Origin of the sequence: Microbispora sp. H13382 (assembly GCF_014161445.1) — a bacterium.
GTDB lineage: Bacteria > Actinomycetota > Actinomycetes > Streptosporangiales > Streptosporangiaceae > Microbispora.
Genome location: NZ_JABBXA010000021.1, coordinates 1 through 55,084, shown reverse-complemented (window position 1 = coordinate 55,084; position 55,084 = coordinate 1). Strand labels below are relative to the sequence as shown.

54 protein-coding genes (1 of these 54 cut by a window edge) are annotated in these 55,084 nt (G+C 70.8%); 19 read left to right on the top strand and 35 right to left on the bottom strand.

Annotated features, from left to right (window positions below; translation table 11 throughout):
• The 8 genes from HHX41_RS32020 to HHX41_RS31985 form a co-directional block, all read right to left on the bottom strand.
• A protein-coding gene (locus tag HHX41_RS32020; protein ID WP_182908928.1) for a GvpL/GvpF family gas vesicle protein crosses the window boundary here: on the bottom strand, positions 1-59 show its 5' portion. The gene continues 754 nt to the left of window position 1, outside the view; only the first 59 of its 813 coding nucleotides appear in the window; it begins with the start codon at positions 57-59; the stop codon falls past the left edge of the window.
• Complete coding sequence (locus HHX41_RS32015) at positions 52-504, bottom strand: gas vesicle protein (protein WP_169981624.1); 453 nt, start codon at positions 502-504, stop codon at positions 52-54. Before HHX41_RS32015 ends, HHX41_RS32020 begins: the two co-directional genes overlap by 8 nt.
• Positions 501-935 (bottom strand): gas vesicle protein GvpO, encoded by a 435-nt coding sequence (gvpO, locus tag HHX41_RS32010; protein WP_182908927.1) that lies wholly within the window; start codon positions 933-935, stop codon positions 501-503. Before gvpO ends, HHX41_RS32015 begins: the two co-directional genes overlap by 4 nt.
• Before the next feature lie 7 nt (positions 936-942).
• Positions 943-1,176, bottom strand: coding sequence for a gas vesicle protein GvpG (locus tag HHX41_RS32005; RefSeq protein WP_169981626.1), 234 nt, complete (start codon positions 1,174-1,176; stop codon positions 943-945).
• A gap of 19 nt (positions 1,177-1,195) precedes the next feature.
• Positions 1,196-1,987: a GvpL/GvpF family gas vesicle protein gene (locus HHX41_RS32000; RefSeq protein ID WP_169981627.1), complete on the bottom strand. Its 792-nt coding sequence runs from the start codon at positions 1,985-1,987 to the stop codon at positions 1,196-1,198.
• Position 1,988: 1 nt separating this feature from the next.
• Complete coding sequence (gene gvpJ, locus HHX41_RS31995) at positions 1,989-2,405, bottom strand: gas vesicle protein GvpJ (protein ID WP_169981628.1); 417 nt, start codon at positions 2,403-2,405, stop codon at positions 1,989-1,991.
• A gap of 66 nt (positions 2,406-2,471) precedes the next feature.
• A complete protein-coding gene (locus HHX41_RS31990) occupies positions 2,472-3,872 on the bottom strand; it encodes an SRPBCC family protein (protein WP_220504611.1) in 1,401 nt (466 codons plus the stop codon).
• A gap of 5 nt (positions 3,873-3,877) precedes the next feature.
• Entirely contained in the window at positions 3,878-4,432 is a 555-nt protein-coding gene (locus tag HHX41_RS31985; protein ID WP_182908926.1) for a hypothetical protein, read from the bottom strand.
• Positions 4,433-4,770: 338 nt separating this feature from the next.
• On the opposite strand from HHX41_RS31985, the gene HHX41_RS31980 reads away from it, so the two are divergent.
• The 6 genes from HHX41_RS31980 to HHX41_RS31955 all read left to right on the top strand — a co-directional run bounded on the left by HHX41_RS31980 (position 4,771) and on the right by HHX41_RS31955 (position 7,353).
• Complete coding sequence (locus tag HHX41_RS31980) at positions 4,771-5,247, top strand: Asp23/Gls24 family envelope stress response protein (RefSeq protein WP_182908925.1); 477 nt, start codon at positions 4,771-4,773, stop codon at positions 5,245-5,247.
• Positions 5,244-5,582, top strand: coding sequence for a hypothetical protein (locus tag HHX41_RS31975; RefSeq protein WP_310742283.1), 339 nt, complete (start codon positions 5,244-5,246; stop codon positions 5,580-5,582). The genes HHX41_RS31980 and HHX41_RS31975 overlap by 4 nt, the downstream gene beginning before the upstream one ends.
• A 2-nt stretch (positions 5,583-5,584) precedes the next feature.
• On the top strand, positions 5,585-5,770 hold the full coding sequence (locus HHX41_RS31970; RefSeq protein ID WP_169981632.1) for a hypothetical protein: 186 nt from the start codon (positions 5,585-5,587) through the stop codon (positions 5,768-5,770).
• The gene (locus HHX41_RS31965; protein ID WP_182908924.1) at positions 5,767-6,105 is read left to right on the top strand and encodes an Asp23/Gls24 family envelope stress response protein; all 339 of its coding nucleotides are present in this window, start codon (positions 5,767-5,769) and stop codon (positions 6,103-6,105) included. Before HHX41_RS31970 ends, HHX41_RS31965 begins: the two co-directional genes overlap by 4 nt.
• Positions 6,080-6,688, top strand: a complete 609-nt coding sequence (locus tag HHX41_RS31960) for a DUF6286 domain-containing protein (RefSeq protein ID WP_182908923.1) — start codon at positions 6,080-6,082, stop codon at positions 6,686-6,688. The genes HHX41_RS31965 and HHX41_RS31960 overlap by 26 nt, the downstream gene beginning before the upstream one ends.
• Before the next feature lie 89 nt (positions 6,689-6,777).
• Positions 6,778-7,353: an alkaline shock response membrane anchor protein AmaP gene (locus HHX41_RS31955; protein ID WP_182908922.1), complete on the top strand. Its 576-nt coding sequence runs from the start codon at positions 6,778-6,780 to the stop codon at positions 7,351-7,353.
• A gap of 3 nt (positions 7,354-7,356) precedes the next feature.
• Here the strand turns inward: HHX41_RS31955 and HHX41_RS31950 are convergent, their stop codons facing one another.
• On the bottom strand, positions 7,357-7,713 hold the full coding sequence (locus tag HHX41_RS31950; protein ID WP_182908921.1) for a DUF488 domain-containing protein: 357 nt from the start codon (positions 7,711-7,713) through the stop codon (positions 7,357-7,359).
• A 192-nt stretch (positions 7,714-7,905) separates the two neighbouring features.
• Here HHX41_RS31950 and HHX41_RS31945 point away from each other — a divergent pair, with 192 nt between their 5' ends.
• Positions 7,906-9,039, top strand: coding sequence for a GH12 family glycosyl hydrolase domain-containing protein (locus tag HHX41_RS31945; RefSeq protein WP_220504610.1), 1,134 nt, complete (start codon positions 7,906-7,908; stop codon positions 9,037-9,039).
• 265 nt (positions 9,040-9,304) lie between these two features.
• Here HHX41_RS31945 and HHX41_RS31940 read toward each other — a convergent pair whose 3' ends face one another.
• On the bottom strand, positions 9,305-13,321 hold the full coding sequence (locus HHX41_RS31940) for a discoidin domain-containing protein (RefSeq protein ID WP_182908919.1): 4,017 nt from the start codon (positions 13,319-13,321) through the stop codon (positions 9,305-9,307).
• Positions 13,322-13,749: 428 nt separating this feature from the next.
• Between HHX41_RS31940 and HHX41_RS31935 the strand changes: the two genes are divergently transcribed.
• Complete coding sequence (locus tag HHX41_RS31935; RefSeq protein WP_182908918.1) at positions 13,750-14,682, top strand: GerMN domain-containing protein; 933 nt, start codon at positions 13,750-13,752, stop codon at positions 14,680-14,682.
• Here HHX41_RS31935 and HHX41_RS31930 read toward each other — a convergent pair.
• On the bottom strand, positions 14,576-15,967 hold the full coding sequence (locus HHX41_RS31930; RefSeq protein ID WP_182908917.1) for an XRE family transcriptional regulator: 1,392 nt from the start codon (positions 15,965-15,967) through the stop codon (positions 14,576-14,578). The genes HHX41_RS31935 and HHX41_RS31930 overlap by 107 nt on opposite strands.
• A gap of 476 nt (positions 15,968-16,443) precedes the next feature.
• On the opposite strand from HHX41_RS31930, the gene HHX41_RS31925 reads away from it, so the two are divergent.
• Positions 16,444-16,923, top strand: coding sequence for a hypothetical protein (locus HHX41_RS31925; protein WP_182908916.1), 480 nt, complete (start codon positions 16,444-16,446; stop codon positions 16,921-16,923).
• A 159-nt stretch (positions 16,924-17,082) separates the two neighbouring features.
• Here the strand turns inward: HHX41_RS31925 and HHX41_RS31920 are convergent, their stop codons facing one another.
• Complete coding sequence (locus HHX41_RS31920; protein WP_182908915.1) at positions 17,083-19,041, bottom strand: hypothetical protein; 1,959 nt, start codon at positions 19,039-19,041, stop codon at positions 17,083-17,085.
• 28 nt (positions 19,042-19,069) lie between these two features.
• Positions 19,070-19,378, bottom strand: coding sequence for a hypothetical protein (locus HHX41_RS31915; RefSeq protein ID WP_182908914.1), 309 nt, complete (start codon positions 19,376-19,378; stop codon positions 19,070-19,072).
• A 384-nt stretch (positions 19,379-19,762) separates the two neighbouring features.
• Between HHX41_RS31915 and HHX41_RS31910 the strand changes: the two genes are divergently transcribed.
• A complete protein-coding gene (locus HHX41_RS31910) occupies positions 19,763-20,131 on the top strand; it encodes a group 1 truncated hemoglobin (protein WP_182908913.1) in 369 nt (122 codons plus the stop codon).
• Positions 20,132-20,202: 71 nt separating this feature from the next.
• Positions 20,203-21,546, top strand: coding sequence for a glycoside hydrolase family 36 protein (locus HHX41_RS31905; RefSeq protein ID WP_182908912.1), 1,344 nt, complete (start codon positions 20,203-20,205; stop codon positions 21,544-21,546).
• Between the two features lie 31 nt (positions 21,547-21,577).
• Here HHX41_RS31905 and HHX41_RS31900 read toward each other — a convergent pair whose 3' ends face one another.
• Both HHX41_RS31900 and HHX41_RS31895 read right to left on the bottom strand, forming a co-directional pair.
• Positions 21,578-22,756, bottom strand: coding sequence for an ImmA/IrrE family metallo-endopeptidase (locus tag HHX41_RS31900; RefSeq protein WP_169981646.1), 1,179 nt, complete (start codon positions 22,754-22,756; stop codon positions 21,578-21,580).
• A complete protein-coding gene (locus tag HHX41_RS31895; RefSeq protein WP_182908911.1) occupies positions 22,743-23,528 on the bottom strand; it encodes a hypothetical protein in 786 nt (261 codons plus the stop codon). The genes HHX41_RS31900 and HHX41_RS31895 overlap by 14 nt, the downstream gene beginning before the upstream one ends.
• A 139-nt stretch (positions 23,529-23,667) precedes the next feature.
• Here HHX41_RS31895 and HHX41_RS31890 point away from each other — a divergent pair, with 139 nt between their 5' ends.
• A complete protein-coding gene (locus HHX41_RS31890) occupies positions 23,668-24,585 on the top strand; it encodes a DUF72 domain-containing protein (protein ID WP_182908910.1) in 918 nt (305 codons plus the stop codon).
• A gap of 19 nt (positions 24,586-24,604) precedes the next feature.
• Here the strand turns inward: HHX41_RS31890 and HHX41_RS31885 are convergent, their stop codons facing one another.
• The 4 genes from HHX41_RS31885 to HHX41_RS31870 form a co-directional block, all read right to left on the bottom strand.
• Entirely contained in the window at positions 24,605-25,633 is a 1,029-nt protein-coding gene (locus HHX41_RS31885) for a radical SAM protein (RefSeq protein ID WP_182908909.1), read from the bottom strand.
• 22 nt (positions 25,634-25,655) lie between these two features.
• Entirely contained in the window at positions 25,656-27,491 is a 1,836-nt protein-coding gene (locus HHX41_RS31880; RefSeq protein WP_310742282.1) for an ABC transporter ATP-binding protein, read from the bottom strand.
• A gap of 298 nt (positions 27,492-27,789) precedes the next feature.
• On the bottom strand, positions 27,790-30,360 hold the full coding sequence (gene lanKC / locus HHX41_RS31875) for a class III lanthionine synthetase LanKC (RefSeq protein ID WP_182908908.1): 2,571 nt from the start codon (positions 30,358-30,360) through the stop codon (positions 27,790-27,792).
• Positions 30,361-30,427: 67 nt separating this feature from the next.
• Positions 30,428-32,047, bottom strand: a complete 1,620-nt coding sequence (locus HHX41_RS31870) for a cytochrome P450 (protein ID WP_182908907.1) — start codon at positions 32,045-32,047, stop codon at positions 30,428-30,430.
• A 200-nt stretch (positions 32,048-32,247) separates the two neighbouring features.
• Between HHX41_RS31870 and HHX41_RS31865 the strand changes: the two genes are divergently transcribed.
• The 3 genes from HHX41_RS31865 (at position 32,248) to HHX41_RS31855 (ending at position 35,364) form a co-directional block, all read left to right on the top strand.
• The gene (locus HHX41_RS31865) at positions 32,248-32,436 is read left to right on the top strand and encodes a DNA-binding protein (protein WP_182908906.1); all 189 of its coding nucleotides are present in this window, start codon (positions 32,248-32,250) and stop codon (positions 32,434-32,436) included.
• Between the two features lie 114 nt (positions 32,437-32,550).
• Entirely contained in the window at positions 32,551-34,164 is a 1,614-nt protein-coding gene (locus HHX41_RS31860; protein WP_182908905.1) for a serine/threonine-protein kinase, read from the top strand.
• Positions 34,165-34,206: 42 nt separating this feature from the next.
• Positions 34,207-35,364 carry an acyltransferase gene (locus HHX41_RS31855; RefSeq protein WP_182908904.1) on the top strand — a complete coding sequence of 386 codons (1,158 nt, stop codon included), beginning with the start codon at positions 34,207-34,209 and terminating at the stop codon, positions 35,362-35,364.
• Positions 35,365-35,380: 16 nt separating this feature from the next.
• On the opposite strand, the gene HHX41_RS31850 is transcribed toward HHX41_RS31855, so the two are convergent.
• The 4 genes from HHX41_RS31850 to HHX41_RS31835 form a co-directional block, all read right to left on the bottom strand.
• Positions 35,381-36,010 carry a hypothetical protein gene (locus tag HHX41_RS31850; RefSeq protein ID WP_310742281.1) on the bottom strand — a complete coding sequence of 210 codons (630 nt, stop codon included), beginning with the start codon at positions 36,008-36,010 and terminating at the stop codon, positions 35,381-35,383.
• Between the two features lie 330 nt (positions 36,011-36,340).
• Positions 36,341-37,237 (bottom strand): oxidoreductase, encoded by an 897-nt coding sequence (locus HHX41_RS31845; RefSeq protein WP_182908903.1) that lies wholly within the window; start codon positions 37,235-37,237, stop codon positions 36,341-36,343.
• An 80-nt stretch (positions 37,238-37,317) separates the two neighbouring features.
• Positions 37,318-37,998: a TetR/AcrR family transcriptional regulator gene (locus HHX41_RS31840; RefSeq protein WP_182908902.1), complete on the bottom strand. Its 681-nt coding sequence runs from the start codon at positions 37,996-37,998 to the stop codon at positions 37,318-37,320.
• Between the two features lie 74 nt (positions 37,999-38,072).
• A complete protein-coding gene (locus HHX41_RS31835) occupies positions 38,073-38,597 on the bottom strand; it encodes a hypothetical protein (protein WP_182908901.1) in 525 nt (174 codons plus the stop codon).
• A 93-nt stretch (positions 38,598-38,690) separates the two neighbouring features.
• Between HHX41_RS31835 and HHX41_RS31830 the strand changes: the two genes are divergently transcribed.
• Positions 38,691-39,605 (top strand): DUF72 domain-containing protein, encoded by a 915-nt coding sequence (locus tag HHX41_RS31830; protein WP_182908900.1) that lies wholly within the window; start codon positions 38,691-38,693, stop codon positions 39,603-39,605.
• A gap of 383 nt (positions 39,606-39,988) precedes the next feature.
• Positions 39,989-41,695, top strand: coding sequence for a cellulose binding domain-containing protein (locus HHX41_RS31825; protein ID WP_182908899.1), 1,707 nt, complete (start codon positions 39,989-39,991; stop codon positions 41,693-41,695).
• Between the two features lie 131 nt (positions 41,696-41,826).
• On the opposite strand, the gene HHX41_RS31820 is transcribed toward HHX41_RS31825, so the two are convergent.
• A complete protein-coding gene (locus HHX41_RS31820) occupies positions 41,827-42,006 on the bottom strand; it encodes a hypothetical protein (RefSeq protein WP_169981660.1) in 180 nt (59 codons plus the stop codon).
• A 93-nt stretch (positions 42,007-42,099) separates the two neighbouring features.
• Between HHX41_RS31820 and HHX41_RS31815 the strand changes: the two genes are divergently transcribed.
• Positions 42,100-42,558, top strand: coding sequence for a MarR family winged helix-turn-helix transcriptional regulator (locus tag HHX41_RS31815; RefSeq protein WP_396795517.1), 459 nt, complete (start codon positions 42,100-42,102; stop codon positions 42,556-42,558).
• A gap of 91 nt (positions 42,559-42,649) precedes the next feature.
• Here the strand turns inward: HHX41_RS31815 and HHX41_RS31810 are convergent, their stop codons facing one another.
• From HHX41_RS31810 to HHX41_RS31775, 8 genes are all read right to left on the bottom strand, one after another.
• Positions 42,650-43,450 carry a collagen-like protein gene (locus HHX41_RS31810; protein ID WP_220504608.1) on the bottom strand — a complete coding sequence of 267 codons (801 nt, stop codon included), beginning with the start codon at positions 43,448-43,450 and terminating at the stop codon, positions 42,650-42,652.
• 241 nt (positions 43,451-43,691) lie between these two features.
• On the bottom strand, positions 43,692-44,093 hold the full coding sequence (locus tag HHX41_RS31805) for a hypothetical protein (RefSeq protein WP_182908897.1): 402 nt from the start codon (positions 44,091-44,093) through the stop codon (positions 43,692-43,694).
• Positions 44,094-44,228: 135 nt separating this feature from the next.
• Positions 44,229-45,107 carry a polysaccharide deacetylase gene (locus tag HHX41_RS31800; RefSeq protein ID WP_182908896.1) on the bottom strand — a complete coding sequence of 293 codons (879 nt, stop codon included), beginning with the start codon at positions 45,105-45,107 and terminating at the stop codon, positions 44,229-44,231.
• A 30-nt stretch (positions 45,108-45,137) separates the two neighbouring features.
• The gene (locus tag HHX41_RS31795; RefSeq protein ID WP_182908895.1) at positions 45,138-46,139 is read right to left on the bottom strand and encodes an asparaginase; all 1,002 of its coding nucleotides are present in this window, start codon (positions 46,137-46,139) and stop codon (positions 45,138-45,140) included.
• A complete protein-coding gene (locus HHX41_RS31790) occupies positions 46,136-46,903 on the bottom strand; it encodes an SDR family NAD(P)-dependent oxidoreductase (RefSeq protein ID WP_182908894.1) in 768 nt (255 codons plus the stop codon). The genes HHX41_RS31795 and HHX41_RS31790 overlap by 4 nt, the downstream gene beginning before the upstream one ends.
• Before the next feature lie 13 nt (positions 46,904-46,916).
• On the bottom strand, positions 46,917-47,696 hold the full coding sequence (locus tag HHX41_RS31785; RefSeq protein ID WP_182908893.1) for an SDR family NAD(P)-dependent oxidoreductase: 780 nt from the start codon (positions 47,694-47,696) through the stop codon (positions 46,917-46,919).
• Positions 47,693-49,069, bottom strand: a complete 1,377-nt coding sequence (locus tag HHX41_RS31780) for an MFS transporter (protein WP_182908892.1) — start codon at positions 49,067-49,069, stop codon at positions 47,693-47,695. Before HHX41_RS31780 ends, HHX41_RS31785 begins: the two co-directional genes overlap by 4 nt.
• 308 nt (positions 49,070-49,377) lie before the next feature.
• Positions 49,378-50,445: a LacI family DNA-binding transcriptional regulator gene (locus tag HHX41_RS31775; RefSeq protein WP_182908891.1), complete on the bottom strand. Its 1,068-nt coding sequence runs from the start codon at positions 50,443-50,445 to the stop codon at positions 49,378-49,380.
• 244 nt (positions 50,446-50,689) lie between these two features.
• On the opposite strand from HHX41_RS31775, the gene HHX41_RS31770 reads away from it, so the two are divergent.
• On the top strand, positions 50,690-52,549 hold the full coding sequence (locus HHX41_RS31770) for an ABC transporter ATP-binding protein (RefSeq protein ID WP_182908890.1): 1,860 nt from the start codon (positions 50,690-50,692) through the stop codon (positions 52,547-52,549).
• A 16-nt stretch (positions 52,550-52,565) separates the two neighbouring features.
• Here HHX41_RS31770 and HHX41_RS31765 read toward each other — a convergent pair whose 3' ends face one another.
• The 3 genes from HHX41_RS31765 to HHX41_RS31755 all read right to left on the bottom strand — a co-directional run bounded on the left by HHX41_RS31765 (position 52,566) and on the right by HHX41_RS31755 (position 54,985).
• Positions 52,566-53,141 carry a hypothetical protein gene (locus HHX41_RS31765; protein WP_182908889.1) on the bottom strand — a complete coding sequence of 192 codons (576 nt, stop codon included), beginning with the start codon at positions 53,139-53,141 and terminating at the stop codon, positions 52,566-52,568.
• Between the two features lie 625 nt (positions 53,142-53,766).
• On the bottom strand, positions 53,767-54,231 hold the full coding sequence (locus HHX41_RS31760) for a hypothetical protein (RefSeq protein WP_182908888.1): 465 nt from the start codon (positions 54,229-54,231) through the stop codon (positions 53,767-53,769).
• A 4-nt stretch (positions 54,232-54,235) separates the two neighbouring features.
• Complete coding sequence (locus HHX41_RS31755) at positions 54,236-54,985, bottom strand: DUF6461 domain-containing protein (protein WP_182908887.1); 750 nt, start codon at positions 54,983-54,985, stop codon at positions 54,236-54,238.
• Positions 54,986-55,084 lie beyond the last annotated feature (99 nt).

Below are 55,084 nucleotides of genomic sequence, written 5' to 3'. Positions count from 1 at the left end.
GGCGTCACCGCGTACAGGTAGACCCCCTGTCCGGGGGCGTCCGTGTGGTTCTCACTCATGACCGGGCTCCGTTCCGGGGGAACGGCCGAGCCGCCGGTCGCGGGCCTCGGCCTGGCGGTCGCCCCGCCGCTCACCCGCACGTTCGCCCGCTTCGAGTTCCGTCCGCTCCTCCCAGGCGAGCAGGCGCTCCTCGACCGCGTTCAGGCGCTCGCGGAGCCGCCGGTTCTCCTCGACCAGTTCGCGGTCCTTGCCGCTGAGCCACGGGTCGCGCTCCCACCAGTCGATACCGATCTCCCGCGCGGTGTCCACCGAGGCGATGACCAGCCGCAGCTTGATGGTCAGCAGCTCGATCTCCAGCAGGTTCACCCGGATGTCGCCGGCGATCACGATGCCCCGGTCGAGCACGCGCTCCAGGATGTCGCCCAGGTTGGTCGACTCCCGGCCCATCACGGGCGGCGGCGCGTACGACTCGCGCAGGACGGGACGCGAGCGGGGATCGGTCATAGCCCACCGCCGTAGGCGCCCGTGCCGCGCCGGTAGGTCCGGGTGCGCCGGTAGGACATGAGGTTGCCCTCGTCGTCCACCTGGCACTCGTAGATCGACAGCATGTCGCTGGTGGACGGGATCCTGCGGTCCTCGACGACCTCGACGTCCACCAGCCAGCCGTCCTCCACGGGTTCCACCGACGTGACCCCCTCGGTGTCCTTGGAAGTCAGGTCCGCGATGTACCGCAGGCCGAGCCGGCCGGCGGACACCGCGTTCAGCGCGGCCCTGCGCCGGCGCGGCTCCGCCCCGCGCTCACCTCCGCGCTCGTCCTCCTCGTCGCCCTCGGACTCGCCGTACGGCCCGTCCTCCCCGGCGGGCACGCCGGAGGAGGCCCGCCGCCGGTATGGCGCGGCGTCCTCGTCGTACCGGGCTCTCCGCCGGGGAGGCATGGGACGATCACCCCCTCCGCGGGCCGCTCATGAGCCTGAGGATCTCCTCCACGGCCTGGGCCTCCTCCTCTTCGGAGATCTGGCCCGAGCGCCTGGCCTCCTCGATGGCCTCCAGCCGCCGCCGGACCGCCGCCGGGTCCCTCAGCTCATGCTCGACCTGCTTCTGGATCAGCTCGCCCAGCCGGATCACTCCGTGGACCGGGGCGAGCGGCCAGGTGAACAGCGCACTGATCAGTCCCACGGCGGCCTCCCCTCTTGGGTCACGTGGTGACGAAGTCGTACGGCGCCATCGGCCCGAGCAGGCGGACCTCGACCCGGTCGCCCCACTCGGAGCGCAACTCCCCGACGGCGCGTTCGAAGTCGGTCTGGCGGTCGTTCTCGACGAGGAACGCGACGTGCGCGGCGTCCCGCTCGTGACTGGGATCCCGGACGACCACGCCGGCGGTGAAGGGCTCGAAGCGTTCGACGACGGCCTGCGTGTCGGCCTCGCGCTTCGCCGCGATGATCTGCGTGATCAGCTCGCCGAGCCGGATCCGTTCGTTGCGCGTCACCTCTTCCGGCAACTGCCTGATCCGGTCGCGCAACTGTCTGGCCTCGGCGTTCTCCGTCAGCACCTCGACCAGCACCGGCTGCTCGGCGTACCGCGCCTTGAGGACGAACTGGGCGCGCCCCTCGATCTGCTTGAGGGCGGCCGCGAACGAGTCGTGGTGCGGGGCCAGCAGTTCCTCCACGACCGCCTCGGGCGTGGTCATCACCGCGCCGAACCGCAGGGGGAGCACGGGGACCTCGGCCGCGGCCTCGTCGAGCAGCTGCTCGTGGGCCACCAGGTCCTGTGCGCGGCCGAGGGGGCGGTCCACATCCACGTCGCTCACCAGAGCCGCGATTTCACCATGGCGGATGATCTTGACCTGGCCGGGGGGCTCACCCACGCCGACGGCGTCCTCGCTGATCTCCACGTCCTCGGGGAGGATGCCGTAGACGTAGCACGCGGTGTCGCGCCGGGCGGCCTCGGCCCGGTCGCCCGCCCCGGACTGCTTGATGGAGCCCGACATCTCAGTCATCCTCCCGTCGACGACGGCGGGCACGCGGGGCGGGTTCTTCCTCCGCGTAGCTCGCCAACATGTCCTGCAGCTTCTCCCCGGCCGCCTCCAGCACGCCCTGGGCCACGCCCTTGGACTTGCCGCGAGCGATGCTCTGGGGCGCGCTCGACAGGAGGTCGGGCAGCCCCTGCTGCTGCGATGCCAGGTCCAGCCGGTTCACCGCCTCGGCGAAACGGAGGTAGGTGTCGACGCTCGCGACGACGACGCGTACGTCGATGGTGAGAATCTCGATGCCGACCAGTGAAACCCGTACGTAGGCGTCGATCACGAGGCCCTTGTCCAGGATCGTGTCAATGACGTCGGCCAGGCCCGATCCCGATGACCGGCCCGGCAGTCCGCCGCCACCCGCTGGTGGAACGGCTACCGTCATGCGTTTCCCCTCCTCGAGTGTGTGATGTCTGCGATCATTGGCCGCCCCCGCCGCCGCTCGTGTCCGCTACTGCGAGGACCGGCGGCGCCGGATCAGCGGACGGCGCGCCGGCTTCCGCTGGTCGCCCGTCTTCTCGGTCTCCTCGCTCCTGCGCGTCCGCTCGCCCGGCTCCTCGGCTTCCTCGTTCCTGCGCGTCTGCTCGCCCCTGCGGGGCTCGCCGCCGCGGTCCTGCTCGGCCTCCGCTTCGCGCCGCCGGTCCGGTGCCCGCGTGCCGCGCTCCGCGGGTTCGGCCCCGCGCCTGCGGGTGGCCGTCGACCCGCCCTGACCGCCGGCCGCGGCGCCCGCGTAGGCGGGCCTGCGTGCCCGCCCGGGCTCCTCTTCCTCTTCCTCGTACGGCTCCTCGTACGGCTCCTCCTCTTCGGCCTGCTCCTCGGGCTCCTCCTCGGGCTCCTCGAACTCCTCCTCGGGGCCCTCCTCGCGCTCGCGCTCCTCGCGCAGCGCCGTCTCGTGGTCCTTGACGACCTGGCTGTCGCGGATCTCGCCCCGCCAGCCCTCGACGTCGTCGGGATTAAGCAGGGCGTTGGTCATGACGTGCCGTCTGAAGTGCTTGAACTCGAGCCGGACCCGGCGGCCCTGGGCACGCCACAGGTTCCCGATGCGCTCGAAGAGACCCTGCGGGTGATACTCGACGACGAGGAGCACCCGGGTCAGTTCGGGAGTTACCTCGTGGAAGGTCACGCTGCCGTCAGGGAAGCCCTTCGGCCCCTGCGAGCGCCATATGATCCTGCTGTCGGGGACCTGCTCGATGATGGTCGACTCCCACGTGCGGTGGGACCAGAAGATCTGGGCCTTCCAGCCGAGCTTCTCGTCGGACTTCTGCTCGACGGTCTCGACCTTCTTCATGAAGCTCGGCCAGTCCTCGAACTGCGTCCACTGGTTGTAGACCAGGCGGATGGGCGCGCCGACGTCGAGTGACTCGACGATGTTGGTGACCTTGAGCTTCTTGCCCTTGCGGCCCTTGCCCCCGCCCCCGCCGCCGAACAGGCCCTTGATCTTCTCCTTGCCGTACGCCATGAGGGCCGCGCGTACGGGGTGACTGCCCCCGCCGTCCTCGGTGAGAGCACTGAGCAGTCCGCCTCCGCCCGTCGCACCGAGCCGGTCGGCCACCGTCTTGAGCAGTGCCCGGGCGTCCCGGCCGCCGGTGAGGGCGCCGAGCACCCCGCCGAGCGCCTCCCGTCCGCCGCCCTCCTTTCCGGTGAGCGCGCTGAACAGCCCGGAGCCGCCGTGTTCCACGTAGTCGGTGAGACGGCCGGCCAGGCCGTCGATCTTCTCGGCGACCCGGGACAGGGCGCGTTCCGCGACGGCGGTGGCGAGGTTCTGGAACTCCTCCCCGAGCCGCTGGGTGGGCAGCGTCCCCTCGTCCGGCGCCCGCGTGTCCTGGTCGCGTTCCCGTGTCTGTTCGGTCATCGGTCTCACCGCCTCCGCAGCACGGGACGGGTGGGACGGATCCGGGGCCGGCGCCGCTCCTCGGGTTCGGGCTCCTCGGCCTCCTCCTCGTGGGGCTCCTCCTCGTACTCCTCTTCCTCGTCGTAGGCCTCTTCGCGCTCGGGTTCGCGCCGCGGCGGGCGGCGGCGGGGCGCGCGGCGGCGGCTCTCCTCCGGCCGCTCCTCTTCTTCCTCTTCCTCCTCCGCGGCCCGGCCCTTGCCCTTGGGGTGCCGCAGCGCCTCGGCGCGTTCGTGCAGCTTGTCGCTCAGGTTGTCGATCTGCTTGCTGGTGGCGCGCATGGCCGCCGCCTTGCCGATGTCCAGCAGGTCGCCGCGCACGCGTTCGGTGATCTTGCCGACGTCGGGGGCGGCTCCACCCAGGATCTTGGGGACCTGTTCCAGCAGGGCGCCCGCCGCTCCCTCTCCCTTGAGGCGGGCGGCGAGGATGGCCAGCGCCAGCATCAGCGCGAAACGGAGCTTCTGGTGCCGGCCGAGGTAGTAGCCCGCGATGACCGCCAGAGCCACCTTCAGTCCGTCCTTCATGATCGCGCCTCCTACTGGCCCGCCCCCGTAGCGCCGGCCCCCGGACGACCGCCCGGCTCGCCACGCGGCGCTGCGACCCGACTGAACGGTATGAATGCCCTAGACGGGCACAGAAAAACTCGATCTCGGACATACCGGTCAGTTTTGGTCCGACTTGATCTCCGCGTTAAGGCCGTTGACTCTGCCTCCGCCGAGGGCTCGTCCCCCTTGGGGGGTTCGAGAGTTTCCGCTGACCCAACCTCGCCCTGCCTGGTCTGATTACTGTGCGCAAATTGGGTATCACGGGCATGTATCGGCGGGAAGCGGCACGAACCGCGCGTACGAAGCGGGGGAGTCACATGACCGAAACCAGAACGTCGACCGCGACCGTCGAGCAGGCGTCCGGGCGGTCTTTCGGAGTGCAGGGCGGTTCCGGCCTGGTGACCGAGCGGGGCCGCACCACGATCGCCGACGGAGTGGTCGCCAAGATCGCCGGCATGGCGGCCCGCGAGATCGACGGGGTCCACGACTTCGGCACCGGCACGGCCCGCGCGTTCGGCGCGATCAAGGGCGCGTTCGGCGGCGAGAACGGCGTCACCCGGGGCATGGCGGTGGAGGTCGGCGAGCGGCAGGCCGCCGTGGACATCCATCTCATCGTCGAGTACGGCGTCGCGATCCCCGACCTCGCGCAGGCGGTGCGCAGTCACGTGATCCGCGCCGTGGAGCGCATGTGCGGGCTGGAGGTCACCGAGGTGAACATCGCGGTCGACGACGTCCACCTGCCGAGGCAGGAGGAGGCGCAGGAGTCCGCCGAAGGGGAGCCGCGAGTCCTGTGAACACCGTTCCGGAGAGGGCGGACGTGGAGCGGGAGGGCGAGGAACGCGAGGTGTCCGCCCGGCGGCTCGCCGACCGTGTGCTGTCGTGCCCCGACGTCGCCGGCCTGTCCCGGGGACCGTTCGGGGTGGTCGCGACATACCTGCCCGGTGGTCAGGTCGCGGGTGTCGCCGTACGGGACGACGCGATCGAGGTCGACGTCGTCGCCCGGTACGGCAGGCCGCTGCCGGAGGTGGCAGACCTGGTCCGTGACGCGATCGGCGGCCTCGCGGGCGGCCGCAGGGTGGACGTGACGATCGCCGACGTGGTCACTGACGACAGTGGAAGGAATGATTGATCATGGAAGGGTATCCGGTCTGGGCCCTCGCGGGACTGCTGTTCGGCACCGTGCTGGGGGTCGTCGGGGCCTTCGGCGGCCTCAACGCGTTCCTCATCGTGCTGGTGCTCGGCATCGTCGGGTTCTTCGTCGGCATGGTGCTCGAAGGCGGCGTGCGCCTGCCGCAGATGCACCCGAGACGGCAGTGAGCGTGCCGGCGGCGCGCGGGACGACGACGATCTCGGACCGCGCCTTCACGAAGATCGCCGAGAGACTGGCGAGCGAGGACGAGCACGTGACCGGCCGGCCCCACGTGTCGGCGTCGGTGAGCGGGGCGGTCGCGGCGGTCCACTACGACCTGGCTGTGCGCTACCCGGCGCCGGTGCCGCGGCTGGCCGCCGAGATCCGCGAACGAGTGCGGCGGCGGCTGCGGGAGCTCACCGGCATCGCCGTGGAGAACGTGGACATCGAGGTCGTGGAGCTGGTGCCCGAGCAGCGGCCCGGGCCGAGGAGGGGCGATGACCGAAGGACGAGGCCCGTCTGAGAAGCTCCCGCTCTTCGTGCCTGCTCGGGGGTTCGAGGGCGCGAGAGCCACCCGGGCCTTCCGGCCCAATCGAGGGCTGCCCGCCGCGGTCGCCGCGCTCGCCCTGTTGGCGATCGGCGGTCTGACCGCCGCCCATGTGGTCGCCGCGCTACTGGGGCGTCCCATCAGGATCGTGCCGTACGAGCAGTGGGCACGCTCGGCGAGCACCACGGCCTGGAACGACGACCGGGCCCTCGCGGTGGCCGGCGCGCTGGCCCTGATCGGCCTGGTGCTGATACTGATCGCGGCGGTTCCCGGACGGGGGCGGATGGTCGCGCTGCGAACCGGGGACCCCGACCTGATGGTCGGCCTGCCGCGACGCACGCTGGCGCGGGCGCTGAGAGCCAGGGCGAACGCGGTGGACGGGGTGCGCGCGGCCGGGGCGCGGATGCGCGGCTGGCACGCCGACGTGTCGGTCCGGACCGACCTGCGCGACACGGCGGCGATCGGGGAGCGTGTGCGAGCGGCCGTCGGCGACGAACTGGCCCGGCTCGCCCCGGCCCACCACGTCTCGCTGCACGTCCGGGTCAACGGCCCGTCCTGACCACGAGGGCCCTGGTGGAGCGCTCACGAGCCGTGGCACACAGAAGCCCGCTTCGCACGGTGGCGGACAAGCGCTGGAGGAGATCGGCTGTGAGGACGAGATCGGGCAAAGGCAACCGCATCGGGCTCGCCCTGTGCGGGCTGGTGCCGCTGGTCGCGGGCGGCCTGGCGCTCGCGCGGGCGCTCGGCGCCTTCGGCGGCGCCGCCGCGCGGCGCCCCGTGCTGGACGCCGGGACCAGGAGCTTCGCGGCGACGACGCCGTGGTTCTGGCCGGTCCTGGCCGCCGTGGGCGCCGTGCTCGCGCTCATCGGACTGGCCTGGCTGCTGGCGCTGCTGCGGGTCGACCGGCTGCGCAGACTGCGCCTCGAGTCGGGCACGGCGGGGGTCACCGAGGTCGACGCGCATCCCGCGAGCGAGGCCCTCGCCGAGCAGGTCAGTGCCTATCCGGACGTGCGCAGGGCGCACGCCGTGCTGCGCGGCCCGTCCGATCACCCACGCCTCGACCTGGGTGTCTCCGCCGTGGAACCGGCCGACCTCGGGGCGCTGGTCACGCGGTTGCACGACGAGGCCGTCCCGAACCTGCGCACCACGCTCGGCCTGCACCGCCTTCCCGCGATGGTCCGGCTCAACCTCACCGGCGGCCACCGGACCCGCGCGACCCGCTAGCCCTTACCGGCTCTCGGACAGGACCTCGGCGAGGACGGCGGCCTGGCTGTGCTCGACGTCCCTGGTCGCGGTGAGCAGGGTCAGCGGCCCGTTCTCCATGAGCCGGCGCAGCCGGTCGAGGGCGGCCCGCCGCTCGGGGTCGTCCAACTCCGCGAGGTAGCGGCTGCGGAACTCGGCGAACCTCTCCGGGACGTGGCCGTACCAGGAGCGCAGCTCGCCGGACGGCGCCACGTCCTTGGCCCATTCGTCCAGGTGAGCGGCCTCCTTGGTGAGGCCGCGCGGCCACACCCGGTCGACCAGCACCCGCGTCCCGTCCCCGGGCGCGGGGTCCTCGTACACGCGACGGACTGTGACGGCCATCGCCTCACCTCCTCCTGCGGCCATCCTCCCCAGCGGGTGACGGCGTACGCCGGGCGTCCGGCAGCCGGACAGGGCGTGTAACTGAAAGTTTCACTCACGGTAAGGGTGTTGTCGCTGGTCGAGATTTCGTCCACGTTGTCGACCAAAACGGGCCATGTCACGCGTCTTTGCCCGATGTCTATCGTCCGGGGCATGAGGATGCGATTGATCACGGCGGGCCTCGCCATGCTCGGCTCCGTCGCCGCGTCGCTCGTCGTCGGTCAGGCGGCGCACGCGGACACCACGATCTGCGAGAAGTACGGATCGACCACGATCCAGGGCGGCAAGTACGTCGTCATCAACAACGTCTGGGGCAGCGACGCCCAGCAGTGCATCAACGTCACCAACACCGGCTTCACGGTGACGCAGGCGGGGCACAACAAGGCGCAGAACGGCGCGCCGGCGTCGTACCCCGCCGTCTACGCCGGCTGCCACTACGCCAACTGCTCCAGCGGCAGCGGCCTGCCCCTCGCGGTCGGCAACAGCCAGTTCAACACGGTCCAGACCAGCGTCAGCATGAGCTACCCGGGCTCGGGGGTCTACGACGCCGCGTACGACATCTGGTTCGACCCCACGGCGCGCCGGGACGGCCAGAACACCGGCGCCGAGCTCATGGTCTGGCTGAACCACACCGGCTCGGTCCAGCCCGTCGGCTCGAAGGTCGGCACGGTCAATCTCGCGGGCGGCACGTGGGACGTCTGGTTCGGCAACACCGGCTGGAACGTCGTCTCCTACGTGCGTACCTCCCCGACGAACTCCATCAACTTCGCCGTACGGACCTTCTTCGACGACATGGTGAACAGGGGTTACGCCCAGCGGTCGTGGTACCTCACCAGCGTCCAGGCCGGATTCGAGCCCTGGGTGGGCGGCGCCGGCCTCGCGGTGAACAACTTCTCCTACAGCATCGGCGGCGTGGTCCAGAGCCCCTCGCCGAGCCCCACCGTCTCGCCGACCGGCGGGAACGGCAACGGCGGCGGCGCCTGCCGGGTGAGCTACAGCAAGAGCGAGTGGCAGGGCGGCTTCACCGGCAACGTGACCGTCACCAACACCTCCTCCAGCCCGGTGAACGGCTGGAACGTCGGCTTCTCCTTCCCGAGCGGCCAGAGGATCACCGGCTACTGGAGCGCCGACGTCACCCAGAGCGGGTCGTCGGTGACCGCGAAGAACCTGTCGTACAACAGCTCGATCCCGGCGGGCGGCAACGTCTCGTTCGGCTTCCAGGGCACCTGGAGCGGCTCGAACGGCGACCCGACCGGCTTCACGCTGAACGGCACCCGCTGCTCGTGACGCCCTGACACCACACCCTGGCGGCTCCCGGCCCGTCGGATGAACACGAGAAGCGCCCCGCCGTCCTCGAGATGGCGGGGCGCGTCGGCGCGGGGTGACTCAGAGGTGGCGCCAGCACATGCCGTAGCCGCCGCCGTCCCACTCGAAGCACCAGTCCCACACCCACTCCGGATCGACTTGTGGACCAGTTGTACGCGCGCCGGGACCCTCGCAGGACGGCGAGCGCCGCCGGAGAGGAATCTCTCCGGCGGCGCTTCTCATGTGATCAGGGTTTGATGTCGATGGTGAAGGTGGACGTGGTGTTCCTGACGTCCTGGTAGTTGTCGCTGAGCCGCAGGTTGTTGAAGGTCACCGATCCGACCGCCGGGCCCTGGTTCGGCTCCGGCATCTCGTTCGCCCAGAGCCCGAAGCCCGACTTGGCGTCGAACGCGTCGCCGCTCCGGTGCGCGCCCGAGATCGAGACGTTGGTGAAGACCGTGTCCTTGATGGGGTTCTGCGGCCGGCCGTTGTCGTAGTTCGTCTGGAACATGATCCCCGAGTACGTCGGATCGACGATGTCCACGTTGCTGACGCGTATGCCCTGGAACACCTTCGAGGCGGAGAAGACCCAGATCGCCGGGAAGGTCTGCTGGCCCCAGAAGTGACCGCCCGCGCGGACGATCGAGATGTTGTCGAACACGGTGGGCGGGCTCGCGCCGAAGCCGTTCATCGGGTAGCCGAAGTCGAGCGAGCTGATCGTGATGCCGGAGTAGGTCAGCGTGTCCGCGATGTAGATGTTCCTGAACGTGTTCGCGTACCCGCCGTAGACGGCGATGCCGGCCGCGCGCCACGGCAGGATCGCGGTCAGGTTCTCGTAGACGTTGTTCTTCTCGTCGGCGCCTCCCGCGTCGATGGCCGAGAACAACGCGAAGCTGTCGTCACCGGTCGTCCTCGCCTCGATGTTCGAGACCAGGTTGTCCGTGCTGCCGTTGGTCATGTTGACGCCGTCGGCGAAGGTGTCGCGGATCCGCGAGTTCTTGATCGTGATGTTGTCGGTGTTCGCGCCCCAGTACATGCAGACCTGGTGCTCGACCCAGATGTTGTCGATCGTCATGTTCGCGACGTTCTGCCAGTCGAACACCTTGCCCGGCCCGTCGATGCGGGTGGTGTAGTTGCCGAAGTAGGCGAACCCGGAGAACACCGAGCCGTTGGCCGACGACTCCGCCCGGAAGCCGATGTCGGTGTTCTCCTGCGTCGACGGCGCGTGGAACCGGGTGAACCACGGCCCGGCGCCGGCCACCTTGACGGCCTTGCCGTACACCTGGAACTTGCTCGACGTCTGGTAGTCGCCGGGCGGCAGGTAGACGCCCACGAGCTTGCCCGTGGTGTCCATCCGCACCTTGTCGAGCGCGTTCTGCACGTCCTGGTGAGTGAACCCGGCGGGCACGGCGTACGTCGCGGGGTCGGGGTTGGGGATCGCCGACACCTGCTCCAGGTTGACGAAGTCGATCGCGTACGTGGAGGTGTTGGCCGCGTCCTTCTGCAGCCGGATCTTGCTGCCGGCCGGGACGGTCGTCCCGAGCATGACGTTGGCCTCGTCGTAGATGTGTCGCGGGCCGCCCGCCCCCGGCGAGTTGCCGGGGGCCTTCTCGTCGCCGTACAACCAGGCGTACTTCGAGGTCAGGTTGACGGCCTTGAGGAAGGTGCCGTCGACGTAGACGTTCAGCGTGGCGTCGGTGCCGCCGCCGCCCGGCGCGTCCGGGATCGAGAAGCGGGTGACCAGGGTGTTCGTGCTGGCCTTGGTCGTCCACTCGACGTAACTGCCCGTCGTGGTGAGCCGCACGGCCCGGCGGCCGGAGGCCTCGCCGGCCAGGTCGCCGATGGTCCGGTTGGGACCGACGACCGTCGCCCCGCCGCCGGTCACGCCGTCCTCGGCCTCGTACATGTCGTACGGCATGTTCGCGCCGCGGCCGGCGAAGAACGGCAGGCTGGAGGTGTTGTTCGCCTGCTTGACCGGCAGTTCGTTCGCGTCGGCGGCGAGCACCGTCTTCACCGTGTATCTGCCGTTGACCGCCGTCCACGTGCCCAGGTTCACCGGGCTCGTCGTGGCGCCGGCCGCGATCGCGCCGCTGTAGGAGCCGGTCAGCGTCCTGACCACGGTCCCGGCGTCGTTGACGATCGCCAGCGTGATCCCGTGGGCGCCGCCCGCCGACGCGACCGTGCCCTGGTTCTTGATCGCCACGGTGAACGTCACGGGGCTCCCGCCGGCGGGGTTGCCCGGCGACCAGCTCACCGGTGAGGCCACCAGGTCGGAGCTGTCCACCGGCTTCACGACGAGCGGCGACGAGGCGGTGAAGGAGTTGTTCGTCTCGTTCTGCTCGATCACCGCGTTCGACTCGTCGACCTTGGCGCTCAACGCGTAGCTGCCCGCGTCGCGCCGGCCGATGTCCGCCGTCACGGTGGCCGAGGCGCCGGCCGCGAGCGCGCCGACCGGCGCGGTGCCCGCCTTGGCGCCGTCGAGGTAGAAGTTCACGGTGGTGGCGGCGGAGCCGAGGCTGCCCGCGTTGCGCACCGTCGCCGACAGCGTGACGGCGTCGGTCTCGGCCGGGGACGCGGGGGAGGCCGACAGCGCGGTGACGGTCAGGTCGGGGTTGGGCGCCGGGGTCCCGATCACTTGGAACTCGGCGACCTGCCCGGCCGGGGCCCCGGAGTTGGCGGTGAACCTGAGCTGCACGTCGGCGACCGTGCCGGAGGCCGGAATCGTCACCGTGTTGCCGGTCGCCGGGTTGAAGGTGTAGGTGGCCGCGCCGGTCAGGGTGGTGAACCCCGACGCGCTCTGCTCGCGGCCCAGCACCTGGACCGTCTGTGTACGGGTGGACCAGGCGGCGGCGGGGTCGAGCTTCAGCACGACCGAGCTCACGACGGCGTTCGAGCCGAGCTGCAGGGTCAGCGTCTGCGGGTAGGAGCCGCCCGCGCCCTCCCAGTACGTCGCCAGGTCGTTGTCGTTGGCGTTGGCCGCGACGTACGTGAACGTGGAGGAGGAAGCGGTGATCGGCTTGCCCACGGCCATGTTGGAGCCGCCGCCCGAGCCGTTGCGGGTGACGGCGTTGCTGTCGGCCGACTCGTTGCCGGCCGCGTCCTTCGCCCGCACGTGGTACGTCACGGTGGCGCTGCCGGGCTGGGTGTCGGTGTAGGTCGTGATGTTTCCGGCCACGCTGCCGCGCAGCACGTTGTTCGCGTAGACGTCGTAGCCGGTGACGCCCACGTTGTCGGTGGAAGCGGTCCAGGTGAGCTTGACCTGCCCCGGCGTGGTCTCGGTGTAGGCGAGGTTCGAGGGTGCCGTGGGGGCCTGCGTGTCACCGGTGGGCGCCGAGCCGTACACCTCGAACTCGGCGATCTGCCCGGCAGGCCAGGCGGTGTTGGCGGTGACGGTCAGCCGGACGTACCGGACGTTCGCGGTGGAGAAGGTGATCGTCACGGTGTTGCCGCTCGCCGGGGTGAAGGCGTGCCCGGCGGAGGCGGCGAGGGTGGAGAAGTTCGTGCCGTCGGTGCCGCCCTGCACGGCCAGCGTCTGCGTACGCGCCTCCCAGGCGGGCGGGAGCTTCAGCACCACCTTGCCGACGGCTGCCGGGGCGCCGAGGTCCACCTGGAGCCACTGGGGGAAGGCGTTGTTGGCGCTCTCCCAGTAGGTGCCCTGGTTGCCGTCGTTGGCGTTGCCCGCGCCGTACACGTCGGCGTGCGCGCTCTCCCTCATGGTCTTGCCGAGGGCGAGGTTGCCGGTGGCCGCGGCGGCGCCGTACACCTCGATTTCGGACAGCTGGGCGGCGGGCCAGCCGGTGTTGGCGGTGATGTTGATCCGGACGTACCTGGTCGTGGTCGCGGCGAAGCCGATGGTCACCGTGTTGCCCGAGCCGGGGGCGAAGGATCGGCCCGCGGAGCCCGCGATCGCGGCGAAGCCGCTCCCGTCGGTGCTGCCCTGCACCGACAGCGTCAGGGTACGGCCCTCCCATGTCGCCGGCAGCTTGAGCACGACCTGGTCGATGCTCCGCGCGCCGCCGAGGTCCACCTGGGCCCATTGGGGGAAGGCACTGCCGGCGCTCTCCCAGTAGGTGCCCTGGTCGCCGTCGTTGAGGTTGCCCGCGACGTACGGGCCGTTGGTGCTGCTCGCGGTCACGGGGCGGCCGGCCGCGAGGTTGGGGCCGCCCGCTGCGGAGGCGGGGGAGAGGGGCGCGGCCACGGCGAGCAGGCAGGCCGCGACCACCACGGCGATCAAGCGCGATAAGGGGACGTGCGTTTTCGACATTCGCGTTCCTCTGTCCGGCAGGAACCGACCGGCGGCCATCCGATCCGCGCGGTCGTGGGGGGATTTGGAGACCGGGGGCGCACGAGGTCGCGGCGGCGACCGGTTGCCCACTGCCGTGGCCGACATCACCTCAGGTCCTTTCATACGAAAGGTGACGGTGGCGGGGCGCACGGACGCAGTGCTTCCTGCCGGAACTTGCGGAGAACCGCAAAGTCTAGATTTAGAACTGCAAATTTCTTACATCAGGTTGCCCAGATGTTACATACGGCCCACGTCGCCGTCAACGGGGTAGAGAAGTCGGGCCGAAAGGCCCGTCCCGATCCGTGTCCACCTGGGGATACTTCAATTGGGTGCCGGTACCGGAAACGGGTCCGGTGCCCGCTCGCGGGTCCCCCAACTCGCGAAAGGAACCCGGCAGAGGAGCCCTCATGTTTCTGCCCCCCAAGCGCTCGCTCGCGGCGTTGGCCGTGCCGCTGGTGAGCGCGACCACCCTGATGGCGGTCCCGGCCACCCCGGCCGCCGCCACGTCCGTCCGACCGGCCGCCGCCGCTCACGCGGCCCCCCGCGTGGCGACCCTGGTCGATGTGCGCGCCTCGCACCACCCCGGACTTGACCGGGTCGTCTTCGAGTTCAGCGGGCCGCTCCCGGCACGGCGGAGCGCCCACTACGTGTCCCGGCTGATCGCCGACGGCTCGGGCCGCACGGTTCCGGTGGCCAGCGACGCGATCCTCGGGCTCCGCTTCGGCGGCGCGGCCGGCCACGACCAGAACGGGCGCCCCACCTATGGGCCCGCTCGCGAGACCTTCGCGCTGCCCGGCGTGATCCAGGTCGTCAACGCGGGCGACTTCGAGGCGGAGCTCACGTTCGGCATCGGCCTGGCCCGGAAGTCGTCCTACCGCGTCTACACCCTCACCCGCCCGAGCCGGGTGGTCGTGGACGTCAAGACGCCCTACCGGACCGTGCCGGTGGGGACGTACTTCCTCGACTCCCGGGCGTACGCCGCAGGGCGGCGGCCGTACACGGTGGCGGTGTCGCGGCCGGTGACGCCGCCGTCCACCGCGCGCGGCGCGCTGCAGCGGCTGTTCGCCGGGCCGACGCAGGCCGAGTACGCCAAGGGCCTGCGTTTCGTCGCCTCGGGGGCCACCGGCGTCCGTTCGGTCGTCGTCCGCGACGGGGTCGCCCACGTGCGGCTCACCGGTGCGGTCGCGAGCGGAGGGTCGGCGTTCACCGTCGCCGACGAGATCATGCCCACGCTCAAGCGGCTTCCCGGCATCCGCTGGGTGAAGATCTACGACGCTCACGGCCGCACCGAGCGCCCGAAGGGCCGCTCCGACTCCATCCCGGAGAGCCTCGAACCGTGACGGCGTGAGGGCCGGGGACGCCCCCGGCCCTCGCACCCCGCACCGAGCCCGGCCCTCGGCCCATGGCGGACATGACGCCGACGGCGGCGGTGGTATGGCGTGTGCGCGTCCGGTGGTCGATGGGGGCGGACGGCGCGCAGTTCACCGGCCAGCCGACGCAGGTCGTGCACGGCGTAGCGGTTGACGGCCTTGGCGTCGGGGGCCGCGGCGACCGCGAGACGCCGGCGGCTTCCACATCGCCCGCCAGGGCATGGGCGCGCGCCAGGCATGTCCCGAACCAGGCGCGGTCACGTCGGTACGCCTCGGGCAGGGTCGCCAGGCCGCGGTCGAGGAAACGCACTGCGCGTGGACCGTCGCCAAGGGCCGGTTCGGCGCTCCCGTGCTGCATGTCGAACCAGCCGTCGTCGTAGAAGTACATCCAGGGCGGCTCGTGCTCCGGGTGTTCGCCCGCCGCCCGGATCAGGTCCTCGGCCTCTGCGAGCAGTCGCCGCGCGGCTTCGGCTTCACCCATCTCGGCATGGCCGCGGCCCGCCATCTGAGCCGCCATCCCCTGCACGCCGAGGGTCGTCCCCCCGTCGTGCCAGCGCACGGCCTCCGCCAGGCGTACACACCTGGGTGCGTCGCTGATGCTCCAGGCCAGGAGCGTGGTGGCGGCCAGAGCCGCGTCGCCCGCCTCCAACGCCCAGCCGTGCGAGCGGTCGTACCAGGCGAGCGCGGCGGCGTGGTCGCCCGAGTCCTGGCACATCCAGGCGATGAACTGGGCGTACTGCCCGAGCACGGCGACCACGCGGTCGGCAAGCTGCCCCGGAGCCCCGTGAGCGAACACGGTGATCGCGTCGAGTCGGGCGCGTACGATCGGCAGCAGCGGGCCGCTCCCGACGGTGTCCTCGATGCGGCGGTGTTCGTCCAGGCAGCGTTCGAGCCACTCGATAGTGGCGGCGTCCACGCGCTGCGGACGTTCGATGGCCTTCGTGATGCGCTCATACAGGTCCGGGTCCGGCGCATCGCTGAGGGAGGGGACAGGTCGCCACCCCGAGCCGAACAGGTCGGTCTCCGTGGTGCCGAAGGCCCGGGCGTAGAGCATGCGGTAGGGGTCGTGGGGCTCATTGTGCCCGGCCTCGTACGCCTTGATGCGGCGGATGATGGTCTCGCGGGCGGGCAGGCGGTTGCGGGTCTCCTCGTCGGCGGCCTCGACGAGCCTGCGGCCCATCTCTTTCTGGCTCCACAGCCGGTCGCGTCGCTCGGCCCGGAGTCGTACGGCCCATGGGGGAAGTGCGTCGATCATCGCGTGCACCTCTTCGTCAGACGTGGGGGCGTCCTGACCACCCCCAGTGTCCCCCGATCTCATCCGTGATGCGGAGGTTACTCCCTGTTGTCATTGGAGGTGGAAGAGGCGAACAAGCGGGGTCCGCAGGCGCGGCGAGTTGTGTCAGGCCATCGCACGACAGGAGAGCATCGCCGAGCAACAGGCCCCCGAGCAGAGCATGCCGCGGCGAGCGCTTCCTCACCCGCGCCGCCGTGTGCTGCTCCCCGAACCGGGATGTGGACCACCGCTACCCGGCCACCTGAACCGCCCGCCCGCCGGAAGCCCCGTGACGGCAGGCGGGCCACGAACCGGCCCCGAGGTCCGAGGCGCGCACCTCGGGGCCGTCAAACTTCATGGAATCCGAATGAGTCACCGACTTAATCGATGGGATGACGAGGGGCGAGGATTTGGGTCAAGATTGGTTCGTCTGTCTGTCGGCTCGTGGAGGTAGAGGCATGCGTGTTGCGTGGATGGCGGTGGTATTTCTCCTGGTCGGCGGGATGGTTTCCGGGTGCAGTTCCGGCCCGACGCTGCAGGCGGCCGCAACGGAGCTCCAGAAAGACGTGCAACGTCTGCAGACCGACAGCCTTTTGAAGAAGCCGTACAGCAAGCTGCGGATTGTGGAGCGCCCTGACCAGGATCTTCCCTGTGATAAGGGCAAGTTTCAGCGGGTGCTACGGGCAACCGCAGACTATGAACGTGAAGACTCGGATGTGGATAGTCACCTTGACCAGGCTGAGCGAGTGATGGAGAACACTCTCTCCTCACTTCTGCACTACACGATGACCTATGACTTGTCACAGTTGGACTGGAAGGACGCGCGATTGATCGAAGGCAGAAAGGATGTTCCCGGGATCACCGTCAATGTGATCGTGGTGCCGGAGTCACCAACCTGGCGGCTGGTTGCAAGAACCGACTGCCTGCCGAGGTCCTAGTGGGGTGTCTGCGGACCTTGGCCGTTCGGTCACTGCGCCGGAAGGGAACCCCCGGTCCTCGCGAAGCCCGCTTCGCTGGGCCTTCGCCGCGGTCCTCGCCCCTTCCGCTCCGCTCCATCCACTCGGTGAACGTTGGTGGACAGTGCACTAGGTTAGGTGTCAGCCCCAAGTGCGGATAAGCTCCTTGGCCAGCTCACTGGTTTGTGCGCGTGAAGACCTTTCGACCTGTTTGTCGAGGGCTTCGTTGCTGTCCATCCACTGTTCGTATGAGGTCAGCTTTGTGCGCAGGACGGTCTCCCAGCTCTTTCCGATTCGGGTCGCCTCCTGCTTGGCCTCGATCGCCAGCTCGTCGAATGTTTTGAGATGGCCGGTCTTCGCGCTGATCAGCTTGTCCGGTGGTTTGCTTGCGGGGTAACCCGCCTCATGCAGCAGGTATGCCATGTCGTACTTCTGGCGAAGGGTGAAATTCACCCGAGCCTCGGTCAGTGCCTGAACGCGGGTCTCGAAACTGGCTGCCCAATTGTCGAGCAACTTGCTCACGACGTAGGTTTTCGTCAACGTCCAGCCTGCCTCGATGACGGTGCCTGCTATCGGGATTCGGTCGATACCCAGGCCCATGGTGTTCTTGGTGAGATCCCGGATCAGACTGTCAGTCGCGTCCTTCTCGCCTCGAACCTCAATCGCTGCCTTGAACTCGATCCCGCCGAGGTCGCCGAACATCTGCGAGGCACGTTCAAGATGACCGCTCTTTCCGCTGGCTTCCAGCCGAGCCGCGTTCGTCAGGATGTCGTAGCGGAACTGTGCTGCGGTCTTGTCGAATACGTCGGTGAGTCGCTCCTCGCCGGCGAATGTCTGGAGGAAGCGGTAGGTGTCGCCGGGGCTCAGGTAAAAGGTCGGGGTGACGCCGGCGATCGGCAGCCATTCATGAGGTTCTGTCAGACCGGAGGTTCGGTAGGCGGCCTTGTCGAAGCGGGCGCCGGAGGCGAGTTCGTGGATGTAGGACCTGGCGATCGAAGCCATGGAGTCCCGGGCGGTGTTCGGCAGGTCTTTGCCGAAGGAGCCGGCCGCGAGCATCGCGTCCAGGGCGAACGCGGCAGCCTCCGCCGAGTGCTTGCCCGGCTTCTCCGTCGTGGCCTCGCTCCCTGCCTCCAGCACCCGGCCGAAGGCGTCGGCGACGTCGTTGCCCGAGGCGACGGATTCGCTGTAGTCCAGGAACTGCTTCATCTTCTCGACCTGGGTGAGCTTGACCCCGTCGCCGCCCATCTGGGTGAAGGCGGCGCGGGCGGCCTTGCCGTCCCCGACGAGGACCTCCAGTGCGAGGGCGACGGTGTCGGGGGAGTAGCCGTACGTTCTGCTCTCGTCGAGGCCGGCGCCGGTCCGGTCCTGGCGGGGGTTCTTCACGAAGTCGTCCAGTGCGAGGGAGCGGGCGGCGGCCACGCGCACGCTGGTCGGGGCCTTCGCTCCGACGAGCAGCGCGAGCCGGTTCCACGCGGTCTCGCGACTGCCGGGTCTGCTCAGCAACTCGGCCTTCACCTTCTCGAACGCCGGGACGCCCCCGGGGGCGCGCAGCGCGGCGCCCAGGGCGGCGCTGAAGGCGGCGAGATCCTGCTTGGCCGTCGGGCTGCCGGTGTTCATGAGCAGGTTGGGCAGCGCGTCGCGCACCTTCGCCGGTAGTGCGGCGAAGAACGCCGCGGCGGCGGCGGGGTCCTCGGCCAGCGCGGCGATCTCCTTGATGTGCTGGTGGGCGAGCTCGCCCTTGGTCCCGACATCGATGGCGGGGTTGGTGAGGATGCCGGTGCCGTACATGAGGCCCAGGTCGCGGCCGGCCGCGAAACTGTCCAGCGCGTCGGGCAGGCGGGCGAAGGTGTGGTCGCCGGTCCCGTTCAGCGCTTTGATCAGCTCGGCCCGCTCCGACAGCGTGGGGGCCTGGCTTCTGCCCCAGTCGGCGATGGCGGCGATCTGCGCGAGTGGCGTGGTGCTCACTCCGTTGGCCCGGAAGAGCCCCTCGAAGTCGGTGGCGAAGGTCGTGAGCCGGTCGGCCGCCTGGCGCAGGTCGGCCGCCATGGCGTTCATCGCCGCCGGGTCGATGCCGCAGAAGTCACCGCTGGGGGATGTCATCGCGTCCTTCCTCGCCGTGGCTACCGGCTCAGGGGCGTCCGGTCAGCCGGCGACGGATGAGCTCGGCCTGGGAACGGGTCACCATCGCCGGATGGCGGTGCAGTTCGTCCTCGATCGCGTTGGTCATCTGCCGTACGAGCTGTGCCAGGCGGTGGTGCCGGTCGGCGACCTCGGTAGTCCATTTCGTGGCGGTCGGTCCCGTCCAGACCTTGCCGGACCGCATCGACGCGTAGACGCGCTGGTATGCCTGCCCGACCTCCTGAGATCGGTTGTGTACCTCTTTGAGAAGTTCCACCAGCTGTGCGTGGCGAGGGTTGGGCACCATCTCTTCCGCCACGCCGCCCCCTGCTGCCGCCCGCCGCTGCCCCCGAGTCGCATTTGATGTCAAAGGTAGACATAGCCCTCAAGCGTCGGCAACCCTGAAATGGCCCGGTATATCGGGAGTGAATTCGCTGACGCTTTTCTTGTCGTGAAGGCGAAAAACGTCCTCCCCGGTGGGACCGTATCCCCGCCTGTCTTCCGTCGCCAGTGGGAAAAGGCAACTACTTGGAGCGACAACCGGCACCCGTACCAGCCCCCGCCTGTTGCCTTTTCGGTCGTGTCGACCGTGTCGACCGGGTGAGCGCACGGCTACGTACGTATTTCCGTCTCGTAATCGGCCCGTAACGATCCGTGGCGATCGTCGTGGGCACGAGGTCACACAGGCGCGGGAGGAAAGCGTATGGGGTCCATCTTCGATCGGATCGGCGGTTCGGACGCGGTCGCGGCCGTGGTCGACGTGTTCTACGCGCGGGTCGTCGCCGACCCGATGCTGCGCGGCTACTTCGCGGACGTGGACATGGCCAAGCTCAAGGCGCACCAGCGCAGCTTCGTCGCCGCGGCGCTCGGCGGCCCGCAGGAGTATCGGGGCAAGTCGATGGGCGAGGCGCACGCCGGGCTCGGCATCACCGCCGAGGAGTTCGGTCAGGTGGTCCTCCACCTGACCGGTGCGCTTGAGTCGTGCGGCGTCGACGCCGAGACGATCGGATCCATCGCCGGCGCCCTGGCTCCGCTGCGGGAGCAGATCGTGGAGAGCGCCGTCGCCGCCTGACTCCGGGCGGGTCCGTCCACGCGGTGAGACAGAGCTTGACCCTTAACCGGTTCATGGCTGGACTGGTCGTGATGAGAATCGCGACCGAGGACATCACCGCGCTGAACGTGGACCCGGCGAGGGCCCGCGTGTACGCCGAGGGCTGGCAGTCCTGGAGCCTGACGGCCCCCCTCCCGCTGGCCGAGACGCCGTACCGGGTGACGCTGCCGAACTCGCTCGTCATCGACTGCCACTACTGCTCGGCCCCCGACGAGGGCGTGTTCCGGGGCGAGGGGCTGCTGGCGGTCGACCCCGGAGACGGCGGGCCGGTCCACGTGTTCGGAGCCGAGACCGCCGCCGCCCGCGTGCCGGTCGTCGAGGCGCGGCCGCGCGGCCGGCAGGTCGTGATCGCCGCGGACGCCCCCGTGCGCCACACGACGGCCGGTGGCGGCCTGGAGACGGCGCTGGCCCGGTGGGGCGACGCCTTCGCCGGGCAGAACGGCGGTGTGCGCCCGCGCCCGTCGCCCACGGTCTGGTGCTCCTGGTACCAGTACTTCTCCGGCGTCACGCAGCGGGACGTCGAAGAGAACCTCGCGGCCATGGACGACCTGACGCTCCCCGTGGACGTGGTGCAGATCGACGACGGCTACCAGGCGGCGCCGGGCGACTGGCTGGTCTCCTCGGGCCGTTTCGACGACCTGCCCGGCCTGATGCGCCGCATCCGCGACCACGGACGGCGGGCGGGCATCTGGATCGCCCCCATGGTCGTGGCGCGTAAGAGCGAGTTGTTCTCGGCTCACCCCGAATGGCTGGTCACCGATCCGGAGAGCGGAGAATCCGTCGTCGCGGGAGACGTCCTCGGCGACTCCTGCGCCGCGCTCGACCTCACGCACCCCGGCGCGGCCGAATACCTGGCGGACGTGCTGCGCACCATGCGCGGCTGGGGCGTCGACTACTTCAAAATCGACTTCGTGTACGCCGGGGCGCTGGAGGGCCGCCGCCACGAGGACGCGACGGGCGTGCAGGCCTACCGGCGCGGCCTGCGGCTCATCCGGGAGGCGATCGGGCCGGAGGCGTACCTGCTGGGCTGCGGCGCCCCGATCCTGCCCTCGGTCGGCATGGTCGACGCCATGCGGGTCGGTCCCGACATCGCCGCCTACTGGCGGAGCCCGACCGGTCATCCGACCGAGCCCAGCCAGGCCAACGCGACCAGGAACACCGTCGCCCGCGCCTGGCAGCACGGCAGGTTCTGGATCAACGACCCCGACTGCCTGATGCTCCGCCCGGAGGTCGAGCGCCGGGAGGACTGGGCCCGCACGGTGGAGCGCTACGGCGGCCTGCGCGCCTCCAGCGACCGCCTGTACGGCCTCGACGCGTGGGGTCTGGAGACCACCCGGCGCCTGCTCACCCCCGGCGACCCCGCCCCACTCGTCTGATCTTCCGCCCCGAGCTCGGGTTCCGCCGGCCCTAGGGGACGAGTCTCAGCTCCGGGCGGTGGGCGGGCAGGCCGATCAGCTCCCGCACCCTCGGGACCGGCCAGGCGAGCTCCCGGGCGAGCGCGGGCACGGTGAGCCCGGTCTCGGCCGCCGCCATCTCGAACGCGCGGCTGAGCAGGACGGGCTGCTCGCCGGGGTAGCCCGACACCGGCTCGGTGGCGAAACCCGGCTGGTCGCGCAGCGCGGCGAGCCGCTGGTAGGCGCGCCCGGCCGCGGAGTCGGACAGCAGTCCCACCTCGCGGCACCGGTACAGCAGCGAGTCGACCGACACACCCCAGACGCGGCGCAGCTCCGCGAGCCGCCGCAGGTCGGCGCGTGCGGGCAGGCTCGGCAGGATGCTGTCGCGCGGGGTCAGGAACTCCGCGGCGAACGAGTCCGCCTCGCGCTCCTGTTGGGTGTCCCCGGCCGCGGCGTCCCCGTGCAACACCAGGTGTCCCAGCTCGTGGGCGGCGGTGAACCGGTGCCGGTAGACGTCGTCGAACCGGTTGGGCGTCAGCACGACGATGGGCCGGGGCAGGCTGGAGGTGGAGAACGCGTCCACCGTCACCGCGTCCTCGTCGGCCTCGGGGAAGACGACGACGATCCCCCGGGACTCCATGTGCCGCACCAGATGGCTGATCGGTCCGGTGCCGAGCCCCCAGTGCGCGCGCAGCGCGCGCGCCGCACCCGCCGGGTCACGCGGCAGCGCGCTGCCCGAGTCGACCTCGCCCCCGGCGAACCCCGGCAGGTCGGCGTGCGGGAGCCGCACCCGCTTCTCCAGCGCGTACGTCAGCTCCCAGACCTGCTCGACGAAGGCCACCGCCTTGGCCCGCTGGTAGGCCCGGGTGGAGCGCAGGCTGCGGAAGTGCGCCATCGAGCCGTCCAGCTTGCCGTGCGGGCGGCCGGGCAGGAAGAAGGCCGCCGGGACCGCGAGCACCTCGGCGAGGAGCGGGACCAGGTCGGGACGCGGCCGGGTGACCCCCGCCTCGTACTGGCCGACCGCCGCGGGCGACACCCCGATGCGCTCGGCGACCTCCTTCTTGGTGAGCGCGGCCAGCCGCCGCGCCTGCGTGAGCCGCGTGCCGTCGAAGGCGTCCGCCACGGCCTGCGGGCTCGGTTCGGGCGGGATGCCTCCGTCTCCGGCCGGGCGGAGCCGCCTACCGTCCTTCATGGGCCGCGGCGTCCGGTGCGTACGGTGCGTCACCGGTCGCGGGCAGGGCCGTCGCGCGCTCGTGGCGTGGGCGGGGGTTCAGCGCGGGAGCCGGCATCGCGCCCCCGGCGAACGGGGACTCCTGTCCGGCCGGGGTCACCAGGGGCAGCCCGGCGGGCAGGGCCCCGGCGAGCGGGATCTCCTCGCAGTGGTGCCAGTGCAGGCTGCCGGTGCGGTCCAGCAGCTCGGCCTCGCCCCACCACACGTCGAGGAGACCGGCCCGCGCGTTGCAGGCGTACGCGATGAGGATCAGACGGGTGTCCTCGGGGAGCCGGGTGAGCGCACGGGCGGCCGGAGTCGCGGGCTCCGGCAGGGCGGCCTCGACGCCGCCGAGCGCGAGCTGCTCGGCCCACGGCTGCGGGCCGAACCTGGTGAACAGCGCCTGGACCAGCCCGGACGGCCTGCCGTCGCCGATCCGGGCGTTGACCACGCTCACCGAACGATCCTTGGCGTAGCGGAAGGGGAACAGCAGGTTGCCGCCGAGCACGACGAGCTCGTGCTGCGAGCCCGGCGGCTTGACGGTCACGACGTCGGGCATGTCCGCGAACGTGCTGGCGAGCGCCTCGAACTTGCGCGACATGAGCGTGAAGCCGAACGGGTGGAGGAGGTCGGTCCGCGCCGTCTTCTGGGCGTCCTGGGCGTTCTCCAGCGCGAGCGCCAGCGCCTCGGTCACCCCCTGGCGGATCTGCTCGGCACGCGGGCCGAACGTCTCCAAAGCCCAGGTCGACGGCATCGCCACCTCCGGTGTGCATGCTTTGAGCGGCCGCCGGGGACACCGGAGGCACTTTACTTTCCAACATCATAGACCCGCCGATGCTTCACAGGTCACTTCTGTCGCACCGGTCTGCCGGCAGGCGTGCCTATCGTGAGATATGGGGACGATCCTGGTCGGCACCGCGTCGTGGACGGACAAGACGCTGCTGGAGTCGGGGTGGTATCCGCCCGAAGTCACGACGCCCGAGCAACGCCTGCGGCACTACGCGAGCCTGTTCCCGGTGGTGGAGGTCGACTCGACCTACTACGCGCCGCCCGCCGAGGCCACCGTACGGCTGTGGGCCGGGCGCACGCCTGCGGACTTCACGTTCGACGTCAAGGCGTTCTCGCTGCTCACGCGGCACCCGACCCGGCCGGCCGCGCTGCCGAAGGACCTGCGGCCAAGCGGCGCGGGCAAGAACCTGTACGCCCGCGATCTCGACCCGAAAATCGTGGACCAGGTCTGGGAGCGGTTCATCGGCGCCCTGCTGCCGCTGCGGGAGGCGGGCAAGCTCGGGGCGGTGCTCTTCCAGTTCCCCCGGTGGTTCCCGATCGGCAGGGCGAACAAGCAGTACATCCTGGAGTGCGGGCGGCGCTGCGAGCCGTTGCGGATCTCGGTGGAGTTCCGCAACCACACGTGGATGAGCGAGGAGAACCAGGCGGAGACCCTCGATTTCCTCCGTTCGTACGCCATTCCGTACGTCTGCGTGGACATGCCGCAGGGCTACCCGGACTCGATCCCGCCGGTCGTCGCGGCCACGTCCGACCTGGAGGTCGTCCGGTTCCACGGGCACAGCGACAAGTGGACCAGCCACGACATCCACGAGCGCTTCGGCTACCGCTACTCGCTCGACGAGCTGAGGCGGTGGGCGCCGAGGCTGCGCGAGCTCGGCGGCCGGGCGTCCACGACCCATGTGCTGATGAACAACTGCTACCGCGACCACGCCCAGACCAACGCCCGCCAGCTCGCCGCCGTCCTGGCGGGCCTGCCGGACTGCGACGTACGCCCCAGGCCCGGCGGCACGCCGGAGGCCTGAACGCGCCCCGCCGGGATCGTCAGGCCGTCGGCGCGAAGTGCGGCCGGCGGTCGATGCGGGCGCGGTCGGCGTCGGAGCCGAAGCGGTAGTCGATCTTCCGGGTCGCCTCCGCCCACTGCTCCATCGTGTGCACGGACCTCAACGTGTCGACCACGAAGGGGTCGCGCCAGCGCTCCAGCGCGCGTTCCCACAGCCGCTCCGGCGGGTCCGTCAGCAGGTTGCCGACCGTCCCCTCGTACGCCGGCATGGCCCGGACCGCTCCGTCGGGCTCGACCTGCAGCACGGGGAGGAACGGACGGTCGGGGTGCATCTGCAGCGCGAGGTTGTCGGTCGCGCTCACGTGGACGGACGGCGGCGCCAGCGCGCGCAGGCGGCGCGTGAACTCGCGGCTGCCGAGCAGGGTGACCTGGGCGTCGGAGAGCAGCTCGTGCTCCACGACCCCCGTACGGCTGGCGAGCCCCTCCGGGATGACCGCGCCGAACGACACGTACTCCAGCTCGGGGAACCTTGGCGCGATGTCGGTGCAGAACTGGTCGATCTGGTCGAAGTTGCTGCGCACGACGACGCAGTCGATCCCGAAGGACAGCGGTCCGTCTCCGGCCAGACGCCGCTCCCTCGCGGCGGCGTCGAACAGCGCGAGGGCGTCCATCGCCCGGTCGAACGAGCCGCGGCGGCCGCGGACGCGGTCGTGCACCTCGGCCGTGGCGCCGTCGAGGCTCACGCTCACCTTGGCGACGTTCCGCACGAGGTCCCCGACCATCGGCGGGCGCAGCGTCCAGCCGCCGGTGAAGAGGGAGACCTGCACGCCCGCGGCCGTCATGCGGCCGGCGACGTCGAGCACGCCCGGCACCAGAAGGGGCTCACCGCCCGCCAGGCAGACGCCGTACGGCCTCATCGCGATGATGGCGTCCGCCGCCCGCAGCATCTCGGCCCGCTCCAGCTGCCGCGAGGGACGGCGGCCGGACTCGGAGTAGCAGTGGAAGCATCGCAGCGGGCAGGCGTACGTGATGTCCCAGATGATCTCGAGTGGGCGGCCGGGGGTTTCCATGGATGCTCCAAAGGGGGATGGTTCACGCGGTCACGGGGGAGGCGGCGAGGAACTGGGTGGCGGCCAGCTCGGCGTAGAGGGGGTCGGCGCCGACCAGCTCCTCATGCGTGCCGACGGCCCGCACCACGCCCGCGTCCATCACGACGATCCGGTCGGCCAGCGTGACCGTGGACAGCCGGTGCGCCACGACCAGAACCGTCGTCGTACGCGCGATCTCGGCGATCGTGTCGCGCAGCGCCGCCTCGTTGACGGCGTCGAGCTGGGAGGTGGCCTCGTCCAGCAGCAGAAGGCGGGGGCGGCGCAGGAGCGCGCGGGCGATGGCCACGCGCTGGCGCTCGCCGCCGGACAGGCGGGTGCCGCGATGGCCGACCAGGGTGTCCAGACCCTCGGGCAGCCGCGCCACCAGAGCGTCGAGGCGGGCGACGCGCAGGACGCGCTCGATCTCCTCGCCGGTGGCCTCGGGCGCGCCGAGCAGGAGGTTCTCCCGCAGGGAGCCCGACAGGACGGGAGCGTCCTGCTCGACATAGCCGATCGCGGCCCGCAGGCGCGGGATGTCCCAGGTGGCGATGTCGCCGCCGTCGATGAGGATGCTCCCCGAGACCGGCTCGTAGAACCGCTCGATGAGGGAGAACACCGTGGTCTTGCCCGCGCCGGAGGGCCCGACGAAGGCGGTCATGCCCCGGGCGGGCACGCTGAAGCTGATCCCGTGATGGACCGGCGGCAGCTCCGGCGAGTAGCGGAAGTGCACGTCGCGGAACTCCAGCTCCGCGGGGGCCGCGCCGGGCGCGGGGGGCGTCGCGGCCGGTGCGACCGGCTCCGCGGGCAGCCGCTCCGCCTCGGTGATGCGGGCGACCGCGGCGGCGCCGACCTGGTACTGCCCGGCCGCGCCGATGAGCTGCTGAAGCGGTGGCACCAGGAAGAAGACGTACATCAGGAACGCGATCAGCGTGCCCACGTCGATCGCTCCGGCGGCCACGCGGCTTCCCCCCACGGACAGGACGACGAAGAAGGCCACCTGGAGGGCCAGCTCCGCGGTGTGCCCGGCGACCGCCAGCCACTTGCCGGCGCGTACGGAGGCCCGCCACGACTCCTCCGCGGAGCGGTGGACGGCGGCCTCCTCCCGGTGCTCGGCGCCGGACGCCTTGATCGTGCGCAGTGCCCCGAGCGCGCGTTCGAGGGCGGCGCCCATCGCCCCGACGGACTTCTGCGCGTCCTTGCTCATCCTGCCGACGCGCGGCATGACCACCCGGATGAGCGTCCCGGCGAGCACCAGCACGCCGAGCGTGACCACGAGGAGCACGGGGTCGAGCAGGCCCATCAGCGTGGCGGTCGCGAGGACCGTGAGGCTTCCGGTGACGATGCCGATCACCGAATCGGTGGTGACCTGGCGCAGCAGGATCGTGTCGGAGGTGACCCGGGACATCAGGTCGCCGGGTTCGGCGCGGTCGAGGGCCGGCACCCTTAGCCGCAGCAGATGCGAGACCAGGCGGCGGCGGGCGGTGAGCACGATCGACTCGCCGGTGCGGCGCAGCACCCACTCGCCCAGCGGGCCGACGCCAGCGGTCACGACGACGAGCAGGCCCATCACCAGCAGCACGCCGGTCAGCGGCCGGTCGGCGCCGAGGTCGTCGATCAGCCGCCTCGCGACGAGCGGGAGCGTCAGCCCGACCGCTCCGGTCGTGAGGTTCAGCAGCCCGCCGAGGGCGAGCCAGCGCCAGGACGGGCGCATGTAGCGCAGCAGCACCCGCCACGTGGGCGGCGTCGCGGCCGCGCCGTCATCCGCGCCGTCGGGCGCGGCGCGGGGCGGGGCGGCGGGTGCCGCCGCCGTCGCGCCGGACTGGTCGCGCTGCGTGTCCACGGGTTCCTCGCAAAGACTGTGGGAGAGGGGCTCGCAAAGACTGAGAGGAGAGGGGAGGGAAGGCCCGGCCCCGGCAGGTCCGCGCCGTGCGCGACCGGCCAGGGCCGGGTGTCTCACCGTCCGCGAGTGTTCACCGGGTGGTCACCCATGGCGACCACCCGGGTGCCGGCTCGATCGGCCTCGGTCAGATGCAGATGTAGCAGGCGGTGCCGTTGTACGAGGTAACCCAGCTGGAGCACGGGTGCGCCTTGGCCTCGTTCGGGTTGAGGGTCTGGAGCTGCAGAACCTGAGCCATTTCCTATTTCCTTTCTGTCGTCTCGAACGCGGGGGTCCGCAGATCGAGAACCGGTATTACCGACGCGCTCTGGTCGAACGCGACGCTGAGGGCGGCCAGCACTCCGGCCGAACCCGTTTCCAGGTCCATGGACAGCCGCATGAGCTGGTTGCCGGGGAAGGCCAGATGACCTTCGTAGGACAGGGCGTGCCAGGAGAGCCGGCGTACGTGCTCGTCGACGAGCGCCCGGTCCTCCGGCAGGCCCATGAGGCGGAGAGTCGCGATGGTGCCCGCCCGGCCCTCCAACAGGGCCGGGTGGCGGGTGAACGGCGCGCGCAGGGCGCGGCGGACCCCGTCGATCACCTCGGCGAAGTCCGGCTCGGCGCGTCGGCCGAGATACTGGGACAGCACCAGGGCCAGCCCGCCGCTGCCGGTGCCGAGGTAGAGCAGGTATCGGTTGCTGTCCAGGAGGCAGAAGCCGCCGTCCGGCAGCGTCTGGCCGCGGCCGATCTCACGCCGCAGCGCCGTACGGGCCAGGTCGAGGTAGCGGTCCTCCCCGGTGACGTCGTGCAGCCGGAGGAAGTACGACGCGACTCCGGTCAGGCCGTGCTGCAGGCCGACCCTGCCGTCCGGGCGGAACATCCGCGACCCGTCGTCGCCGAGCTCGCCGGCGAGACGGTCCCCGATGCGTACGGCCTCGGAGCGCAGGTCCTCGTCGTCGGTGATGTCGAAGAAGTGCAGGAGGCCGAGGCCGGCGCCGGCCAGGCCTCCGTGGACACCGGGCACCTCCAGGCCGTCGTGCAGTTTGCGCGCCCGTTCGAGCACGTCGAGCGCGTCGTCGCGGCGGCCGAGCGACTCCAGGGTCGCGGCCACGCCGTGCAGGCCGTTCAGCAGGCCGGGACGCGGATCGGGCGCCCGGCGCACGGCCGCGACGAGCCAGTCGACGTGCTCCTCCGGCACCGGGACGCCGGCCTGCCGCAGGGCCCACAGCACACCGGCGGCACCGTTGGCCACGGTGAACCCGCCGGTCGCGAACTGCTGCGGGTCGCCGGGGAAGAGCCGGTCCTTCCGGTCGGGAGTCGCACTGGCCGTGATCCCCGCCGCGATCGAGTCGCGGATCGCCGGCCAGTCGGGATCGGCGAACATCCGCGCCGCGTCGTCCTCGCCGAGAGGCCCCCGTACGGCCTCGAAGTTGCGGACCATGCGCGGCCCGAACCCCTGCGGGAGGGGGAAGTGCTCGGTGATGACGCCGGTGAGGCCGGCCAGCTTGACCGGGTCCCGGTCCTGCAGCGGGCTGATCGGCAGGAACATCCACTGCCGCAGGCAGTTCAGCACGTAGTTGTCGGCCGCTCGGCCACTGAGGTTCTTCGGCGCGGCGAACCCGGCCGCGGCGAGGCCGGGGGTCCGCGTGTCCGTCAGGTCGGACGCGATCTCGAAGTCGATGAGCGCGACCCGCCCGTCGGGCCTGACGATGATGTTCTCGGGATGCAGGTCGGCCATCCGCACGCCTCTGGCGTGGATCGACATCAGGGCGTGGTCGACCTTGGCCAGGATGTCGATCGCCCAGCGCGTGTACGTGGCCAGCGTCTCGGGGGACGGGTCGGAGGTGGCGAGCGGATAGCGCTCGAACGCCTCGTCCAGCAGGGTCTTGCCCTCGATGTACTCCTCGACCAGGAAATGGTGCTCCCAGATCACCCGGTGCCCGAGCAGCCGGGGCACGCAGTCGAGGCCGCTCAGCCGCTCCAGGATCTCGCGCTCGTGCGCGAGCCTGGTGACCGCGTCCACGCCGCCCGCGTCCAGGCCGGCGTGCGGCCGGGCCTCCAGCAGCACCACGTATCCGCCGGACGCCTCGTCACGGGCGAGGTACACGCCGCCGCCGTTGGAGAAGTGCAGCGCCCGCTCGATCTGGTAGGGGAACTCCCCGCCGTCGCCCGCCGTGTGCTTCTCGTACGACCCGCGAAGCACCTCGGGCAGGGTGACCCATTCCGGCACGGTGAACGCGGGAGTCCGCTGGTCGGGCACCAGCCGGCCGTCCGGCGTGCGGATCGCGTATCCGAGGCTGCCGTCCGACTTGGTGTACGTCATCGGCTGGAACGCGCCGTATCTGACGTAGACCGGCGAGTCCTCGTAGCGCAGGTCGCTGAGGATGTACGGCCCGGTGTATCCCTTGAGGAGCTCGGCCAGCGCCGGCAGCACCTCGGCGAACTGCTCCTCGTCCACCGGATACAGGGTGACCAGTTTGCCGCTGCTGCCCCGGTCGGCGTACTTGTTGTTCATCAGCCGCACCGCCATCCTGCTGCGCAGGAACTTGACCGCGATGCCGCGGGCCAGGCAGAAGTCGACCACGAGGTCGCAGACGGCCGCGGCGTCGGCGTCGGTCGCCGAGACGTGGATCTTCCATCCCTGCTCGGGGAGCGCGAGGTCCGGCGGGAGCAGCACGACCCACAGCTCGCTCTCGCCGCGGCGCCATCCGGTGGGCAGCGGCCGGGAGCCCGTCGGGAAGCGGTTGTCGCCGTCTGGGATGCGCCAGACCGGCTCGAAGAACAGCGGGTCGGCCTGACAGTAGGCCACTAACTGCGGAATCGTCTCTTTCATCGGGTCGGCTCCTGGCTGCTGAGGGCGTACGTGGGGAACTGCTGTTCGTGGAGACGGGCGTGGCGGCTCACGCTTCGGCGGCGAATTCCCCGTGAGGGTCCGGCCGCAGGACGACCGGCAGACCGAGGAGGTAGCGGACGCTGCTCTGCCGGTAGTGCAGGCTCCGCGAGTCGCGGGCGAGCTCGACGCCGGGGAAGCGCCTCGCGAGCGTGCCGAAGGCGATCCGCAGCTGGGCCCTGGCCAGGTCCGCGCCGAGACAGTGGTGGTGGCCGTGGCCGAACGCGAGGTGCGGGTTGTCCCGGCGTCCGACGTCCAGCAGATCGGGGTCGGGGAAGAACGACGGGTCGCGGTTGGCGGCCACGAGGGACGCGCCGAGCAGGTCGCCCTTCGGGATCGGGGTGCCTCCCACCTCGATCGGGGCCGTCACCTGACGGGCGATGGTGACGGGGAAGGGCGTGACGAGCCGCAGCAGCTCCTCGACCGCCGGGGCGACCAGCGCGGGCTCGGCCACGAGCCGGGCCCACTGCTCCGGGCGCTTCAGCAGGGCGGCCAGACCGCTCGCCAGCACCGTCGTCGGGGCGCGGTGCCCGTTCACCATGAGGAACCTGGCCGCCGACACGAGGTCGTCCTCCGCCAGGCCGTCTCCCTCGGCCGCGACGACCCAGCCGAGCAGGTCGTCCGACGGGCTCTCGCGCCGCGCCGCGATCAGGTCCCGCAGGAGCTCGTCGATGTCGGGGTGCGCCCTCGGCGGCGGGGTGACCAGCCGCTCCAGGATCCACTCGCGGATCTGGCCCCGCCGGTCCTCCGGCACGCCGAGCAGCTCGCACAGCACGAGGACCGGCAGCGGGTAGGCGAACGCGTGGAGGAAGTCCACCACCTCCCCGGCGGGGATCGCGTCGAGCAGCGCGTCGGCCGCGCGCTGGATCCGCGGGCGCAGCGCCGCGACGCGCTCGGGGGTGAGGTGCCGCTCGATGAGCCGGCGCAGCCGGGCGTGCTCCCGGCCGTCGATCGTGATGAGGTCCAGATCGCCCTTGTGGGCGAGGGCCGGATCGTCCGACTGGAGCCGGAACCCCGCGGTGATCTCCACCTCTCCGGCGAGGCGCGGGTCGGTGAGCGTCCGGGTGGACGCCGCGTGGCCGGTCAGGATCCAGGTCGTCGCGGCGCCCTCCGCGTTGAGCCGGTGGACCGGCCCGATCTCACGGAACCGCCCGAGCAGTTCGGCGTCGTTGAGCAGCGCCGGCGTGAGCGGCCGGAGCGTGGCGGGCAGGTGCGGGGGAACCTCCGCCTGCTCGTCCAGCGCGGCCAGGAAAGGGACGACCGCCGAGACCACGGACTCCCGCCCGGAGGCGGGCAGCGTCAGCGTCGGGCAGGACAGCTCCCCGGCGAGGTCGTGGTCCGTCGTGCCCACGACGACCACGGCGGTGACCCGCTCCGGGTGGCGGTCGGCGATCTCCAGCGCCGCCAGGCCCGCCTCGCCGTATCCGAGGATCGCGGCGCGGTCCGGGCTGCCCGGCGCGGCCAGCAGGTCCGCGAGCCGTTCCACCAGGCCGGGAAGGTCCCCCGCGGCCAGGTCGGCCCTGCCCGTGTGCCAGCCCAGGCCGGCGAGTTCGCGCTCCAGGCGGCCCGTCCCGTCCTCGGCGTTGAGGATCAGCAGGGTCCGGCCCCCGTCGCTGACGATCGTTGTCATCTGGTTCCCCCCCGTTCCATGCCCCTTGGAACCGCTGCGACGGGGTCCATTTCTCCCGACGGCTCTTGTCGTCTGGTTGAGACTTACTTGTGAATCGCGTGTTATGTGGAGTGAACTGCGCGGACGCCGTGGCGGGCCTGCCCGGCTGCGACGTACGCCCCCCGGCCGGACGGGGAGCCTGCATACGAGGAGAGGACCTGATGACGGACCTGCCGAAGACCAGTGCTCCGGCCACGCGGGCACTGGTGAACGCCGGTTACACCCAGTTGGAGCACCTCACCCGGGCGACCGAGGCCGAGATCCTCGCGTTGCACGGCATGGGGCCGAAGGCGGTGTCCATGCTTCGCCGGGCTCTGCAGGAGCGAGGCCTGTCCTTCCGCGACGGTTGAGGCTGATTCGCTGCCGGGTGACCTCCGGATATGACAGGATCCGCCTGGTTCATCGACATACCGACGGCATCGTGGGGGAGCGGGACGAATGCGGGAACGGCCGGAGCCGATCACGTGCGGCCGCCGCGCGTGACGAACCGCGTCGTGCCGCCGCACCCCCTCGACCCCGGTGATCCCGAGCGGATCGGCGACCACCGGCTCGTCGGCGTCCTCGGCGAGGGCGGCCAGGGCACCGTCTACCTCGCACGGGACACCTCGGGAGCCCAGGTCGCGATCAAGGTGCTGCACGCCAGGGCCGCCATGGACGCCACGAGCCGCCGCCGCTTCCTGCGGGAGGCGGAGACGGCCCGCAGGCTCGCCCCCTTCTGCACGGCCCGCGTGCTCGACGCCGGGTCCCATCACGGGCGGCCGTACATCGTCACCGAGTACATCCCCGGGCCCTCGCTGGCGACGGCGGTCGCCGAGGACGGCCCGCGTACGGGCAGCGGGCTCCACCGCCTCGCCGTCGCCACGCTGACGTCCCTCGCCGCGATCCACCGGGCCGGGATCGTGCACCGCGACTTCAAGCCGGGCAACGTGATCCTCGGCCCCGAGGGGCCCGTGGTCATCGACTTCGGCATCGCGAGCGCCGCCGACCACACCGTCAGCGGGGGCGGCATGGCGGGCACGCCCGCCTTCATCGCTCCCGAGCAGCTCGCCGGGCAGCGGCCCGGTCCTCCCTCCGACGTGTTCAGCTGGGCCGTGACGATCGCGTACGCCGCGACCGGGCGCCTGCCCTTCGCCGGGCCGACCGTCCCGGCCATCCTGATGGCCATCTCGGCCCGTGACCCCGACCTGTCCGGCGTGCCCGCCGACCTTCGCCCGCTGCTGGAGGCATGCCTGGCGAAGGATCCCGCCGCCCGGCCCGCCGCCTCCGGCCTGCTGCGTGCCCTCACCGGCGGCGACGCCGCCACGGCCGCCACCCGGCCGGCCGATCCGGTGCGTACGGAGGTCCCCGGGACCGGCCCGCGGCGGCGGTGGGCCGCGGGGCTCGTGGCGGGCGTGACGGCCGTGCTCGTCGCGGGCGGGGTCCTCCTCCTGTACGCGTCCCGCGGCGGCGAGGCGGTTCCCGCGGGCGGGAGCCTGCTGTACGGCGACGACTTCGGCGAGCGGGGCAACTGGGACGGCTACACCTTCGACCCCGGCGCGGCCGGCGACCAGCGCACGACGCGCGGCTACGAGATCGAGCGCGGCGTCTACACGGTCCGCGCCGACCGCTCCGGCCCGGTCAACACGGCACTGTCGCCCGTGCCCGCCAAGACCGACGCCGCGGCCGGACGCGACGTGCTGGTCGGCGTGACGGCCGAGCTGCGGGAGGGCCCGGGACAGGGCGGCTTCGGGCTCCTGTGCCGGTGGGACGAGGACGTCCCCAGCGGGTACGCGTTCCTGCTCGGCCTCGACGGCACCGCCCGCGTCGTGCGGCAGTCCGGGGGCACGCGTCTCGACGTCGCGCCGCCGGTGAAGGCGGCCCTGCCGCGCGCCGGGCGCGCGGTGCGCCTCCAGGCCGCCTGCCGGGGCTCCCGCCTGACGTTCTGGGTCGACGGCACGCGCGCTCTCGACGCCGAGGACGCACACCCACTGCCGTCCGGCCCGCACAACCAGGCGGGGGTCCTCGCTCGCGTGCCCGAGGCCGGTAGCGGCGTGGTCACCGTCTCGTTCGACGATTTCAGCGTCCACAAGGCGGGTTGACCCGGGGGAGCACGTCCCCATTTATCACCTAAAGTCACCTGAATGGCATCAAACCGCTCCCGGCTGGCATGGCTGGACGCCTTACGGGGGGTCGCCGCTCCGGCCGTGGCGCTGCACCACTCGGCCTGGACCTTCGTCCCGGCCGTCTGGGCGGAGGTCGACCGCAGGGTCGACGTCGGCACCTGGGGCGTCTTCGTGTTCTTCCTGGTCAGCGGATACATCATCCCGGCCTCGCTGGAGCGGCGGGGCGACCTTCGGGCCTTCTGGACCGGCCGGGCCTTCCGGCTCCTCCCGCTGCTGCTCGCCGCGCTCGCCCTCGCGCTGCTCCTCGCGTACGCCGGGGTGTTCGAGACGTCCCCGGGCCTCGACAGCCGGCCGCCGCCGCTCGTCGCGCTGGCCAACCTCACGATGCTGCAGGAACTCCTCGGTGTCCCCTCGGTGATCGGCGTGATGTGGACGCTGTCGTACGAGATGGCGTTCTACCTGATGACGGCGGGACTGTTCGCCGTACGGCAGGCGCACAGGCCGGCGCCGATCGCCGTGGTCCTCGCGGTGGCGGCCGTGCCGCTCGGGCTGCTCATGCCCCACGCGACGATCAACGGAGGCGCGGACCTGGCCGCCGCGATCCTGGGCGTCGCGGTGGTCCTGGTCATCGCCGTGACCATGCTCGCGAGCGGGCGTCTCAGGACGGCGGCCGCGGTGATCGGCGGCCTTCTCGGCCTGGCCCTGGTCGTCCTCGGCAGCAGGATCGGCGCCGGACAGGGGCTGGTCATCGCGGCCATGATGTTCGCCGGTACGGCCGTCCACCGCGCGGAGCGGGGCATGCTCCGGTGGAGGTGGGCCGTCACCGCCCTGCTGACGGTCCTCGCCTGCGGCGTCCTGGTGGCGCGCGAGCCCGCCTGGGCCTCGGCGGTCCTGCTGGCGGCCGGGTTCTTCGTGCTCGTGTTCGCGCTGCGGCACCGGTCGTTCCCCCGGTGGCTCGCGTACCTCGGGGTGATCAGCTTCTCCCTGTATCTGCTGCACCCGCTCCTGCTGCGGGTCGTCCCGAACCTGCCGGTGTTCTTCCTCGCCCTGCTGGTCCTCGGCCTCGTGGCGTACCGGCTCGTGGAGGCCCCCGGCCAGCGCCTCGGCCGCCGCCTGAACACCACGCGCGGCGGAGCCCTGAGGGGTGAGCGGGGGCGCCTGCCGGACGGCGCGTGAGCCCCGGCGCCCGCGGTCAGAGGAGGACGGCGAGGGTGAGCCACGTCGCGGCGCCGCCTGCCGCGGCTCCCGCGACGGTCTGGGCCGCGGTGTGATCGCGGATGACCACCCGGGACCAGGCCAGCGCCGAGACCAGCACGGCGCCGGCCGCGTAGACCGGAACCGGTGGCAGGACCCATGCGAGCATCACCACGCCGCCCGCCGCCACCGCCGTGTGGAAACTGATCTTCCACCAGAGCGTGACCGGGCCGGTCACGGCCAGCGTGGCGAGCATGGCGGTCACGCCGGCGACCATCAGGCGCGGGGCACCGAGCATGACCATCAGGGCCAGCGCGGTGACCACCAGGACGACGATCAGGCCGATCAGTTTCGGCCGCTGGGCACGGTCCCTGACGTGCTTGTCGCCGAAGCGGCCCGACCGGACGCCCGCCAGCAGCACCCCGAGGGGAATCCCTCCGCACAGGGCCGCGGTCAGCGCACCCCAGGCGGCGCCCGCCCAACCGCCGGTGACCGCGCCCACCACCAGCGGCAGCCCCATGACGATGTGCGCGGGCGCGAAGACCTCGGTCAGCCCCCGGGCGACCCGGTTCTCCTCCCTGTCCCCCTGACGACCTGCTCGCATGCCGCCGCGACCCGCCGAAGCCACCCGGTCTCCCTTTCCAAGTCACCGGCGAAATCCGGTGCTGGAATGATCTCAGAAGGCCCGCGTGAAACAGGCGATCCACGGCCGTAAGCGACAGCATCCCGTCGCGAAATTATCCCGGCAGGTGAATCGTCAACGTCCGCATCGAACTCGATCCCCCCGTGAACGTCGACCTTCCGGGGACGGGGAAAAGGGCGGTGCGGAGAATCTACTTCTCGACCGATTCTCCGGACGTCGTTCACGGCGTCGTGAAAAGGACCAGCTGAACCCACTCGGCCGGGGGCGCGCGGCCCGACGTCCCCGCCGGTCCCGCCTCCGGCACGTACGAGCCGGTCAGGCGGCCTCGGTGAGCGCGTCCAGGCGGGCCATGTCCTCGTCCGTGAGGCGCAGTGCGGCGGCGGCCACGTTCTCGGCCAGGTGATCGGGGTCGCCGGTGCCCGGGATGGACAGGACGTGCGGTCCCTGCCGGAGCGTCCAGGCCAGCCGCACCTGCGCGGGCGTCGCCCCGTGCGCGCGAGCCACGGCGAGCACCTCCTCCTGGTCCGTGCCGCTCGCACCCGCCTCACGGCCGTCGCCGGCGATCGCGTAGAACGGCACGAAGGCGATGCCCTGCTCCCCACAGGTGCGCAGCAGCTCGCGGCTCCGCGTCGCGCCCACGCCGTACCGGTTCTGCACGCTCACCACGGGCGCGATCGCCTGGGCCTGCGCGAGGTGCGCGGGCCGGATGTTGGAGATCCCGAGGTGCCGGACGAGCCCGGCCTCGCGCAGCTCGGCGAGGGCGCCGAAGTGCTCGGCGATCGAGTCGAGCCCCGGCTGGCGCAGGTACACCAGGTCGAGGTGGTCACGGCCGAGCTGGCGCAGGTTCTCCTCGACCTGGCCGCGCAGCTGGTCCGGCCGGGCGAACGGCAGCCATTCGCCGGACGGATCCCGCCCCGGGCCCACCTTGGTGGCGACGACCAGGTCGTCCGGGTACGGCGCGAGCGCCCGGTTGATCAGCTCGTTGGCCGAGCGCAGCCGGGAGAAGTAGAACGCGGCCGTGTCGATGTGGTTCACGCCGAGCTCGACGGCGCGCCGCAGCACCGCGATCGACCGCTCGCGGTCGCTCGGCGTGCCGAGGTCGAAGGCCGCGCTGCCCGTCAGGCGCATGGCGCCGAATCCCATCCGGTTGACCGCGAGGTCGCCGAGCTTCCAGGTGCCCGCAGCCGCCGCGCCGATTCTGTCCCCACCCATCCCTGCAGAGTGTCACAAAACTGGTGAGCCGGCCGAAGCAGGGAGGAGGAGGGCGGACGCGGGCGCTCGGAACAGGCCGCCTACAGATCCATCATGTCGGCGAGGCCGTCCACGCAGGCGGCGAGCAGGGTGGACCCGTCGTGGCCCATGCCGGCGAACTGCCCCTGGACCTCCAGGCTCACCACGCCCTGGAGCTGGGCCCAGGCCATCAGGGTTCCGGCGAGAGCGGTCGCCGGGTCCCCCTCCGGGGCGAACGCCCGCACCCACTCGGCCACCGCCGGGGTCCGCTCCACCCACCGCAGCATCTGGTCCCGCAGCCCTTCGGCTCCCGGACGGCAGCGTCCCCCGGCGAACACCGGAAGGAAGGGCCCGAGCACGTCGCGGGCCCGCAGCACGCTCTCCGGGGGCGCCTGGTAGCCGGGTGAGGGGGTGCCCGCCAGCAACTGGAACAGGTGCGGGTTGGCCACGGCCCATCCGCGGAAGGCCCGGGCCAGCGCGTGCAGCCGCTCCCGCGGCGACCCTTCCCGTACGGCGGCGCGTACGGCCGCGCCGACCTCGTCGAAGCCCTCCAGGATCAGCTCGGTCAGCAGGTCGTCGCGGCTGCGGAAGTACTTGTAGATCGCCGGGCCGGTGACGCCGAGCTGCTTCGCCACCGCGTTCAGGCTGAGCGCCGCCGCCCCGCCCTCGCCGATCTGGACGAGCGCGATCTGCTTGATCTCCGAACGGACCTGGTCCCGGTAGCGCTGCCGCGGCGTTGACATCCCCTCATTATGGTGAGTGCCTCTCATCTGCGCCGCCGCAGGCGGGTCCAGCCGTCCGCGATCGGCGGGGTCGCTCAGGGGGTGTAGATCTCCTGAACTTTGACGATCTTGCCGCGGTAGACGGTGATGAGCGCCGGGCGATGGCCGGCCTTCATCCGGGGAATCAGCACGCTCCGTGAGCACCGCTTCGACCCGAGACTGTCGTTCTTCACCGTCACCGTGGTGCCCTTGCACCCGGTGGCGCTGTAGAACACGACGTTCTTCGCCAGGGGAGAGGCGTAGGCCATGACGTCACCCTCGGCAGGGCCCTCGAAGTGCCCCTCCGTGTGGCCGGTCGTGTCCTTCACCCACTTGATCGGCTCATATTCCGCCCTACCGGACCGGTAATACGTGACCCAGCCCCGCAGGATGCCGTCATGCCGGGGCGAGATGTGCTTGGTGAAGTCGTGACGGGGGTCGGTCTGGAACGACGTGCCGAAGACCTTGGGCTTGGCGAACTTCGGCATGGCGGCCGCGTCGGCGGGCAGCGCCGCGGCGGAGACCAACGCGGTGGCCGCGACGGCGGGGAGGACAACACGGAGCGAGGTCGTGAGCTTCATGTCCTGTTGGAGTCCGTGCCCGGCGGAGAAGTTCGCGCCCCGATGTCGGCGACGGCCGGAATCCCCTCCCTTCGGGAGGGGAGAGGTCAAGGCATGGGCAAGATCTTGGTCGGCACGGCCTCCTGGACGGACAAGTCGCTGCTCGCCTCGGGCTGGTATCCGGCCGAGGCCTCCACCCCCGAGAAGAGGCTCGGCCACTACGCCGGCCGGTTCCCCCTGGTCGAGGTGGACGCCACCTACTACAACCCCCCGGCCCGGCGTACGGCCGAGCTGTGGCGGGACCGCACGCCGAAGGACTTCACCTTCAACGTGAAGGCGTTCTCCCTGCTCACCGGGCACCCGACCCGGCCTGCCGCGCTGTACAAGGACCTGCGGGCCGTGCTGGGGGAGCCCAAGCGGACGCTGTACCGGCGCGACCTCCCCCCGGAGGTCGTCGAGGAGGTGTGGCGCCGGTTCCTCGGCGCGCTGGAACCGCTGCACGAATCGGGGAAGCTCGGCGCGGTGCTGTTCCAGTTCCCGCAGTGGTTCCCGCCGGGCGGCGCGAACCGCCGATACATCCTGGAATGCCGTGACCGCTGCCTGCCGATGCGCGTGTGCGTCGAGTTCCGCAACGCGGCCTGGATGGACGAGGCCACCCGGAGCGGCACCCTCGACTTCCTGACCGCCAACGACCTGCCGTACGTCGGAGTGGACATGCCGCAGGGGCATCCCTCGTCGGTCCCGCCGGTGCTGGCGGCCACCTCCGACCTCGCCGTCGTCCGCCTCCACGGTCACTCGGAGAAATGGACGAGCCGCGTGATCGAGGAGCGGTTCGGCTACCTCTACTCGGAGGAGGAGCTCCGGCACTGGGCCGGCAGGATCGCCGATCTGGCCGCCCGTACGACCACCACCCACGTGCTGACCAACAACTGCTGCGCCGACAACTCCCAGCGCAACGCGGCACGCCTGGCCGAGCTGCTCGAAGTGCGAGGTGCCGATGTCGTGAGGCCTCCCGGCGGAGCGGCCTGAGACGTCGCCGCCGCGCTCCGCACGGCGGACGGGGAGTGGGGCACCCGAAGCTGAAAGTTTCGTGTACGAAAGCGAAACTTCTGTGCGCACCATCGATGCCATCGCCCCGAACAGCCCTGTTTCACCGACACGGAGACGAAGGTTACCTCGTGAGATTTGGGCCTTGCGGGCGTCGGAAGTTTTCGGCAAGTCTCCGAAAATACCTACCTCCCTACTCGCCTGTGGTCGATCGCCGGACCTGGTGACAGGTCCGGGATCCCCCAGGAGGAAGGACGAGCCGCCTTGACACGTCCCACGGTCTCGCCTGCACCGATGGAGAGCCCGCCGCGGGCCGGACGCATGCCCGTCCCCGCTGCCGGACGGCTTCACCCCGGGAGCTCCCGATGATCGGCACCGTCGACTCGGACGGCAGGAGCCGAACTCCCGGCGTACGCCGCGCGCTCGTCATCGGCGCCGTCGCGGCGCTCTCGCTCGGCCTGGCGACAACAGAGATTCCCAGAGCTGAGGCCACCGCCGCCACGCTCGTCGCGGCAGCCGCGGCCGGCGTCGAGGACGAGGGCGCCGACTGCCCGGTGCCCGACCTGGGGTCGCCGGCGTCCAACTCCCGGCTTCCCGACCCCTTCAAGAAGATCAACGGACAGCGCATCACGTCCAAATCGGAGTGGCGGTGCCGCCGAGAAGAGATCAAGAAGCTGGCCGAACGCTACGTCTACGGCGAGAAGCCCGGCAAGCCGGCGAGTGTAACGGGCACGGTCTCGCGGACCGGCATCACCGTGAACGTGTCCGCCAACGGCAGGAGCGCCGGCTTCTCCGCGTCGGTGGACCTGCCGAGCGGCACCGGGCCGTTCCCGGCCGTCATCGTGTACGGCGGATTCGGCGCGGACACCGCCACCATCAAGGCGAGCGGTGCCGCGGTCATCAGCTACGACCCGTTCACGGTCGGCAAGGAAGGCACGGCGCGCAACAACAAGCAGGGTGCTTTCTACAGCATCTACGGCTCTTCGAGCAGCACCGGGCTGCTCGCCGCCTGGGCCTGGGGCGTGAGCCGCATCATCGACGTCATCGAACAGTCGGGCGGGAGCATCCTCAAGGCGGACGCGACCGGCGTCACCGGGTGCTCGCGGTACGGCAAGGGCGCCTTCACGGCCGGAGTGTTCGACCAGCGCATCGCGCTGACCATGCCGATCGAGTCGGGCAGCGCCGGTGTTCCCATCCTGCGCGGCGTCGCCCAGGAGAGCGGCGCGCAGCCGCTGAGCAGCGCCTACTCCGAGCAGCCGTGGCTGGGTGACGCGTTCGGCTCCTTCACCGGCAACCCGAGCCAGCTGCCGGTCGACACGCACGAGATGGTGGGGATGATCGCCCCGCGCGGGCTGTTCATCATGGAGAACCCCCACGTCGACTGGCTGGGCGCCCAGTCGGGCAGCGTGGCGGCGCTGGCCGGCGCGGAGGTCTACAAGGCGCTCGGCGCGGGGGACGACATCAGCTACTGGTCCGACGTGCAGGACGGCACCCACTGTGCCACCAGGTCGGAATGGCGGACGCCTCTGCAGCAGAACATCCAGAAGTTCCTGGTGAAGTCGGGCAACGCCGCCGGTGTCTTCCGGATCTCGTCCAGGAAGTCCGGCAACCTGTCGCAGTGGAGGGACTGGACGACTCCTGTCCTGACCGACAACAGCCCGTCTCCGAGCCCTTCCCCGAGCCCGAGTCCTTCCCCGAGCCCCTCGCCCAGCGGGAGTCCCAACACCAGCCCGAGCCCGTCTCCGAGCCCGAGCCCCTCGCCGTCCGGCGGGGTGACCGGCCCGTGCTCGGCGACGATGCGCGTGGTCAACTCCTGGTCCGGCGGCTGGCAGGGTGAGGTCACGGTGCGTGCGGGCACCTCCTCGATCAACGGCTGGACCGCGAACTGGACCTGGCCGAGCGGGCAGACCATCACCCAGGTCTGGGGAGGCGTACGGTCGGGCTCCGGCTCGGCCGTGACGGTGCGCAACGAGGCCTGGAACGGCTCGGTCGCGGCCAACGGAAGCACGACCTTCGGCTTCATCGCCGGAGGGTCCTCGGCCACCCCGGCGATCACCTGCACCAGCCCGTGACCGCACCGGTCGCGACCGGTTGAACCATGAATCGATCGGGCCCGCGGCGACCGCGCCGCGGGCCCGATCCCGTTCTCCACACCACGCGAGGAGCGCGGGAGTCGCCCGGGCGTCCCTCGTGCCGCTGTCGGTCAGTTGCCCAGCAGCATGACGATGCCGACGATGACGAAGTGAACGAGCACCGCGAACACCAGCACGCTGGCGAAGATCCACTTGGCGGGGCCGTGCTCGAAGTGCTTGCTGTCCTTCATCGGCGGGCGCTTGGCGACGCGGTCGGCGATGCGCTCTTCGAGACTCTTCCTACGGGCCATGACACTTCCTGTGTTCTCGGCGCTGGTGCTTAGTCCACTAATCATTAGTGTACTAACCCGCTAGCATGGCAGTGGAGGTGCGTAGTGAGTGAGATTGGCGACACCGTCGACCCGCTGGCCCTGGAGAACCAGGTCTGCTTCGCTCTAGCGGTCGCCTCACGGTCGGTCATCGGCCTCTACCGGCCCGTGCTCGAACCGATGGGGCTGACCCACCCGCAATATCTGGTGATGCTGGCCCTGTGGCAGCACGCGCCGCTGTCGGTCAAGGACCTCAGCCGGCTGCTGCAGCTGGAGCCTGCCACGCTGTCCCCGTTGCTCAAGCGCCTGGAGTCCGCCGGTCTCGTCGAGCGCCGCCGCGCCAGCGACGACGAGCGTTCGCTCGCGGTGGTGCTGACCGACGAGGGACGCGCGCTGCGCCGGCAGGCCGAGAAGGTGCCCGCGACGATCGTCGAGCGACTGGGCATGGAGCTGACCGAACTGCAGGACCTGCACCAGGCGCTCAACCGGGTGATCGCCGCCGCCACCGGCGCGCACCTCGCCGGACGGCCGTGAAGGCGGCGCCCCCTCCGCCCGGCCGCCGTACGCCTCGTCGCCGGGACCGAGGCGGTGCCGGTTCCCCGCCACCGCCCGGCCCGCCGCGCCGTCAGCCTCCGATGCAGAGCACGTAGATCGTGCCGGCCACGGACTTGCCGTAGAGCCTCCAGCCGACCGCCTCGCCGTTGACGAGGTACGGCGCGTTCGTGGTGATGTGGGGCGCGCTCGCGCTGCTGCCCGTGATGAAGCCGCCGCCCGTGGCGACCATGTTGTCCGGGCACATGATTTCGTCGCTGCCACCGTTGGCCGGCAGATAGAGGGCGTCCGCTTTGGTGATGACGTTGGCGGCTCCCCCCGCCGGACCGGCCGGGCCTGCGGGGCCCGCCGGACCTGCGGGGCCTGCCGGGCCTGCCGGACCACGCGTGCCCGGATCACCTTTCTGGCCCTTCGGGCCCTGCGGACCCGCGGGGCCACGCTCGCCCTTTTCGCCCTGGGGGCCGGCGGGACCGCGCTCGCCGTCCTTGCCGTCCTTGCCCGGTGTGCCGTCCTTGCCGGGCTCGCCCTTGGGACCGGCGGCGCCGGTGTCGCCCTTGAGGCCCTGCGGGCCGCGCATGCCCTGAGGACCACGCAGACCCTGCGGGCCGGCGGGACCCTGCGGACCGGTGCCGCCGATGCCCACCGGGCCCTGCGGGCCGGTCTTGTTCCACGACACCTTGGTCTCGGTCGTCTTGCACGCGGTGGTCGCGTTCACCAGGCGCATGTACCGCGTGCTCTTGTTCACACACGCGTAGAACACGGCGTCACTCGCCGACGAAGCGGTGGCCGCGCCACCCAGAACCAGAAGCGACCCGACCAGGGCACCGGCCGTCATCAGGCCGATGGTGCGTCCGCCCGGCAACTTGATGGCCACGGGACTTCCTTCCTGAGGCATACGAGGTGACTGAAACGCGGAGGTGCGAGTGCTACACGTCCGAGAAGCAGCCGGGGTTGTCCTCCCGAAGATCACGTATGCGCATCGGCGATCGGTGTCAGCCACTCCGGTCAGAAATCACGCGCCGCTTCAGACAGGTGGCATGCGGTGGCCCCGGCACCGTGTCAGCGCCGGGGCCGCCGGTTCTTCCATGGCCCATGGGCGGGTGCGGGCTCTTCGCTCACACCGGAGCGGTGCCGACGATCCTCCCGTCCGCCGCGAGCAGCCGGAACGGCGCCGCCCGGTCGAGGGCGTCGAGCGCGACCGCGCGGCGGTCGAACACGCGGACGCCCAGCCCGAACGCGGTGAGCCGCAGGTGCAGGGCGCCGCCGGGCGGCACACTCATGACCGTGACGGCCGGCGGCGGATGGGGCGCCAACGGCGGGCGGTAGCCGGGATAGGCGTCGTCCTCATGGCCGGTCCCGTGCTCGTGGTCGCGCAGCGACGCTTCGAGCTCGTTCCATCCCGACGGGACCAGGAGATGGGCCACGCCGTCCAGCAGCCGGTCGAGGGTCGGCGCGACGCGCGCCCCGCCGGTGCTGCCGGACGCCAGCCACCCCTGCGGGACGGGGCGGACCCTCACTCCCCTGCACACGGCGCCGACGAATCGGGCGATCGCCGCCCGCCGCCGGTGCCCGGAGATGAGGGGCCCGGCCCAGTCCGCGGGCGGACCTCCGCAGGCACCGCACATCCTGTTCGCGCTCCCTCGCCGAGACGGTTACGCCCGGGGGCGGCGGGCCTTGAAGTCGTCCGCGATGGCGTCGAACGTGGACCACCGGACGCCCTCGTGCTTGTTGATGTGCTCGATGAGGCGCTCCAGCATGAGCAGGACCTGCGGACGGCCCGAGACGTCCGGGTGGATCGTCATGGTGAAGACGGCGTACTCCGACTCCCGGTAGACCCAGTCGAACTGGTCCCGCCACATCTCCTCGATGTCGCGAGGGTTGACGAAGCCGTGGCTGTTCGGGCTGGTCTTGATGAACATCATGGGCGGCAGGTCGTCGAGGTACCAGCTCGCCGGGATCTCGACGAGGTCGGTCTCCTGTCCGCGCACGAGCGGCTTCATCCACTCGCGGGCGTCCTTGTCATAGTCGATCTTCGACCAGGTGTCGCCGACGCGCACGTAGTACGGCTCGAAGTCGCGGTGCATGAGCGAGTGGTCGTACTTGATGCCGCGTTCGAGCAGCAGCTCGTTGGTGACCGGCGAGAACTCCCACCACGGCGCGACGTACCCCGTGGGGCGCCGGCCGGTGCGCGTCTCGATGAGGTCGATGCAGTGGTCGAGGATCGTCGACTCCTGCTCGCGGCTCATCGCGATCGGGTTCTCGTGGCTGTAGCCGTGCACGCCGATCTCGTGTCCGGCGGCCACGACCTGCTCGAACTGCTCGGGAAAGGTCTCGATGGAGTGACCCGGCCAGAACCAGGTCGACGGCAGGTCATACTTCTTCATCAGGGCGTTGAGCCGCGGGACGCCCACCTCGCCGGCGAACAGGCCGCGCGAGATGTCGTCCGGGGAGTCCTCACCACCGTACGAGCCGAGCCAGCCGCCGACCGCGTCGACGTCGATCCCGAACGCTACGAAGATTTCCTTGGCCACAGCGCATCCTCTTCTCTTGGTGTCGATGGGTCAGACATGGGCGGCGAGGGCCTGCCGCGTGACGGAGACTCCCTGAGAGAGCAGCAGCGCCAGCAGCAGCCTCGCCTGGTAGACGGGCAGCCCGCCGACGCTCAGCGCCCCGGCGCGTACGAGGTCCACCCCGCCGCCGTTGCCGTACGTGGGCACGACGGGCCCCTCGGCCACCCGCGTGGACAGCGCCACGACCGTTCCCCCGGCCACCGCCTCGGTAATCCAGTCCAGCAGGGCGTGGTTGGCGTTGCCGACGCCGGTCCCGGCGAGCACGACCGCCCGCGCTCCGGCGCGTACGGCGGCCCGGGCGAGCGCGGCGTCGGCGCCCGGGTGGACCGTCACCACGTCCACCCGGGTGTCGTCGAAGCGGGGGCCGGGCGGGTCGAGCGGCGCCGGCCGCACCGGCCTCGTCGTGATGTGTACCCCCGTCGGGTCGACGCGGCCGATGGGACCGCCGTCCAGGGTCCTGAACGGCTGGGCGGCGACGGTGTGGTGCTTGCGGGTGCCCCGGGCGGCGAAGATCCGCCCGGCGAAGGAGATGAGCGCGCCGCACCCGCGCGCATCGGGAGAGGCGGTGACGGCGACGGCCTCCCGGAGGTTGCGCGGCCCGTCGCTGTCGGGCTGGTCGGCCGCCCGCTGGGCGCCGGTGAGGACGACGGGCTTGTCGCCGCGGTGGACGAGGTCCAGGAGGAACGCCGTCTCCTCCATGGTGTCGGTGCCGTGGGTCACCACGACGCCGGTCACGTCGTCCCTGGCGATCTCCGCCGCGACGGCCTCCGCGATGAGGCGGAGCTCGTGGTGGCCGAGCAGGTAGGAGCCGAGACTGAACAGGTCGCGGCCCTCGACCTCGACGTCCCCGTAGCCGGTGGAGCCGAGGAGCTGCGCGGCGGTCCTGCGCGCCACCGCCGGGCCGCCGGGTTCGCTGCTCGACGCGATGGTCCCGCCGGTCGCGATGACGACGACGCGCGCCTTCCGAGATCCGTCTTCCGTCCGGGTGCTCACGGCATCACGTCGCCGGAGTTGGGACCGAGCGTCTGGCCGACGTAGATGTCCCCGGCGGGCGAGCTCGCCAGAAGCAGCGCGGTCGGCGCGACCTCCTCGGGCCGGCCGAACCTGCCGAGCGGCAGCTCCGCGGCCTTGCTCCGCTTCCACTCCTCCGACAGCCCGTCGATGAGCGGTGTCACGATCGGGCCGGGCGCGATCGCGTTGACGAGCACGCCCTTCGGCGCGAGTTCGAGGGCGAGGGCCTTCGTCAGGCCGATCACGCCCGCCTTGGCGGCGACGTAGTGGGCGAGGCCCGTGCCGCCCTTGATCCCGAGCTGGGAGGCGATGTTGATGATGCGGCCACGGCCCGCCTCCACCATGTACGGCGCGGCGTAGCGGGCGGCGAGGAAGACCCCGCGCAGGTCCACGGCGATGGTCCGGTCGAAGCGCTCCGGCGTCATCTCCAGGAAGGGGACCTCGTCGAGGATGCCGGCCGCGCTGACCAGCACGTCGATCCGGCCGTGCCGCTCCGCCACCTCGGCCGTCGCGCGCTCGACGGCGGCCGCGTCGGTGATGTCGACGACGTGCCCCGTGACGTGCCCCGTGACGTGACCCGTGACGTGACCCGTGGCCGTGCCGAGGCCGAGCAGCTCCCCGGCGACGGGCCTGACGTCGAGCAGGGCGAGACGGGCGCCTTCCGCGGCGAACAGCCGGGCCGTCGCGGCCCCGATCCCGCTCGACGCTCCGGTGATGACGGCGACCTGGCCGTCGAGAGCTCCCATGGTCCGTTCCCCCTCAGCTCGGCCAGCGGACGGTGAGCCCGCCGTCCACGATCACGCTCTGCCCGGTCACGTACGCGGCGTCGTCGGAGGTGAGGAACCGGATCACCCGGGCCGCCTCGTCGACCGTGCCCACCCGTCCGGCCGGGATGATGTTCCCCGCCTCCCGCAGGCCCTGCGGCCCGAGCGAGTTGACCTCGTCGAGCGACTGGGGGCTCTCGATCAGCCCGGGGATCACCGCGTTCACGCGGATCCCGCGCGGTGCCAGCTCGACGGCCAGGGAACGGCACAGGCCGAGCACGCCGGCCTTGGCCGCCGCGTAGTGGCTGTGCTCCTCCCATCCGTACACGCCGCCGGCGATCGAGGAGGTGGCCACCATCGCGCCGCCCTGCTCCATCCGGGCCGCACAGGAGCGGAAGATTCGCAGGACGCCGCCGAGGTCGACCGAGAGCATGTCGTCCCACGCGCCGTCGGTCATCTCCGCCAGCGCCTGGCGGCGCAGTACGCCCGCGGCGGCCACGGCGACGTCGAGGCGGCCGAAGGCGTCGACCGCCGCCTGGGCGAAGCGCTCGGTCTGCTCGTACGACCGGACGTCGAGCTCCACGGCCACGCAGCGCCCGCCCGCGGCCTCGACGGCGGCGACGGTGTCGCCCGCGTCGTGCGGGTCCCCGGGGTAGTAGCCGACGACCGAGTGCGCCCCGGCCCTGGCGTAGGCGACGGCCAGCGCCCGGCCGATGCCGCTGGCCCCTCCCGAGATGACCGCGACCTTGCCCTCGAGCCCGTCGTCCCTGGTCATGCGAGAACCTCCTTCTTCTGTGCCGCGTGGTCGCCGAACCGGTTGGTGGTGTTCGCGCCGAGCATCAGGAAGCCCGAGATCAGCATGAACACGGAGCCGGCGCTGATCGCGGCGACGGTCATGGACAGCCCGGCCGCGAGGAGCACGCTGAGCAGCGCCGATCCGGCGATGCCGCCCAGCGGCGCCATGACGTGCGCCACGTTGGCTCCCGTTCCCCGCACATGCGCCGGGAACGACTCGCCCATGTAGAACAACATCGCGGCGTAGGGGCCGTTGAGGAAGAAAAGCGTCAGCGCGTAAAGCGCGACGGTGAGCCCCTGCCCGGTGGGCAGGAGGAGCATCAGGAGGCTGACGGAGCCGCCGATGAGCCAGCCGAGTGTGATCGTCAGCTTCCGTCCGATCCGGTCGCCGATCCAGCCGTGGAAGAGGTATCCGGCGAATCCGGCGATGTTGGACAGTACGAGGACGATGAGCGCGCTCTCGAACGAGACGCCCTTCGCCTCCACCAGCACCGTGGTGCCGAGGACGGAGAAGACCTGGATGCCCATCCAGTTGGTGAGCCACGCGAGCGCCAGGCTGATGGTGTGCCGCCGCAGCCCGGGAGCGAGGACGTCCTTGAGCGCGCCGCTCGTCCTGCCGTCCACCAGCTCGGTGACGTCGTGTTCCTCGGCGAGCAGGCGCGCCCCGGCGTGATCACCCTGCTCCTGGCGGCGCTTGACCTCCTTCATCGCGAGGAACGTCGGAGACTCGGGCAGCTTCAGCGCGAGCAGGATGATCGGGATGGAGAAGGCGAGGGCGAAGAAGAAGGACCACCGCCACCCGGCGAGCGGCAGGAGCACCGCCGTGATGCCCGCCGACAGCAGAGCGCCCACCGGCCATCCCGCCTGCACCAGGCTGAAGACGAAGCCCCGGTTCTTCACCTTCTTGAACATCTCGTTGAGGTAGACGGCGTTGACCACCTCTTCGGAGAGCGACAGGCCGGTGAACGCCCGGATGACGACCACGCTCACGGCCCCGATCGCGAGGCCGGTGAGCCCCGAGGCGAGCGCGCCGCCGGTCATCAGCAGAACCAGGGCCTTCTTCCGGCCCATCTTGTCCAGGGCCGGGCCGACGACGAGGGAGACGACGAACACGCCGACCGTGGCGAAGGTGTTGACCATCGTCGACTGGCTCGTGGACCAGCCGAAATGCTCACCGATCTTGGGCAGGAGGGTGCCGAAGAGGGTGTAGTCGTACACGGAGGCGACCCAGGCGAGAAAGGCGATGACGCTGACGTAGGCGACCGCCCGCTTCGTCACCGGCCGGTTCCAGGGTTCGTTCGCGGGCGCTCGCAGGGACGCGCCCGGCGCTCCCTGGGATGGGACAGCTCCCATTTGGGGGACTCCTCCTAGTTGGGCTCAAGAAGGTACACAAAGGTTTGTGTAACGCTGCACAAAGGTTTGTGTGAAGAGCGAAGACGAGACCCTGACCTTTTCACGTGCGATGAGACGTGGCCGCCCGCCTGTCGCGCGCCCGGCATGTACGCGTACATCGGCGTCACGCCGGCCGACGGTGGAATGGTCGACCCCACGCGCCTGGCCGGGTGGGCCGCACCTGGGGAAAGTGGTGCGTCCCGGGTCACTACCCAAACCTTTGTGCAACCTTCAGGCAGGGTAAATGTGGCATCCGCCCATGTCAAGGGTCACACGGACGGGCCGGACCCGTCCGTGCCGGTGGACCGGGAGGCCTCCGGCGACACCGTCGACTCGCGGACGACGAGTGTGGGCGGCAGGCGCAGCGGTTCGACCTCGGCGCCCTGGAGTAGGTCGAGCAGCATCTCCAGCCCCAGCCGTCCGATCTCGTGCATCGGCGACCGTACGGTGGTCAGCGGGGTGGGCAGCTCCGCCGCCAGCGCGGTGTCGTTGTATCCGACCAGCGCGACGTCGTCGGGGATCGACAGCTTCCTGTCGCGCAGCGCGCCCATGACGCCGATCGCCGCGAAGTCGTTGGCGGCGAAGATCGCGTCCGGCAGCGGGCGGCTGTCGAGGATCCGCTCCGCCGCCTCCCGCCCGCCCTGCGCGTCGAAGTGGCCGTGGACGATGCGGTGCGGCGGGACGTCCACCCCCGCCTCGCGGAGCGCGTCGATGGCGCCCCGCGTGCGGTCGAGACCGGTCGAGGCGTACGGCTCGCCCGCCAGGATCGCGACGTCGCGGCGTCCGATGGAGACGAGGTGCTCGCCCACCAGCCTGCCGCCGAGATGGTCGTCGCAGGTAACGGACGGAAAGTCGCGGGCGCGCCGGGAGACGAGGACGAACTTCATCCCGCGCTCGGCGACCCCCTGCAGGAACTCGCCGTCGAACTGCGCGTCTCCGAAGATCATGCCCTCGACCCGGCGCGACAGCAGCGTCTCGGTCGCACGCGCCCGCTTCCGCGGGTCGTCGAGGGAGTTGGTGACGAAGGTGGCGAAGCCCTTCTCCGTGGCCGCCTCGTCGATCCCCTCGTAGATGGTGGCGAGCACGTAGTCCTGAAGCCGGGGCACGATCACGCCGATCAGCCGGGAGCGCCGCGTCCGCAGCCCGACGGCCTGCGGGTTGGGCGTGTACCCGTGCGAGGCCGCCGCGGCCCGGACCCGTGTGATCGTTTCCGCGGACGCCCAGCGGCGCGCCGACGCATCGGAGGCCGAATTCAGCACCCGGGAGACCGTCGAGGGGGTGACGCCCGTCTCGTCGGCGATCATCTGGAGCGTGGCGTGGGGCGTCCGCCTGCCCATCGACACTCCCTGCACCCGCGATCCTCTGCCGACCCGCGACCGTACCCGCGCGGGACCATGCCCATTGTCCCGGCTGGGACCATGCCCATTGTCCCGCCTCCGGGCCGGTCGGGGAACCGCGCCGGCGTCTCGGATCCCCCCGGGCCGGTCACTCTTGGTAGTGGAGTGACAGGAAAATCGTTCGCCCTTCCGTTGAGCACTGCGGCAGCATGGCCACGGCGACGTCGGCATTCGGGAGGGGCTGATGGCTGTGCTCGGATCAGGTGAGGAGGTCGGAGACGGCCCATCCGCGCGGAAATCGGCGGTCCTGCTGGTGCTGCGCTACTACTGCGCCGAGCTGAGGCGTCAGTGGCGGGTCGCGGTGCCCACGCTGACGTTGCCGGCGATGGGGAACATCTGCCTGTTCTACCTGGCACCGCTGGCGGTGGCCGGGCTCGTGGGGCACCTGTCCGACGGCGGTGACGGCTCCGTCGGTGCGCTCCTGCCGTACGTGCTGGGTTTCGGCGCGATGCTGCTGGCGGGCGAGGCGCTGTGGCGGGTGGGGCTGCACTTCCTGAACCGCACCGACGCCCGGGGCATCGAGCGGCTCGGTGTGGTGGGCATGGACGCCTTGCTGGCCAAGGACGCCGCGTTCTTCCACGACAACTTCGCCGGCTCGCTGACCAAGCGGGTCATCGGGTTCTCCTCCAGGTTCGAGGAGTTCGTCGACACGCTCACCTTCTCGATCATGGCCAAGCTGGTGCCCCTGCTCTTCGCCTCGGTGGTGCTGTGGCGATATCACCCGCTGCTGGTCCTCGTCCTCGTGGGCCTCATCATCGTCACCGGATTCCTCGTCGCCCCGCTCATCCGCCGCCGCCAGGCCCTGGTGGACGAACGCGAGGCCGCCAGAGTGCTGGTGTCGGGGCACGTCGCCGACGTGCTGGCCAACATGGAGACGGTCCGCTCGTTCGCCGCCGAGGAACGCGAAGCCGCGGAATATCGAGCGAGGATCGCCGAGCAGCGCAGGTTGACGCTCCGTTCCTGGGATTACGGCAATCTCAAGGTGGACACCGTCGTCGCCCCGTTGTCGGTGCTCACCAGCTCCGTGGGCCTGCTCCTCGCCGTGGCGCTGCGCGGGGGTCTCGGCGTGGAGGCCATCGTGGTGACGTTCACCTACTACTCGAACACGATCAGCATCATGTTCGAGTTCAACCAGATATACCGGCGCATCGAGAGCGTGCTCACCGAAGCGGCCCAGTTCACCGAACTGCTCCTCGAGCCGCCGACCGTGGTGGATCCGGTCGAGCCGCAACCACTGCGCCCGGCAGACGCGGGCATCCGCTTCGAACGGGTGAGGTTCGCGCACGGCGGTGGCCCGCTCCTGTTCGAGGACCTGGACCTGGACATCCCCAGCGGCGCCAAGATCGGGCTGGTCGGCCAGTCCGGCGGCGGCAAGACCACCCTCACCCGGCTGTTGCTGCGTCTCATGGACATAGACGGAGGCAGGATCCTGATCGGCGGCCAGGACATCGCCCGGCTACGTCAGGCGGACCTGCGCGGCCTCATCGCCTACGTTCCCCAGGAACCCGCCATGTTCCACCGGTCCGTACGCGACAACCTCGCGTTCGCCCGGCCGGGCGCCACCGATGCCGAGATCCTCCGGGCCGCGCGGGCGGCGCACGTCACGGAGTTCGTCGAGGCCCTGCCGGACGGCTTCGACACTTTGGTCGGCGAGCGCGGCGTCAAGCTCTCCGGCGGCCAGCGGCAACGCATCGCACTCGCGCGCGCCATCCTGCGCGACGCCCCCATCCTCCTGCTGGACGAGGCGACCAGCGCCCTGGACTCCGAAAGCGAGATCCTCGTCCAGGAGGCCCTGTGGCAGCTGATGCAGGACCGGACCGCGCTCGTGGTCGCGCACCGCCTGAGCACCGTCGTCCGCATGGACCGGCTCGTCGTGCTCAACCGGGGACGCATCGTGGAGCAGGGCACCCACAGCGAACTGCTCCAGGCCGACGGCCCCTACGCCCGGCTCTGGCACCACCAGTCCGGAGGCTTCCTCATCGACGACGACATCGACGACGACACCCCCGAAGCGCTCGACCGTCCCACCCAGACCGTCACCTGAGCGCCCTGTCCGGCGATCACCCCTCCGCGGGTGACCAGCAGACGGGCCGGGTGGTGCCGAGCTTGCGTGCGCTGAGCGGGGAGAGGGTCATCGGCGTGACCCATCCCTGCCGAGCCAGCACCACCTGAGCGGGAAGCGGGGTGACCGGGTAGACCTCGATGCCTCGCGTCCAGTTCATGAGCACGCCTTCGGTCCCCTCCAGATCGACCATGACGATCGACACGGGTTGTCCGTCCGCGGCCCAGGTGTTCCAGATCGCCCACCCCTCGGGCCGGGCGTCGACTCCCAGCCGGGCACAAATCTCGTCGTACGTCCCCGCCATACCCGCAGGCATGGCTTCCGGCCGGAGAACGACGATCCCAGCGAGCTTCATGAGCGGTAGCTCGGAGTCGTCGACGCAGCCGTCGCCGGCGAAGTGGTGGTGGCGGATCTGGTCGTCGAGCTGGCTGATCACCTGTTGGAGCGGTGTGAGCTCCGCCGGATCATCTCCGTAGGAGAGCCAACCCTCCTCTTTCGCCATGGCGACCACCTTGCGGGCGAGGTGTTCGACGTGGCGGAGATATTCGGGCTCGCTGAGTTCCGCGGCGGGCATTCAGACAGTCTCGCATCGACGCCGATGTCGGTCGTGTGATTTCACCGTGAACCTGCCGCGACGCGGTCGCTCCCGAATCTGCGTGGACCTGCAGGTCCCCTAGCGCATTCACGGGCGCGGTTTCGACGGCTTCTCCTTCTGACGGCAGGTTGGCTAGGGCAGTTCGCTGCGTATCAGAGCTCTGGAGAAGGGTTCTCCGGTTCTCCGGGCGTACGTCATACGTGCGCGCACCTCGCTGAGCGAGCGTGGGCGGTAACCAGGGCCCCCACAACAACTCTTGTTGAAACGGACACCCGCGTGCAGCAGCACCGAGAGGGTACGCCAGCCTGCGCTGTCCCTACGACGCGGAGCCGCGAAGGCGGATCCGACATGGATGAGCGGCCGGGCGCACCGGGGGCAGCGCCGATCGTCAGGGCCCGGGCCTGGATATGGCTGCTTGTACGAGGCACGGCACGGCAAACAGACGAAAGACGTCTTTCCATGGGCCATACGGCCAGAGTAGGCCGATCACCCAGCAGGAGCGACAGGTTTTGGACCTGCTTCCCCGGAGCCGCGGGCGCGTTTCAAAACGATACTGTCGACCAATTCAATGCGGGTCAGGGCTCGTACGTGATCCGATCTGCGGTCAGGGAAGTCGCTCGCGGAGAGCCAGCCACTGATCAAGCGCTTCTGCTGTAGGCGTCACTGAAAGATGGCCACGGATGCCCTGGGCCGGCGCCAACAGATTTTTGCACTGACGGAGGGCCAAGATCTCTGTGTGGGGCCGCTGCCGCCAGTTGGTGACCCACTGTGCGGCGTCTCGCAGCTGCAGCGGGAGAGCCGTGAGAATGTCCATGGCGAGGGCATCCGGATTGGAAAGCGGTGCGTCTGTGGGGCCGAGGTTCTCGATCAGATACGCGCGCAGGTGGAATCTGCGCACGTTGGCGGTGATGGCGTCCAGACCTGCGGCCTCGGCTCTGGCAAGCGCGTACATGGCCGTCTGTGCCCACAGCCACCGCCCTTCGCCTTGCTCGGGCTGACAGGCGTAGGAGCTGTTCACAACCCACACCGCGAGCCAGCGGTTGACGGATTCAGGCGGGTGGCCGACCACATGGTCACTCTTTCATGCGCCGCGCGAGCCTCGGGGATGTGCCTTCAGCGCTTTCGTAGTAGCGGGCTATGGAGGCGCGGTGAGGTAAGCCGCCAGGCCGGAGGTGGCCGGGTTCCAGCCGGACGCCGGTACGTCGTTCAGCGAGTGCCAGAGCGCCCTCGATATAGGGCGGGAAGGCCTCGGGGTCGGGGTCGAAATCCCAGAGCATGCCCAACTCTTCGAGGTCCTGCTTCAGCCGTTCAGGGTCGGTGCTGTCGCTCCAGTGGGCGAACATCGGGACGAGCCGGGTGACGACGTGGCCGTCTACGGCATGGACGAAGTGGGAGTGGTGGTTGACATTGCGCTCCACACTGGCGATCGACGTGCCCTGCGACAGGGCGTGCACCACGTCACCCAAAATCCCGGCATGGCCGCACTCCGCCATGATCGATCCACCGGGCGCACGGCCGACTTCGATGGTGGCGAAGCCTTCCTGTCCGGGGTCCTCGGTGAGGCCCAGTCGGCTCAGCACCTCTTCAGGCGTGAGGTCGGCTATGAACGTGAGACAGAACGCTGCTCGTGACCATCCGGACTGGCTCCACCACGCGTAAACGTCCGTGGTCGCTCTACGGTCACCGGTGAGGATCATCGAGCCCTCGGAATGACGGCTCGTTTCATCGGTGGCCGGCGCGACAGGAATTCGATGACCGCAGCTCTCTTCCGTTTCGTCGTACTGAGCTTCCCCCTGTTCTCCGGACACCTCGCCTGAGGTCACCCTTGATCATCAGGAAGGATGTCCCTCATGCCCGCACCACACCCTCCAGAGTTCCGGCGCCGCGCGGTCGAGCTGGCGCGCCAGGGTGACAAATCCCTC

What these genes read in the sequence shown, in the direction of transcription:
- HHX41_RS32015 (WP_169981624.1), bottom strand. Translation starts at nt 504, where the DNA reads ATGACCGATCCCCGCTCGCGTCCCGTCCTGCGCGAGTCGTACGCGCCG.
- gvpO (WP_182908927.1), bottom strand. Translation starts at nt 935, where the DNA reads ATGCCTCCCCGGCGGAGAGCCCGGTACGACGAGGACGCCGCGCCATAC.
- HHX41_RS32000 (WP_169981627.1), bottom strand. Translation starts at nt 1,987, where the DNA reads ATGTCGGGCTCCATCAAGCAGTCCGGGGCGGGCGACCGGGCCGAGGCC.
- gvpJ (WP_169981628.1), bottom strand. Translation starts at nt 2,405, where the DNA reads ATGACGGTAGCCGTTCCACCAGCGGGTGGCGGCGGACTGCCGGGCCGG.
- HHX41_RS31990 (WP_220504611.1), bottom strand. Translation starts at nt 3,872, where the DNA reads ATGACCGAACAGACACGGGAACGCGACCAGGACACGCGGGCGCCGGAC.
- HHX41_RS31985 (WP_182908926.1), bottom strand. Translation starts at nt 4,432, where the DNA reads ATGAAGGACGGACTGAAGGTGGCTCTGGCGGTCATCGCGGGCTACTAC.
- HHX41_RS31980 (WP_182908925.1), top strand. Translation starts at nt 4,771, where the DNA reads ATGACCGAAACCAGAACGTCGACCGCGACCGTCGAGCAGGCGTCCGGG.
- HHX41_RS31970 (WP_169981632.1), top strand. Translation starts at nt 5,585, where the DNA reads ATGGAAGGGTATCCGGTCTGGGCCCTCGCGGGACTGCTGTTCGGCACC.
- HHX41_RS31960 (WP_182908923.1), top strand. Translation starts at nt 6,080, where the DNA reads ATGACCGAAGGACGAGGCCCGTCTGAGAAGCTCCCGCTCTTCGTGCCT.
- HHX41_RS31950 (WP_182908921.1), bottom strand. Translation starts at nt 7,713, where the DNA reads ATGGCCGTCACAGTCCGTCGCGTGTACGAGGACCCCGCGCCCGGGGAC.
- HHX41_RS31945 (WP_220504610.1), top strand. Translation starts at nt 7,906, where the DNA reads ATGAGGATGCGATTGATCACGGCGGGCCTCGCCATGCTCGGCTCCGTC.
- HHX41_RS31940 (WP_182908919.1), bottom strand. Translation starts at nt 13,321, where the DNA reads ATGTCGAAAACGCACGTCCCCTTATCGCGCTTGATCGCCGTGGTGGTC.
- HHX41_RS31935 (WP_182908918.1), top strand. Translation starts at nt 13,750, where the DNA reads ATGTTTCTGCCCCCCAAGCGCTCGCTCGCGGCGTTGGCCGTGCCGCTG.
- HHX41_RS31930 (WP_182908917.1), bottom strand. Translation starts at nt 15,967, where the DNA reads ATGATCGACGCACTTCCCCCATGGGCCGTACGACTCCGGGCCGAGCGA.
- HHX41_RS31925 (WP_182908916.1), top strand. Translation starts at nt 16,444, where the DNA reads ATGCGTGTTGCGTGGATGGCGGTGGTATTTCTCCTGGTCGGCGGGATG.
- HHX41_RS31920 (WP_182908915.1), bottom strand. Translation starts at nt 19,041, where the DNA reads ATGACATCCCCCAGCGGTGACTTCTGCGGCATCGACCCGGCGGCGATG.
- HHX41_RS31910 (WP_182908913.1), top strand. Translation starts at nt 19,763, where the DNA reads ATGGGGTCCATCTTCGATCGGATCGGCGGTTCGGACGCGGTCGCGGCC.
- HHX41_RS31905 (WP_182908912.1), top strand. Translation starts at nt 20,203, where the DNA reads ATGAGAATCGCGACCGAGGACATCACCGCGCTGAACGTGGACCCGGCG.
- HHX41_RS31900 (WP_169981646.1), bottom strand. Translation starts at nt 22,756, where the DNA reads ATGAAGGACGGTAGGCGGCTCCGCCCGGCCGGAGACGGAGGCATCCCG.
- HHX41_RS31895 (WP_182908911.1), bottom strand. Translation starts at nt 23,528, where the DNA reads ATGCCGTCGACCTGGGCTTTGGAGACGTTCGGCCCGCGTGCCGAGCAG.
- HHX41_RS31890 (WP_182908910.1), top strand. Translation starts at nt 23,668, where the DNA reads ATGGGGACGATCCTGGTCGGCACCGCGTCGTGGACGGACAAGACGCTG.
- HHX41_RS31885 (WP_182908909.1), bottom strand. Translation starts at nt 25,633, where the DNA reads ATGGAAACCCCCGGCCGCCCACTCGAGATCATCTGGGACATCACGTAC.
- lanKC (WP_182908908.1), bottom strand. Translation starts at nt 30,360, where the DNA reads ATGAAAGAGACGATTCCGCAGTTAGTGGCCTACTGTCAGGCCGACCCG.
- HHX41_RS31870 (WP_182908907.1), bottom strand. Translation starts at nt 32,047, where the DNA reads ATGACAACGATCGTCAGCGACGGGGGCCGGACCCTGCTGATCCTCAAC.
- HHX41_RS31865 (WP_182908906.1), top strand. Translation starts at nt 32,248, where the DNA reads ATGACGGACCTGCCGAAGACCAGTGCTCCGGCCACGCGGGCACTGGTG.
- HHX41_RS31855 (WP_182908904.1), top strand. Translation starts at nt 34,207, where the DNA reads ATGGCATCAAACCGCTCCCGGCTGGCATGGCTGGACGCCTTACGGGGG.
- HHX41_RS31845 (WP_182908903.1), bottom strand. Translation starts at nt 37,237, where the DNA reads ATGGGTGGGGACAGAATCGGCGCGGCGGCTGCGGGCACCTGGAAGCTC.
- HHX41_RS31840 (WP_182908902.1), bottom strand. Translation starts at nt 37,998, where the DNA reads ATGTCAACGCCGCGGCAGCGCTACCGGGACCAGGTCCGTTCGGAGATC.
- HHX41_RS31835 (WP_182908901.1), bottom strand. Translation starts at nt 38,597, where the DNA reads ATGAAGCTCACGACCTCGCTCCGTGTTGTCCTCCCCGCCGTCGCGGCC.
- HHX41_RS31830 (WP_182908900.1), top strand. Translation starts at nt 38,691, where the DNA reads ATGGGCAAGATCTTGGTCGGCACGGCCTCCTGGACGGACAAGTCGCTG.
- HHX41_RS31825 (WP_182908899.1), top strand. Translation starts at nt 39,989, where the DNA reads ATGATCGGCACCGTCGACTCGGACGGCAGGAGCCGAACTCCCGGCGTA.
- HHX41_RS31820 (WP_169981660.1), bottom strand. Translation starts at nt 42,006, where the DNA reads ATGGCCCGTAGGAAGAGTCTCGAAGAGCGCATCGCCGACCGCGTCGCC.
- HHX41_RS31790 (WP_182908894.1), bottom strand. Translation starts at nt 46,903, where the DNA reads ATGGGAGCTCTCGACGGCCAGGTCGCCGTCATCACCGGAGCGTCGAGC.
- HHX41_RS31785 (WP_182908893.1), bottom strand. Translation starts at nt 47,696, where the DNA reads ATGACCAGGGACGACGGGCTCGAGGGCAAGGTCGCGGTCATCTCGGGA.
- HHX41_RS31780 (WP_182908892.1), bottom strand. Translation starts at nt 49,069, where the DNA reads ATGGGAGCTGTCCCATCCCAGGGAGCGCCGGGCGCGTCCCTGCGAGCG.
- HHX41_RS31775 (WP_182908891.1), bottom strand. Translation starts at nt 50,445, where the DNA reads ATGGGCAGGCGGACGCCCCACGCCACGCTCCAGATGATCGCCGACGAG.
- HHX41_RS31770 (WP_182908890.1), top strand. Translation starts at nt 50,690, where the DNA reads ATGGCTGTGCTCGGATCAGGTGAGGAGGTCGGAGACGGCCCATCCGCG.
- HHX41_RS31765 (WP_182908889.1), bottom strand. Translation starts at nt 53,141, where the DNA reads ATGCCCGCCGCGGAACTCAGCGAGCCCGAATATCTCCGCCACGTCGAA.